Origin of the sequence: Streptosporangium sp. NPDC000239, assembly GCF_040300765.1 — a bacterium.
In the GTDB taxonomy this organism is placed as follows: domain Bacteria; phylum Actinomycetota; class Actinomycetes; order Streptosporangiales; family Streptosporangiaceae; genus Streptosporangium.
In genome coordinates, this window is the sequence record NZ_JBEPEI010000017.1 from 143,605 (window position 1) to 198,581 (window position 54,977).

The 54,977-nt window shown below is 70.1% G+C and carries 56 protein-coding genes and 1 tRNA gene; 42 read left to right on the top strand and 15 right to left on the bottom strand.

Features of this window, described 5'->3' with window-relative positions; translation table 11 throughout:
* Positions 1 to 50: 50 nt before the first annotated feature.
* Positions 51 to 596: a hypothetical protein gene (locus ABT340_RS32490; RefSeq protein WP_352014690.1), complete on the top strand. Its 546-nt coding sequence runs from the start codon at positions 51 to 53 to the stop codon at positions 594 to 596.
* Here the strand turns inward: ABT340_RS32490 and ABT340_RS32495 are convergent.
* Positions 590 to 760 (bottom strand): hypothetical protein, encoded by a 171-nt coding sequence (locus ABT340_RS32495; RefSeq protein ID WP_352014691.1) that lies wholly within the window; start codon positions 758 to 760, stop codon positions 590 to 592. The genes ABT340_RS32490 and ABT340_RS32495 overlap by 7 nt on opposite strands.
* 177 nt (positions 761 to 937) lie before the next feature.
* Between ABT340_RS32495 and ABT340_RS32500 the strand changes: the two genes are divergently transcribed.
* The 10 genes from ABT340_RS32500 (at position 938) to ABT340_RS32545 (ending at position 9,887) form a co-directional block, all read left to right on the top strand.
* Complete coding sequence (locus ABT340_RS32500) at positions 938 to 1,483, top strand: flavoprotein (protein ID WP_352014692.1); 546 nt, start codon at positions 938 to 940, stop codon at positions 1,481 to 1,483.
* Between the two features lie 210 nt (positions 1,484 to 1,693).
* Positions 1,694 to 3,637: a glycosyltransferase family 2 protein gene (locus ABT340_RS32505; RefSeq protein WP_352014693.1), complete on the top strand. Its 1,944-nt coding sequence runs from the start codon at positions 1,694 to 1,696 to the stop codon at positions 3,635 to 3,637.
* A 69-nt stretch (positions 3,638 to 3,706) separates the two neighbouring features.
* On the top strand, positions 3,707 to 4,747 hold the full coding sequence (locus ABT340_RS32510) for an energy-coupling factor ABC transporter permease (protein ID WP_352014694.1): 1,041 nt from the start codon (positions 3,707 to 3,709) through the stop codon (positions 4,745 to 4,747).
* On the top strand, positions 4,747 to 5,520 hold the full coding sequence (gene cbiQ, locus ABT340_RS32515) for a cobalt ECF transporter T component CbiQ (protein ID WP_352014695.1): 774 nt from the start codon (positions 4,747 to 4,749) through the stop codon (positions 5,518 to 5,520). Before ABT340_RS32510 ends, cbiQ begins: the two co-directional genes overlap by 1 nt.
* Positions 5,520 to 6,269: an energy-coupling factor ABC transporter ATP-binding protein gene (locus ABT340_RS32520; RefSeq protein ID WP_352014696.1), complete on the top strand. Its 750-nt coding sequence runs from the start codon at positions 5,520 to 5,522 to the stop codon at positions 6,267 to 6,269. The genes cbiQ and ABT340_RS32520 overlap by 1 nt, the downstream gene beginning before the upstream one ends.
* Before the next feature lie 261 nt (positions 6,270 to 6,530).
* Positions 6,531 to 6,869 carry an STAS domain-containing protein gene (locus tag ABT340_RS32525; RefSeq protein ID WP_352014697.1) on the top strand — a complete coding sequence of 113 codons (339 nt, stop codon included), beginning with the start codon at positions 6,531 to 6,533 and terminating at the stop codon, positions 6,867 to 6,869.
* A gap of 56 nt (positions 6,870 to 6,925) precedes the next feature.
* On the top strand, positions 6,926 to 7,699 hold the full coding sequence (locus ABT340_RS32530) for an SDR family oxidoreductase (RefSeq protein WP_352014698.1): 774 nt from the start codon (positions 6,926 to 6,928) through the stop codon (positions 7,697 to 7,699).
* A gap of 24 nt (positions 7,700 to 7,723) precedes the next feature.
* Positions 7,724 to 8,488, top strand: coding sequence for a crotonase/enoyl-CoA hydratase family protein (locus ABT340_RS32535; RefSeq protein WP_352014699.1), 765 nt, complete (start codon positions 7,724 to 7,726; stop codon positions 8,486 to 8,488).
* Between the two features lie 111 nt (positions 8,489 to 8,599).
* Positions 8,600 to 9,235 carry a rhomboid family intramembrane serine protease gene (locus tag ABT340_RS32540; protein ID WP_352014700.1) on the top strand — a complete coding sequence of 212 codons (636 nt, stop codon included), beginning with the start codon at positions 8,600 to 8,602 and terminating at the stop codon, positions 9,233 to 9,235.
* A 112-nt stretch (positions 9,236 to 9,347) separates the two neighbouring features.
* Positions 9,348 to 9,887: a GntR family transcriptional regulator gene (locus ABT340_RS32545; protein ID WP_352014701.1), complete on the top strand. Its 540-nt coding sequence runs from the start codon at positions 9,348 to 9,350 to the stop codon at positions 9,885 to 9,887.
* Between the two features lie 38 nt (positions 9,888 to 9,925).
* On the opposite strand, the gene ABT340_RS32550 is transcribed toward ABT340_RS32545, so the two are convergent.
* From ABT340_RS32550 to ABT340_RS32565, 4 genes are read right to left on the bottom strand one after another with little or no spacing between them, the layout of a single operon-like run.
* Positions 9,926 to 11,128 carry an ABC transporter permease gene (locus ABT340_RS32550; protein WP_352014702.1) on the bottom strand — a complete coding sequence of 401 codons (1,203 nt, stop codon included), beginning with the start codon at positions 11,126 to 11,128 and terminating at the stop codon, positions 9,926 to 9,928.
* Positions 11,125 to 11,802 carry an ABC transporter ATP-binding protein gene (locus tag ABT340_RS32555; RefSeq protein WP_352014703.1) on the bottom strand — a complete coding sequence of 226 codons (678 nt, stop codon included), beginning with the start codon at positions 11,800 to 11,802 and terminating at the stop codon, positions 11,125 to 11,127. The genes ABT340_RS32550 and ABT340_RS32555 overlap by 4 nt, the downstream gene beginning before the upstream one ends.
* Entirely contained in the window at positions 11,799 to 12,953 is a 1,155-nt protein-coding gene (locus ABT340_RS32560) for a peptidoglycan-binding protein (protein WP_352014704.1), read from the bottom strand. The genes ABT340_RS32555 and ABT340_RS32560 overlap by 4 nt, the downstream gene beginning before the upstream one ends.
* Positions 12,950 to 13,417, bottom strand: a complete 468-nt coding sequence (locus ABT340_RS32565; protein ID WP_352014705.1) for a hypothetical protein — start codon at positions 13,415 to 13,417, stop codon at positions 12,950 to 12,952. The genes ABT340_RS32560 and ABT340_RS32565 overlap by 4 nt, the downstream gene beginning before the upstream one ends.
* Before the next feature lie 169 nt (positions 13,418 to 13,586).
* Here ABT340_RS32565 and ABT340_RS32570 point away from each other — a divergent pair, with 169 nt between their 5' ends.
* Positions 13,587 to 14,240, top strand: coding sequence for a response regulator transcription factor (locus ABT340_RS32570; protein ID WP_352014706.1), 654 nt, complete (start codon positions 13,587 to 13,589; stop codon positions 14,238 to 14,240).
* 3 nt (positions 14,241 to 14,243) lie between these two features.
* Positions 14,244 to 15,473: a sensor histidine kinase gene (locus ABT340_RS32575; protein ID WP_352014707.1), complete on the top strand. Its 1,230-nt coding sequence runs from the start codon at positions 14,244 to 14,246 to the stop codon at positions 15,471 to 15,473.
* Between the two features lie 157 nt (positions 15,474 to 15,630).
* On the opposite strand, the gene serC is transcribed toward ABT340_RS32575, so the two are convergent.
* Both serC and ABT340_RS32585 read right to left on the bottom strand, forming a co-directional pair.
* Entirely contained in the window at positions 15,631 to 16,740 is a 1,110-nt protein-coding gene (serC, locus tag ABT340_RS32580) for a phosphoserine transaminase (protein WP_352014708.1), read from the bottom strand.
* A 156-nt stretch (positions 16,741 to 16,896) separates the two neighbouring features.
* On the bottom strand, positions 16,897 to 18,003 hold the full coding sequence (locus tag ABT340_RS32585) for a citrate synthase 2 (RefSeq protein ID WP_352014709.1): 1,107 nt from the start codon (positions 18,001 to 18,003) through the stop codon (positions 16,897 to 16,899).
* Positions 18,004 to 18,171: 168 nt separating this feature from the next.
* On the opposite strand from ABT340_RS32585, the gene pdxH reads away from it, so the two are divergent.
* The 5 genes from pdxH (at position 18,172) to ABT340_RS32610 (ending at position 24,275) form a co-directional block, all read left to right on the top strand.
* Entirely contained in the window at positions 18,172 to 18,825 is a 654-nt protein-coding gene (pdxH, locus tag ABT340_RS32590) for a pyridoxamine 5'-phosphate oxidase (RefSeq protein ID WP_352014710.1), read from the top strand.
* 91 nt (positions 18,826 to 18,916) lie between these two features.
* Positions 18,917 to 20,134 carry an MFS transporter gene (locus ABT340_RS32595; RefSeq protein WP_352014711.1) on the top strand — a complete coding sequence of 406 codons (1,218 nt, stop codon included), beginning with the start codon at positions 18,917 to 18,919 and terminating at the stop codon, positions 20,132 to 20,134.
* Between the two features lie 172 nt (positions 20,135 to 20,306).
* On the top strand, positions 20,307 to 21,011 hold the full coding sequence (locus ABT340_RS32600) for an iron-dependent transcriptional repressor DtxR (RefSeq protein WP_352014712.1): 705 nt from the start codon (positions 20,307 to 20,309) through the stop codon (positions 21,009 to 21,011).
* Between the two features lie 120 nt (positions 21,012 to 21,131).
* Positions 21,132 to 23,360 carry an ATP-binding SpoIIE family protein phosphatase gene (locus ABT340_RS32605; RefSeq protein WP_352014713.1) on the top strand — a complete coding sequence of 743 codons (2,229 nt, stop codon included), beginning with the start codon at positions 21,132 to 21,134 and terminating at the stop codon, positions 23,358 to 23,360.
* A 138-nt stretch (positions 23,361 to 23,498) separates the two neighbouring features.
* Positions 23,499 to 24,275 (top strand): alpha/beta fold hydrolase, encoded by a 777-nt coding sequence (locus ABT340_RS32610; protein WP_352014714.1) that lies wholly within the window; start codon positions 23,499 to 23,501, stop codon positions 24,273 to 24,275.
* A gap of 69 nt (positions 24,276 to 24,344) precedes the next feature.
* On the opposite strand, the gene ABT340_RS32615 is transcribed toward ABT340_RS32610, so the two are convergent.
* Positions 24,345 to 24,506: a hypothetical protein gene (locus ABT340_RS32615; RefSeq protein ID WP_352014715.1), complete on the bottom strand. Its 162-nt coding sequence runs from the start codon at positions 24,504 to 24,506 to the stop codon at positions 24,345 to 24,347.
* A 120-nt stretch (positions 24,507 to 24,626) separates the two neighbouring features.
* Here ABT340_RS32615 and ABT340_RS32620 point away from each other — a divergent pair, with 120 nt between their 5' ends.
* On the top strand, positions 24,627 to 25,154 hold the full coding sequence (locus ABT340_RS32620) for a hypothetical protein (protein ID WP_352014716.1): 528 nt from the start codon (positions 24,627 to 24,629) through the stop codon (positions 25,152 to 25,154).
* 86 nt (positions 25,155 to 25,240) lie between these two features.
* Here the strand turns inward: ABT340_RS32620 and ABT340_RS32625 are convergent, their stop codons facing one another.
* The gene (locus tag ABT340_RS32625) at positions 25,241 to 26,386 is read right to left on the bottom strand and encodes an acyl-CoA dehydrogenase family protein (RefSeq protein WP_352014717.1); all 1,146 of its coding nucleotides are present in this window, start codon (positions 26,384 to 26,386) and stop codon (positions 25,241 to 25,243) included.
* 288 nt (positions 26,387 to 26,674) lie between these two features.
* Between ABT340_RS32625 and ABT340_RS32630 the strand changes: the two genes are divergently transcribed.
* From ABT340_RS32630 to ABT340_RS32640, 3 genes are all read left to right on the top strand, one after another.
* Complete coding sequence (locus ABT340_RS32630) at positions 26,675 to 27,982, top strand: hypothetical protein (RefSeq protein WP_352014718.1); 1,308 nt, start codon at positions 26,675 to 26,677, stop codon at positions 27,980 to 27,982.
* A gap of 61 nt (positions 27,983 to 28,043) precedes the next feature.
* Complete coding sequence (locus ABT340_RS32635; protein WP_352014719.1) at positions 28,044 to 28,922, top strand: class F sortase; 879 nt, start codon at positions 28,044 to 28,046, stop codon at positions 28,920 to 28,922.
* A gap of 378 nt (positions 28,923 to 29,300) precedes the next feature.
* Entirely contained in the window at positions 29,301 to 30,266 is a 966-nt protein-coding gene (locus tag ABT340_RS32640) for a threo-3-hydroxy-L-aspartate ammonia-lyase (RefSeq protein ID WP_352014720.1), read from the top strand.
* A gap of 27 nt (positions 30,267 to 30,293) precedes the next feature.
* On the opposite strand, the gene ABT340_RS32645 is transcribed toward ABT340_RS32640, so the two are convergent.
* A complete protein-coding gene (locus ABT340_RS32645; RefSeq protein ID WP_352014721.1) occupies positions 30,294 to 31,073 on the bottom strand; it encodes a methylenetetrahydrofolate reductase in 780 nt (259 codons plus the stop codon).
* A gap of 107 nt (positions 31,074 to 31,180) precedes the next feature.
* Here ABT340_RS32645 and ABT340_RS32650 point away from each other — a divergent pair, with 107 nt between their 5' ends.
* Positions 31,181 to 32,098, top strand: a complete 918-nt coding sequence (locus tag ABT340_RS32650; RefSeq protein WP_352014722.1) for a hypothetical protein — start codon at positions 31,181 to 31,183, stop codon at positions 32,096 to 32,098.
* Between the two features lie 9 nt (positions 32,099 to 32,107).
* On the top strand, positions 32,108 to 32,635 hold the full coding sequence (locus ABT340_RS32655) for a GNAT family N-acetyltransferase (RefSeq protein WP_352014723.1): 528 nt from the start codon (positions 32,108 to 32,110) through the stop codon (positions 32,633 to 32,635).
* Here the strand turns inward: ABT340_RS32655 and ABT340_RS32660 are convergent, their stop codons facing one another.
* Positions 32,636 to 33,622 (bottom strand): alpha/beta hydrolase, encoded by a 987-nt coding sequence (locus tag ABT340_RS32660; RefSeq protein WP_352014724.1) that lies wholly within the window; start codon positions 33,620 to 33,622, stop codon positions 32,636 to 32,638.
* A gap of 156 nt (positions 33,623 to 33,778) precedes the next feature.
* On the opposite strand from ABT340_RS32660, the gene ABT340_RS32665 reads away from it, so the two are divergent.
* The 6 genes from ABT340_RS32665 (at position 33,779) to ABT340_RS32690 (ending at position 39,731) form a co-directional block, all read left to right on the top strand.
* A complete protein-coding gene (locus ABT340_RS32665) occupies positions 33,779 to 34,192 on the top strand; it encodes a DUF4259 domain-containing protein (protein ID WP_352014725.1) in 414 nt (137 codons plus the stop codon).
* Between the two features lie 128 nt (positions 34,193 to 34,320).
* Positions 34,321 to 35,103: a class I SAM-dependent methyltransferase gene (locus ABT340_RS32670; protein WP_352014726.1), complete on the top strand. Its 783-nt coding sequence runs from the start codon at positions 34,321 to 34,323 to the stop codon at positions 35,101 to 35,103.
* Positions 35,104 to 35,282: 179 nt separating this feature from the next.
* A complete protein-coding gene (locus tag ABT340_RS32675) occupies positions 35,283 to 36,194 on the top strand; it encodes a hypothetical protein (protein ID WP_352014727.1) in 912 nt (303 codons plus the stop codon).
* A 12-nt stretch (positions 36,195 to 36,206) separates the two neighbouring features.
* Positions 36,207 to 37,016 (top strand): class F sortase, encoded by an 810-nt coding sequence (locus tag ABT340_RS32680; protein ID WP_352014728.1) that lies wholly within the window; start codon positions 36,207 to 36,209, stop codon positions 37,014 to 37,016.
* Positions 37,013 to 38,509 (top strand): DUF2079 domain-containing protein, encoded by a 1,497-nt coding sequence (locus ABT340_RS32685; protein WP_352014729.1) that lies wholly within the window; start codon positions 37,013 to 37,015, stop codon positions 38,507 to 38,509. Before ABT340_RS32680 ends, ABT340_RS32685 begins: the two co-directional genes overlap by 4 nt.
* A 70-nt stretch (positions 38,510 to 38,579) precedes the next feature.
* Positions 38,580 to 39,731, top strand: coding sequence for an acetyl-CoA C-acetyltransferase (locus ABT340_RS32690; RefSeq protein WP_352014730.1), 1,152 nt, complete (start codon positions 38,580 to 38,582; stop codon positions 39,729 to 39,731).
* Between the two features lie 51 nt (positions 39,732 to 39,782).
* On the opposite strand, the gene ABT340_RS32695 is transcribed toward ABT340_RS32690, so the two are convergent.
* On the bottom strand, positions 39,783 to 39,935 hold the full coding sequence (locus ABT340_RS32695) for a hypothetical protein (protein WP_352014731.1): 153 nt from the start codon (positions 39,933 to 39,935) through the stop codon (positions 39,783 to 39,785).
* A 190-nt stretch (positions 39,936 to 40,125) separates the two neighbouring features.
* Entirely contained in the window at positions 40,126 to 40,857 is a 732-nt protein-coding gene (locus ABT340_RS32700) for a class I SAM-dependent methyltransferase (protein ID WP_352014732.1), read from the bottom strand.
* Between the two features lie 360 nt (positions 40,858 to 41,217).
* Between ABT340_RS32700 and ABT340_RS32705 the strand changes: the two genes are divergently transcribed.
* Entirely contained in the window at positions 41,218 to 43,269 is a 2,052-nt protein-coding gene (locus ABT340_RS32705) for an ATP-binding protein (RefSeq protein ID WP_352014733.1), read from the top strand.
* 32 nt (positions 43,270 to 43,301) lie between these two features.
* Positions 43,302 to 45,167, top strand: coding sequence for an ATP-binding protein (locus tag ABT340_RS32710; RefSeq protein ID WP_352014734.1), 1,866 nt, complete (start codon positions 43,302 to 43,304; stop codon positions 45,165 to 45,167).
* Here ABT340_RS32710 and ABT340_RS32715 read toward each other — a convergent pair.
* Entirely contained in the window at positions 45,164 to 46,195 is a 1,032-nt protein-coding gene (locus ABT340_RS32715) for an adenosine deaminase (protein ID WP_352014735.1), read from the bottom strand. The two genes, ABT340_RS32710 and ABT340_RS32715, sit on opposite strands and share 4 nt — an antisense overlap.
* A gap of 138 nt (positions 46,196 to 46,333) precedes the next feature.
* Positions 46,334 to 47,539, bottom strand: coding sequence for a pyridoxal phosphate-dependent aminotransferase (locus ABT340_RS32720; RefSeq protein ID WP_352014736.1), 1,206 nt, complete (start codon positions 47,537 to 47,539; stop codon positions 46,334 to 46,336).
* A 260-nt stretch (positions 47,540 to 47,799) separates the two neighbouring features.
* Here ABT340_RS32720 and ABT340_RS32725 point away from each other — a divergent pair.
* From ABT340_RS32725 to ABT340_RS32770, 10 genes are all read left to right on the top strand, one after another.
* A tRNA-Trp gene (locus ABT340_RS32725) sits at positions 47,800 to 47,872 on the top strand.
* A 75-nt stretch (positions 47,873 to 47,947) separates the two neighbouring features.
* Entirely contained in the window at positions 47,948 to 48,196 is a 249-nt protein-coding gene (gene secE, locus ABT340_RS32730) for a preprotein translocase subunit SecE (protein ID WP_352014737.1), read from the top strand.
* 66 nt (positions 48,197 to 48,262) lie between these two features.
* Positions 48,263 to 49,048 (top strand): transcription termination/antitermination protein NusG, encoded by a 786-nt coding sequence (gene nusG / locus ABT340_RS32735; protein ID WP_352014738.1) that lies wholly within the window; start codon positions 48,263 to 48,265, stop codon positions 49,046 to 49,048.
* 116 nt (positions 49,049 to 49,164) lie between these two features.
* Positions 49,165 to 49,596 (top strand): 50S ribosomal protein L11, encoded by a 432-nt coding sequence (gene rplK, locus ABT340_RS32740; protein WP_184712590.1) that lies wholly within the window; start codon positions 49,165 to 49,167, stop codon positions 49,594 to 49,596.
* A gap of 155 nt (positions 49,597 to 49,751) precedes the next feature.
* Entirely contained in the window at positions 49,752 to 50,465 is a 714-nt protein-coding gene (gene rplA, locus ABT340_RS32745) for a 50S ribosomal protein L1 (protein WP_352014739.1), read from the top strand.
* A 152-nt stretch (positions 50,466 to 50,617) separates the two neighbouring features.
* The gene (locus ABT340_RS32750; protein ID WP_352014740.1) at positions 50,618 to 51,454 is read left to right on the top strand and encodes an SCO4651 family lipoprotein; all 837 of its coding nucleotides are present in this window, start codon (positions 50,618 to 50,620) and stop codon (positions 51,452 to 51,454) included.
* 357 nt (positions 51,455 to 51,811) lie between these two features.
* Positions 51,812 to 52,336 (top strand): 50S ribosomal protein L10, encoded by a 525-nt coding sequence (gene rplJ / locus ABT340_RS32755; protein ID WP_352014741.1) that lies wholly within the window; start codon positions 51,812 to 51,814, stop codon positions 52,334 to 52,336.
* Positions 52,337 to 52,421: 85 nt separating this feature from the next.
* On the top strand, positions 52,422 to 52,814 hold the full coding sequence (gene rplL, locus ABT340_RS32760; RefSeq protein WP_352014742.1) for a 50S ribosomal protein L7/L12: 393 nt from the start codon (positions 52,422 to 52,424) through the stop codon (positions 52,812 to 52,814).
* A 666-nt stretch (positions 52,815 to 53,480) separates the two neighbouring features.
* On the top strand, positions 53,481 to 53,939 hold the full coding sequence (locus tag ABT340_RS32765) for an Rv1363c family protein (RefSeq protein ID WP_502992559.1): 459 nt from the start codon (positions 53,481 to 53,483) through the stop codon (positions 53,937 to 53,939).
* A complete protein-coding gene (locus ABT340_RS32770) occupies positions 53,936 to 54,451 on the top strand; it encodes an Rv1363c family protein (protein WP_352014744.1) in 516 nt (171 codons plus the stop codon). Before ABT340_RS32765 ends, ABT340_RS32770 begins: the two co-directional genes overlap by 4 nt.
* The last annotated feature ends 526 nt before the right edge of the window (positions 54,452 to 54,977 follow it).

The following is a 54,977-nucleotide window of genomic DNA, read 5'->3' on the forward strand; positions in this document are numbered from 1 at the left end:
TGGGGGTTCGATCAGTACGGTGATCTCAGCCCCCAAAGGAGAAACCGCATATGACCTCTCCAACCTCGCAGGAACTGAGAAAGCTCCAGGAACCCGCGTACTGGCTCGTCTTCGCGTTGCCCTGGCCCGACTCCCGGCAGGACGCCGCGACCGCGGAGGCCGCCTACGTCGTCGCGCCGCCGCTCGTCCCCAGGAGCCAGGTCTCGGAGAACGCGGAAGGGGTCTTCGCGGTGGCCCACTTCCACGTCAAGGAGAACCCCGGCCGCAGAGGTGTCTGGTTCAGCGACCTCACCCGGTGGCTGGCCGAACGGGACAACAGCTGGCAGGGGGTCGAGGTGGACTGGGAGGCGGCGCTGCGCGAGATCCAGGAGCTGCCGACGTTCGGCATGTTCCTGGAGGTCAGCAGGCGCGGCTACCTGTTCCTGCTGGACGGCTCACCGGAGGGGGCGACGGTGACCTACCCCGGAGGGGAGCGGGAGCACCTGACCGCGCGGGAGCGTGAGGCGGTGCACGCCGACTTCGAGAACAAGATCACACGTGACTGGGCGAGGTACATCGAGGAGATGGCCGCCCGGGGGATGATCCACCTTCACTGACCCCGCGGGCGGCGCGGCGTGGACCCGAGGCCCCGGCTCCCCTCGCCGGAGTCGGGGCCGGTCCTTCGGCCGGCCGCGAGGCGCTCGGCCTCGACGTGCAACGCCTCGACGAGGAGCAGCTCCAGAAGGAGGTCCGCGTCCACAAGATCGTCGAGTGTTGCCATGTGCCCTCCTGTTGGAAAAGACGTCCCACGGGCCACACGGGTTTCTTCTCATAACGGAACGGCATGGAAATTCCCGGGCAAGTCACACGGAAACATACGGATTTTTCGTGATTTTGGGTGAGATGTCGATAGCCGTCCCGGCTCCAAGGCTGTTTCCGGGTGTCCGAGACTTGTTCCATGAACCGTCCCCCGGCGCCCAAGGGCGTCCTCTATGTGATCGTCTGCGCGGCCGGAGCGGCCCCCACGGCACAGGACCTGGTCGCGGCGGCCCTCGATGAGGGATGGGAGGTCCAGGTCGTCGCCACCCCCTCGGCGCTGGGCTTCTTCGACGTCCCCGCCTTCGAGGAGCTGACCGGGCGTCCCGTCAAGAGCCGCTACCGCAGGCCGGACGAGCCCAAGCCGCCCAGGGCCGACGCGATCGTCGTGGCCCCGGCCACCTACAACACCGTCAACAAGTTCGCCCAGGGCATCGCCGACACCTACGCGCTCGGCCTGCTCGCCGAGGCTCCCGGCCTGGGCATCCCGGTGGTCGTCGTGCCCTTCGTCAACGCGGCCCTCGCCTCCCGCCTGCCGTTCCTGCGCGGTGTCGAGACGCTGCGCGCCGAGGGGGTGCGCGTGCTCCTCGACCCGGCGAACGAGGCCTGGAACGGCTCCAAGCCGTGGCGGACGGCGCTGGCGGCGGTCGAGGAACTCGGGAGGCTCCGGCGCGACGACACAGGGTGACGGGCCGGGGGTACCAAAGGGCGACAAGGCGACAAGACGCGCGAAACGCCAAGCCGTGCGAAGCCGTAAGAAAAAGGGGGTTTTCACCAGGCGCGGCGAGGCCGGGCGAAGGCGGAGAGGGCCAAGAAACCGGATCCGCCCCACACGCGCGGCCCATCGTCACATACTGGAACGCTGCGTGACGTTGAGTAACCGACGGGGGGCACAGCGGTGACGGGGACGATCATTCGAGCGGTCCGTGCGGGAAGCGGTGAGCGGGCGGCCGGAGACGAGGCCGCGGGGCCCGGACGCTGGGCCGCGCGGGAGGAGACGCAGCACCCCGACATCGACGTCAGCGTCATCGTCCCGGTCCACAACTGCCGCCCCTATCTCGACAGGTGCCTGACCTCGCTGCTGGTGCAGCGGGTCAACAGGGAGATCATCGTCGTCGACGACGGCTCGACCGACGGCGGCGCCGAACTGCTCGACCTCTACGCCGCCCACCACCGGGGGGTCGTGCGGGTCGTCCGCGTGGAGCGCTCCGGCGGCGCGGGCCGTCCCCGCAACGTCGGCCTGGCCCTGGCCAGGGGCAAGTACGTGTTCTTCTGCGACGCCGACGACTACCTCGGCCCCGAGGCACTCGAACGGATGCTCGCGATGGCCGAGCGCAACGGCTCGGACATGGTGCTCGGAAAGATCGTCGGGCACGATCGCAGGGCCCCCGTCTCGATGTTCCGGGAGAACGCCGAGCGGGTCACGCTGGAGGAGAGCCGCGTCTACAACAGCCTGAGCTGCTTCAAGCTCTTCCGCAGGGAGATGATCGAGCGGTACGGCATCCGCTTCGACGAGACGCTGCTGGTCGGGGAGGACGTGTTCTTCACCACCCACGCCTACTGCCACGCTGAGGTGATCTCCGTCGTCGCCGACTACGACTGCTACCACCTGGTCGCCAGGCCGGACGGCAGCAGCATCATGCAGCAGCCGGGCAGCCGCGACCCGGTCGCCTGGATTCGGATGATCAAGAAGTCGGTCGAGTTGATGGTCGGCCACGTGCGTCCCGGGGCGCTGCGCGACCACCTGCTCGGGCGGCACTTCAGGATGGACGCGCTGAGCAACCTCGGCAGGCCCTTCCTCGACGCCGGGGAGGAGACGCGCAGGCAGATCGCCGCCGAGGTCGCCGACATGTGCGAGCGGTGGCTGACCGACGGCGTCCGCGAACGCCTCAACCCCATCGACCGGGGCCGCGTCGCCGCCCTCCAGGACGTCGACCGCCTGGTACGGCTCGCGCACATCGAGTCGGCCGTGGTTCGCAGGCGGCTGACCGGCCTGGACTGGGACCCGCGGGACGGGCTGGTCGTCACGGGCCGGGTCGCGCTGGACGCCCTCGAACGGGACGGGGGCCCCGACCTCGTCGCGGGCGGCCTCGACCTGGTGCTGCGGCTGCGCGGCGGCGCGGTGGAGGGCGACCGTGGGCGCCCGGTCGAGCGGGTGTTCCCGGTCGGCGGCGACCACGAGGGCTTCAGCGCCGTCGTGGACGTCACCACGCTGTCCTCCGGGGTCTGGGACGTCTATCTGAACGTCGAGTGCGAGGGCGTCACCCGTCTGGTACGGCTCGGCGCCGACCGGGACGAGCCGGTCACCCGGCCCGCCCCCCGGATGATCGGCGGTGTCGTCGCCCTGCCGTACTTCACCAGGTCGCACGGCAACCTCAGCCTCGACGTCGGCGGACACGTGGTGCGGGTGCCGGGCCGCGTCCGGCTGACCGGGACCCGCTGGACGGCCGGGAACCGGCTGGCGCTCGACGGGCGGGTCAGCGTCGGCTCGGCGGCGCCGGGGACGCGGGCCGTACGGCACCTGGTGTGGCGGGAGCGGTGGTCGGGGAAGGAGTGGCGCGAGCCGGTCGAGGTCGAGGAGGGGGGGACGTTCGCCATGCGGCAGGCACTCGGCAGACTGGGACCCGGCACCTGGGACGCCTACCTGGAACTCGACCTGGGCGGACCGCCCGCGCGGTTCAGGGTCGAGGCGCCCGCCGAGATCGTCGCGCCGCCGCGCACCTGGTGGCGCGGGCTGGTCAGACGCAGCGTCAGGCCCTACGCGACCACGGGCAAGGGGCGGCTGAGCGCGGTCGTGCGGACGTTCACCCCGAGGTCGTTCGCCCGCCGCGTCCTCCGCTAATGCCACTCTCTTGCAAGTGCAAGCCCATGGCTTAAAGTAAGGAGGATTTCGCATCCCCGGAGGCTTGCCGTGCACGTACCCGATGGCTTCTTCAACGCAGCCGTGTCGATTTCGGCCGGGGCCGTCGCGGCCGCCGGTGTGGGAGTCTGTCTGCGGGGGGCTCGTAAGGAGCTCGACGACAAGACCGCGCCCATGGCGGGTCTGGTCGCCGCCTTCATCTTCGCCGTCCAGATGCTCAACTTCCCGGTCGCGGCGGGCACCAGCGGGCACCTGCTCGGCGGCACGCTCGCGGCGATACTCGTCGGGCCGTACACGGCGGTGTTGTGCGTGGCCGTCGTCCTGCTGGTACAGGGATTCTTCTTCGCCGACGGCGGCCTGACCGCGCTCGGGGTGAACATCACCCTCATGGGCATCGTCGCCGTCCTGGCGGGCTGGGCCGTCTTCCGCCTGGTCACGAGCAGGGCGCGCGGGAGGGGCACGGTGGTCGCGGGCGCCTTCGTCGCGGCGTTGGTCTCGGTGCCGGTCTCGGCGATCTCCTTCGCGCTGCTGTTCTGGATCGGCGGCACCGCGCCCATCGAGGTCGGCACGGTCGCCATGGCCATGGGCGGCGTGCACGTGCTCATCGGCATCGGCGAGGGTCTGATCACCGCGGTCACCGTCAGCACCGTGCTCGCGGTCAGGCCCGACCTGGTCTACGGCGCGCGCGGGCTGGCCGCTCCCCTGGTGCTCAGGGGCGCCGACGGCGCGGCCACCACGGTGGACACGACCCCGAAGGCGACGGCCCCGCGCCGTATCGGCTGGTTCCTGCCCGCCGGCGTCCTGGTCGCGGCGCTGCTGGCGGGGATCGTCAGCTTCTACGCCTCCTCCTCGCCCGACGGCCTTGAGCGGGTCGCCGAGGACAAGGGCTTCATCGGCCAGGCCGGTGACCACGCCCTCGGTGACCAGCCGCTGGCCGACTACGGCGAGGTCGGCGGCATCCCGGTCGGCGTCGCCGGCCTGGTCGGCGTCGGGGTGACCCTCGCCGTCGGCGGCGGCCTGTTCTTCGCGGTACGGCGCCGCAACCAGGGCGAGTCCCGTGACGACTCGGCGAAGGACGAGGTCACCGCGTAGTGGGGGCGGGCCACAGCCACCAGCTCTACCGGCCGGGGGACACCCTCGTCCACCGGCTGCCACCCCAGTGCAAGCTGGCGGCGGTCGCGGCCTTCGCGCTGGTGGTCGTGGCGACCCCGCGTGAGTGGCTGTGGGCCTTCGGGATCTACGCGGTCCTGCTCGGCGTGGTCGCGTCCGCCGCCCGGGTCCCGCCGGGCTTCGTGCTGCGGCGGATGGTGATCGAGCTGCCGTTCGTGGTGTTCGCGGTGGCGCTGCCGTTCATCGGGTTCGGCGAACGGGTGCCGTTCCTGGGGGTCACGCTCAGCGTCGAGGGGCTCTGGGCGGCCTGGAACATCCTGGCCAAGGCCACGCTCGGGGTGGTCGCCAGCGTGCTGCTGGCGGCGACGACCGAACCGAGACTGATGCTGCTCGGCGCCCAGCGGCTGCGGCTGCCGCCGCTGCTGGTGCAGATCGCCATGTTCATGCTCCGCTACATGGACGTGATCGTGGACGAGATGCGCCGGATGCGGGTGGCCAGGGAGTCGCGGGGCTTCACGGCCAGGGACGTCCGGCACATCCCGGCGGTCGCCAAATCGGCGGGGGCGCTGTTCATCCGCTCCTACGAGCGCGGGGAACGGGTGCACCTGGCGATGCTCAGCCGGGGCTACACCGGTTCGATGCCGGTCATCCAGGACCTGTCCGCCTCCTCGCGTCAGTGGCTCACTGCGGGTATGTTGCCGGGCGCGGCGCTCGTGGTGCTGCTCGGCACGACACTCGTGAACGGAGGCCTGTGATGACCGCCTCGCTGGAGGTGCGCCGCCTGGCGTACGCCTATCCGGACGGCACCCAGGCGTTGTTCGGCGTCGACTTCGAGATCGCGCGCGGGGAGCGGGTCGCGTTGCTCGGCCCGAACGGCGCGGGCAAGACCACGCTGGTGATGCACCTCAACGGCATCCTGACCCCGGGGCACGGCACGGTGACGGTCGCCGGGCTGCCGGTCGGCAAGGAGTCGCTCAAGGAGATCCGCAGGCGGGTCGGGCTCGTCTTCCAGGACCCCGACGACCAGCTGTTCATGCCGACGGTGCGGGAGGACGTCGCCTTCGGCCCGGCCAACCTCGGCCTCAGGGGGCCGGAGCTACGGCGCCGGGTCGAGGAGGCCCTCGACCGCGTCGGCATGCTGGAGGCGATCGACAGGCCGCCGCACCACCTGTCCTTCGGTCAGCGCCGCCGGGTCGCGGTGGCGACCGTGCTCGCGATGGAGCCGGAGATCCTGGTGCTGGACGAGCCGTCGTCGAACCTGGACCCGGCCTCAAGGCGCGAGCTGGCCGAGATCCTCAGGGGGCTGGACGTGACCGTGCTGATGGTCACCCACGACCTGCCGTACGCCCTGGAGCTGTGTGAACGGGCGCTCGTCCTGTCCGGCGGCGTGATCGCCGCCGACGGGCCGACCGCGAAGATCCTCGCCGACTCCGACCTGCTCGCCGCCCACCGTCTCGAACTGCCGTACGGCTTCGCCCTCCCGCGAGCGGAGCATTCTCCATGATCGTCGACATGTGTATCGATTCGCTGTGATAGCGGTTTATATGATCTTTGTCCCACGTTATTCGTGATTTTTCCGGTATAAATCGGCGGGGGCGCCGTGGCTGGGCCGTGGCTCCATTGACGGGGAAGCGGAACGGGGTGAGGGTGATGTGTGGCGTTTGCGGTTCTTCCTCCGCCCGGTGCGAATGATCATAGAGTCGCGGGACCTCACATACGGTGATGGCGAAGTAAAGTGGGTCTGCCTCATGGGCGAGGAGGACTGATGAAGCTACGGCTGGCTCGCCGCGCCGTCGGTGACGCCGTGGTGGTGGCCGTCGAGGGCGAACTCGATCTGTTCACCGCCCCCTTTCTGCGAGACGAGGTTCGCGATGCGATCAAGCTCGACGGGTCCCGGCTGATCCTCGACCTCACCGCGCTGTCGTTCATGGACTCAAGCGGCCTGTCCGTGCTCATCGAGGCCTGGCGACTGGCCACGGGCGAGGGGGGCGGCGTCAGCCTCGCGGCCCCGCAGGCGCCGGTGGCCAGGATTCTGCGCACCACCGGCCTCGACCGCCGCATCAAGGTCTATCCCGACGTGGTCACCGCGGTCGGCGAGGGCTGAGATCCAACGGGCACCCCTGATAGAACTTCATTCGGTATCCGCGTTAGAGTCCGCTCATGGACCTGAACGGAGCAGCAGCAGTCATCTCGGGCGGTGCCAGCGGCCTCGGTGAGGCCACGGCCCGTCATCTCGCCGCGCACGGCGCCACCGTGGTCGTCGCCGACCTCAACGAGGAGCGCGGCAAGCTCGTCGCCGAGGAGATCGGCGGAGTCTTCGTCAAGACCGACGTCTCCGACGAGCAGCAGGTGCAGGCGGCGGTCGACGCGGCGGTCGCGACCGGCAGGCCGCTGCGCGTCGTGGTCAACAGCGCGGGCATCGGCTGGGCGGGCCGTACGGTCAACCGGGACGGCTCACCGCACGACCTGGCCTCCTACCGCAAGGTCATCGAGGTCAACCTGATCGGCACCTTCAACCTCCTGCGCATCGGCGCCGCCGCCATCGCCAAGACCGACCCGGTCGACGAGGACGGCCAGCGCGGCGTGATCGTCAACACCGCCTCCGTCGCGGCCCTCGAAGGACAGACGGGCCAGGTGGCCTACTCGGCCTCCAAAGGCGGCATCGTCGGCATGACCCTGCCCGCCGCGCGCGACCTGTCGCCCGTCGGCATCCGCGTCAACACGATCTGCCCCGGCATCATCGACACCCCGATCTACGCCTTCAACGACAACGCCGAGGAGTTCAAGGCCAGGCTCGTGGCCCCCGTCGTCTTCCCCAAGCGCATGGGCAGGCCGGAGGAGTTCGCCCACCTGGTGCGCTCCCTGATCGAGAACGACTACATGAACGCCGAGACCGTCCGGTTCGACGGCGGCATCCGTTTCCAGCCCAAGTAGTTCCCGGCCCAGAGGAGTCAACCGGTGTCTGATGAGGTACTCGCCGAGGTCGGCGACGGCGTCGCGGTCATCACGATCAACCGCCCCCAGGCCAGGAACGCGATCAACGGCGCGGTCGCCAGGGGGATCGCCGCGGTGCTCGACGAGTTCGAGGAACGCGCGGACGTCTCGGTCTACGTGCTGACCGGGGCGGGCGGCACCTTCTGCGCGGGCATGGACCTGAAGGGCTTCCTCAAGGGAGACCTGCCCTTCCTTGAGGGCAGGGGCTTCGGCGGCATCGTCGAGGCGCCGCCGAGGAAGCCGATCGTCGCCGCAGTCGAGGGCTACGCCCTGGCCGGAGGCTTCGAGCTCGCGCTGGCCTGCGACATCATCGTGGCCTCGGAGAAGGCCGTCTTCGGCCTGCCCGAGCCCAAGCGTGGCCTGGTCGCGGCGGCCGGGGGCGTGATGCGGCTGCCGCGGCGCATCCCCTACCACGTCGCGATGGAGATCGCCCTGACCGGCGACCACTTCCCCGCCGCACGGCTGAGCGAGGTCGGCCTGGTCAACCACGTCACGCCCGAGGGCGAGGCGCTGACCAGGGCGGTCGAGCTGGCCGGGCGGATCGCGGCCAACGCCCCGCTGTCGCTCGCCGCGACCAAGCGGGTGATCGTCGAGTCCGCCGACTGGAGCGCGGGGGAGATGTTCGCCAGGCAGGCGGAGATCATCGACCCGGTGTTCGCGTCGAAGGACGCACAGGAGGGCGCGGCGGCCTTCGCCGAGAAGCGCGCCCCGGTCTGGAAGGGCGAGTAGTCCCGTTCGAGGCGCCGGGCACGGCCGTACGGGTCGCGCCCGGCGCACTTCCCGCCTGGAATGCGTACGGTGGAAGGGCGTGGCGACCGCTCCCGAAGGCCAGGAGAGTGCATGGACGACCGATTTCCCCCGGCGGAACGCCCGGCCGGTGAGCGGCTCAGACGCGGGGCGGGTGAGCTGGCGGCGGGCGCGGCCGGAGCCGCGATCCTCGTCATCCTCCTGGTCGGCGGCATGTGGGCGATCGAGGTCGCCGACTACGTCCTGCCCGGAGAGTTCGACGCCTACGGCATCAGGTCGTGGGACGTCGAGGGACTGGGCGGCATCCTCCTGGCGCCGTTCCTGCACGCGGGCTTCGGCCACCTCATGGCCAACTCGCTGCCCCTGCTGATCCTCGGCTTCCTCGCCGCACTGCGCGGGATCGGCAGGTTCCTGCTCGCCAGCCTGATCATCATCGTGGTCAGCGGCCTCGGCGTCTGGTTCACCAGCTCGCCGTACGTGGTCACGGTCGGGGCGAGCGGGCTCGTCTTCGGCTACTTCGGCTTCGTGGTGGCCAGGGGCCTGTTCGACCGGAGCGTCCTCGACATCGTCATCGCGGTCGGCGTCGCCGTGGCGTACTACTCGATCATCTGGGGCGTGCTGCCGGGGGAGGCGGGCATCTCCTGGCAGGGGCACCTGTTCGGGCTGGTCGGCGGCGTCCTGGCGGCCTGGGCACTGCGCCGCAGACGGCGGACGCTGCCCGCCTACTGACCGCTGGGCCTCAGCCGGTGCCAGGAACGCCGTGGAGGAGCTTTCAGTGGGATCTCAGGAGACAGCGGACCCGAGCCGGGAAAGCGGCGCCACGGGCCACAGGACGCCCCGCGTGGTGGTGCGGCGCTCGCTGCCGACCCAGCCCGCCGTACGCGGCTCGGCCTCGCTCTTCATGACCGAGGCCGCCGCGCAGGGGATCACCCCGGGCCGCCGCATGCTGGGCGTCGGTGAGGAGCCGGCCTCCGGTGACGTCGCGGCGGCGCTGCGCGTCGAGCCGGGCACCGACGTCCTGGCCCGCAGGAAGCTGCTGCTGGCCGGTGACGTCCCGGTGCGGATCGCCACGAGCTACTTCAGGCTCGACCTGTTCGGCGGCACCCCGCTGTGCGACCCCGACTTCGTACGGCCCACGCTCCAGGCGGGCATCGAGGCCCTCGGCCACCGCTTCGGCCACGCCGAGGAGCACCTGGTGGCCCGCCCGCCGAGCGGCTTCGAGGCCGTGACCCTGGAACTCGACCCCGGCGAGTGGATCGTGCAGGTGCTGCGTGCGAGCTACGGAGACGACGACACCCCGGTCCACGTGCTGGAGACGATCTGCGCCGCCTCCCGGCACGTCTTCGTCGTCGCCCAGGTCACCGGCGCCGACGAGTTCTGACCGAGGGCCCCTTTCCCGGGCACTGGTCTCAAGCCGGGTCATCCGGTGGCGAGCGCCTGGGTCGGCGTGAGCCGGGCCGCCCCGCGCGCCGGATAGAGGCCCGCGACCGCGCCGATCAGCGTCGAGGCGACGACCCCGCCCGCCAGGGCCTGGACGGGCAGGACCAGCGGCCAGCCACGGGACGCCGCGTAACCCAGCGTGACGAGAACGCCGAGCAGGACGCCGGACAGACCGCCGAGGAGGGACAGCACGACCGACTCGGCCAGGAACTGCAACCGGATCTGACCCCGGTTGGCGCCGAGGGCGCGGCGGAGCCCGATCTCCTGGCGGCGTTCGAGCACGGAGATGACCATGGTGTTGGCCACCCCGACGCCGCCGACCAGCAGGGCGACCGCGCCCAGGCCGAGAAACAGCGAGTTGAAGGTCGAGGCGGCGGCGAGCTGGGCGGTCAGGGCGTCCGAGGGGCGGCTGACCTGGACCTCCTCGGGGTCGCGCGGGTTCACCGCGGAGGCGAGCACCTCCCTGACCGCCGTGACGGCCTCCTCGTCGGAGCGCTCGTACAGGGTGGTCGGGTGGCCGTCGAACCCCAGGAGTCCTTCGGCGACCGGCCAGCCGACCAGGGCCGACCGGTCGATCTCGGGGTTGAGCGGCAGGGAGTCCAGGACGCCGATGACGGTGAACCAGTGCCCGGCGAGATAGACCTGGGCGCCGGGCTGTCCTACTCCGAGCCTGCCTGCGGCGACCGAGCCCAGTACCGTGGCCGGATACATCTCGGTCGCGGAGTTGAGGAAGACTCCCGAACGTACGGATCCCCCCAGCGTGGTGAGCAGGTTGAGCCTGGTCGCGGCCACCGCGATCCCGCCGGTGTCCGCTTCCGGGATCTTGTCGGTACGGCGCACCGTGCCGTTCTCTACGGCGCCGACCGCGGTGACCGACCGGACCGAGGGGACGCGGGCGACCATGCCCACCGACTCCACCGGCAGCCTGGCGTTCTCCCCGAACAGGCTCTGGCCGGGGTGGACGGTGAGCATGTCGGTCCCCAGCGTCCGGATCTGGTCCAGCAACTGCTGTCTGCTGGCCGCGCCGACGCCCAGCACGGCGACCATGGCGGCGACGCCGATGGCGATGCCGAGCGCGGAGAGGGCCGCCCGCAACGGCCGTCCGCGCAACCCCACCAGCGACACCCGCAAGACGACGGCGGCGGAGAGCCGAGCCGAAGGAGGAAGCGGTACGGAGCTCATGAGCCCTTCCCGTCGTAGTTGATCCGGCCGTCGAGGATCTCCACCCGGCGCGGCAGGCTGCGGGCGATCTCCTGGTCGTGGGTGACGATGACGATCGTGGTGCCGTCGGCGTGCAGTTCGCGGAGCAGGCTCAGCACGCCCGCGCCCGAGGCGGAGTCGAGGTTGCCGGTCGGTTCGTCGGCGAAGACGACCGCGGGACCGGCGACGAGGGCGCGGGCGACCGCGACCCGCTGCCGTTCACCGCCGGACAGCTCGTGCGGCCGGTGGCCGAGCCGGTGGCCCAGGCCGACGCGCTCAAGGGCCGCGGTGGCGCGCCGGGCGCGGGTCCTGGCGGACACGCCCTGGTAGAGCAGTCCGGTGGCCACGTTGTCGACCGCGCTGAGGTGCGGTGTGAGGAAGAACCGCTGGAAGACGAAGCCGATCCAGCTCGCCCTGACCGCGGAGATCTGCCGGTCGCGGAGGGTCGCCAGGTCGTGCCCGAACATCCGGACGGTTCCGCTGTCGGGCAGTTCGAGCGCCCCCAGGATGTGCAGCAGGCTCGACTTGCCGGAACCCGAAGGGCCGACGACGGCCAGCAGCTCCCCGCGACGCACCGACAGCGACACCTCGCGCACCGCCGCCACCCCGCCCGGATAGGTCTTGGACACCCTCTCAGCGGTGATCACGGCGGTCATGACGACGGCACCTCGACGCGTGCGCCCTCGGTGATCCCGGGGCCGCTGACCTCGACCAGCCCGAGGGCGAAGGAGCCGAGCCGTACCGGGACGTCGTGTCCGGCGCCGGACGCGTCGACGACGCGGACCGCGTAGGAGTCCTTGCTCCGGGCGAGCAGCGCGGCCACGGGTACGGCGAGCACGTTCCGGTCCACCCGGCTGGTGAAGCTCACGGTCACCGGGGCGCCGTCCAGCCCGCCGGTGGCCTTACGCCCGGTGAGGACCACCTCGACGGGGACGGTCGCCTCGCCGGTGGCCTGACCGGGCTGTCGGTCCTGGGCGGAGCCCGACGGGGCGGTGGCCACCGCGCTCACCCGCCGGACGCGTCCCGGCACGGTTCGCCCGTCCGGCAGGTCGACGCTCACCTTGGCGTTCCTGACGGCCAGCTGCCGCCGGTTCACCGGAAGGTCGACGTTGACGACCTGCCGGGTTCCGGTGGCCCTGACGACGACCCCGCCGGCGGTGCCGCCCGAGACGCCGGGCACGGCGGCGACCCGCAGGGCCTCCGGGGCGACGACGGCGTCGCCGGGGTTGACCACCCCGGTCTGTTCGACGCCGAGGTGACGCTGCCAGCGCCGGACAGCACGCGAGGTGGTGTAGCCGAAGTGCCTGTCGACCGTGACGTCCTGCCCGTGGCCCAGCGCCACCAGGTTTCCCTCCAGGACGGCGACGTCCTGCCCGTCGCGCACCCCCTGCCGCAGCGGGCGCCACAGCGGTGTCGCCCCGTAGAAGAGCGGTACGGAGTGCCCGTTCACGCCGTACACCCGCTGCCCCCGGCGTACGGTCCGTCCGGTGGGGGGCAGCCAGGTGAGGGTGCCTCCGTCGGCGGAGACGAGATAGGAGCCGGAGTAGCCCAGCGTCCCGTCGATCTCCTCGTGGTCGGCGAGGTCGGTGCGGACCACCGGGGCGGTGGTCACGGCCGCCTCCCGTGGCGCCGGGGTGGGGGACGGCGGCCGCGTCACGACCACGACGGTCGCGGCCACGGCGACCGCGAGACCGGCGGCGGCCCACAGCAGGCGGCGACGGCGCCGGGGGTGCCGCTTCGCGGCGGGTCCGGGCGCGGTGCCGGCCTCACCGGTGCGTGAGAAGTCGCGGAAGGAGGGGTCCCTCATCCCGCGCCGCCGGAGGACGACTTCCGGCAGGCCAGCAGCGCCTGCCGCACCTCGGGGTCGTTGAGCCGGTCGCGGATGGTGAGCCCCTGACCTGGCTGGGGATCCGGCGCGTCGACGCCCTTGCCCCGCAGGCACCGGGCGATCGCGACCATCCGGTCCATGTCCTCGGAACCGCCCATCTTCTCCTGTGCCTTGACGGGCAGGTACTGCCGGCACGCCTTCATCGCGGCCTGCAGGGCGGCGGTGTTCCCCGGTTTGGGGATGGTGACGGCCCCGGGCCGGTCGGGGTCGGGCATCTTCACCCCGTTCTCCCGCATGCACCGCGCGTAGGCGACCCCCTGGTCCTGGGCGTTCGGCGTGCCCGTACCGGTCTGCGCGTTCCGGCCGGAGTCTGTGGTGCCGCAGCCCGTCAGGACCAGTGCGGCGGCGATCGTCACGGCTCCGCCGAGCCGGGGAGTTCTCATGGCTTTTCGACCTTCCGTCTTCCGTGGTACGGCGCGGCCGTGAACGGCGGCGCCGTGCTCCACAGGTCTACAGACGGGGGCGTTCGGCTGACGTTTCCGTCATCGGAAACATCGGCTTTATCCACGTCGCCCTACTGTGGCGACACACCCACCTGAGGAGAGGCGTGCCATGCGCGTGCTGATGGTCGAGGACGAGCGTGTGCTGGCCGACTACGTCGCCGACGGGCTGCGCGGAGAGAACATGACGGTCGACGTCGCCTACGACGGGACCGACGCGCTGAGAAGGCTCGCCCGCTCCGACTACGACGTGGTGATCCTCGACCGGGGCCTTCCGGGGGTCTCCGGTGACCAGGTGTGCGAGGAGCTCACCAGGGAGGGCGGCAGGACCAGGGTGCTGATGCTCACCGCGGCGGGCGGTGTCCGCGACCGGCTCCAGGGCCTCAGCCTGGGCGCCGACGACTACCTGCCCAAGCCGTTCGACTACTCCGAGCTGCTCGCCAGGGTGTCGGCGCTCGGCAGGCGGACCGGTACGGCGCTGCCCCCGGTGCTGCGGTGCGGCGGTCTCACGCTGGACCCCTCACGGCTGCGGGCCTCCCGTGACGGGGTCCCGCTGGCGCTGTCCCCCAAGGAGTTCGCCGTCCTGGAGGTGCTGATGTCGGCTCAGGGACGGGTCGTCAGCGCCGAGGAGCTGCTCGAACGGGCGTGGGACGAGAACGCCGACCCCTTCACCAGCGCCGTCCGCGTCGTGATGGCCAAGCTGAGGGCCAAGCTGGGAGACCCGCCGGTGATCGAGACCGTGCTGGGCATCGGATACCGGATCTGAGCCGTGGCGGCCTCGCGCCGGGCGCCCGCGCGGTGGCTCGGCCTGCCGGTCAGGGTCAGGCTCGCCGCGGTACAGGGCGGGCTCATCCTCGCCGCGGGGACGGTCGTCGTCCTCGTCGTCTACTTCCTGCTGGCACGGAGCGTCGACTCCAAGGTCAAGGTGATCTCCTTCACCAACAAGCCGACCGCGAGGTCGCCGGGCGAGTCGGTGGACGTCATCGTCTCCATGGCCAGGTCCTACACGACCGAGGCCGTCGACAGGCGGCTGGCGCAGGCCCGCCACGAACTGCTGCACCAGCTGTTCACCACGTCCGCCGCCTGCCTGGCCGTACTGGTCGTCATGGCCGCGCTCATCGGCTGGTGGCTGGCGGGCAGGATGCTCAGGCCGCTCAACCGGATCGCGGAGACCGCGCGGCGCCTCTGCCTGGACAACCTGCACGAGCGCATCGAACTCAGGGGACCGGACGACGAGCTCAAGAGGCTCGCCGACACCTTCGACGACATGCTCGCCAGGATCGAACAGGCCGCCGACAGTCAGCGTCGTTTCGTCGCCAACGCCTCCCACGAGCTGAGGACCCCGCTGGCCGTCCAGCGCACGGTGCTCCAGCTGGGGCTGGCCGGGCCGATGTCGGAGAAGGTGGTCCGGGCCAGACGGGAACTGCTGACCATCAACGAACGCAGCGAGCGGCTGATCGAGGGGCTGCTGCTCATGGCGCAGAGCGACCGGGGCCTGGCGCGCAGGGAGCCCATCCCGCTCCACGAGGTCGCGGGGGAGGTCCTGGCCCAGTACACCGACGTCGCCGCCGCGGCCGGTGTGCGCACGGAGCTGAGGTCCGCGCCGGTCGAGATCTCCGGCGACCGGGTCCTCATCACGCAGCTCCTCATGAACCTGGTGCAGAACGCGATCCGCTACAACCGTCCCGGCGGTGTGGTCGAGGTGAGCGTCACGGCGTCGGGCGGCCTGACGGTCGGCAACACCGGCCAGGACATCCCCCCGGACAAGGTCGACGAGCTGTTCGAGCCCTTCGTCCGGTTCGGCGAGGCGAGGTCCGGCCCCAGGGAGGGAGCCGGTCTGGGGCTGTCGATCGTCCGTTCCATCGTCGCCGCCCACCGCGGCGTGGTCGTCGCCCGCGCCCGCTCAGGCGGAGGCCTGGAGGTCAGCGCGACGCTGTCGCCCGCCGGACCCGGACTCCGGCCGCGCCTTCCACAGGATTCCCGAGCCGCCGGAACGTGAGGGCTCGGGACGGAGCTGAGAGGGCGCTGGGAGCCCGTTTCCCGGCGCGCCCAGAAAGGGCCCGGCCTCCGGGCTCCACGGGTGTCCGCGTGGTCACCAGGGCCTCCGGTGGGGGAAGGACGTCGCCCTTCCCCCGCCGGACAGGCTCAGAGAAGGGCTAGAGCCGCTCGACCACGTGGTCGATGCACTTGGTCAGCGCCTCGACGTCGTCGGGGTCGACGGCCGGGAACATCGCGATGCGCAGCTGGTTGCGGCCGAGCTTGCGGTAGGGCTCGGTGTCCACGATGCCGTTGGCGCGCAGGACCTTGGCGACCTCGGCGGCGTCGACCTCGGCGGAGAAGTCGATGGTGCCCACCACGTTCGAGCGGAACTCGGGAGCGGCGAACGGCGAGGTGTAGGAGGTCTTCTCCGCCCACGTGTAGAGCCGCTGGGCCGAGTCGGCGGTGCGGGCGGTGGTCCAGGCCAGGCCGCCGTTGCCGTTCATCCACTCAAGCTGGTCGGCCAGCAGGAACAGCGTGGCCACCGCCGGGGTGTTGTAGGTCTGGTCCTTGACGGAGTTGTCGATCGCCGTCGGCAGGCTGAAGAACTCGGGGACGTACCGGCCGCTGCCGGAGATCTCCTCGACCCTGGCCAGCGCGGCCGGGGACATCAGGGCGAGCCACAGACCGCCGTCGGAGGCGAAGCTCTTCTGCGGGGCGAAGTAGTAGACGTCGAACTCGCTCGCCTCGACGGGCAGGCCGCCCGCGCCGGAGGTGGCGTCGACCAGGACCAGCGAGCCCTCCTCGCCGACCCGCTTGATCGGCATCGCGACGCCGGTCGAGGTCTCGTTGTGGGTGAGCGCGTAGACGTCCACGCCCTCTTCGAGACGGGCCTCGGGGTGGCTGCCCACCTCGGACTTGATCACGGTCGGGTCGCCCAGCCACGGGGCCTTCGCCACGACGGAGGCGAACTTGGAGGAGAACTCGCCGAAGTGCAGGTGCTGCGACCTCTCACGGACGAGCCCGAAGGCGGCGATGTCCCAGAACGCGGTGGTGCCGCCGTTGCCGAGGACGACCTCGTACCCCTCGGGGAGGGAGAACAGCTCCCGCAGGCCCGCACGCACGCGCCCGACGAGCGACTTGACGGGCTTCTGCCGGTGGGAGGTGCCCATCAGGGTGGAACCGGAGGCGGCCAGAGCCGCCAGCTGCTCAGGTCGTACCTTCGAGGGCCCGCAGCCGAAACGGCCGTCGGCGGGCTTGATGTCAGAGGGAATCACGATGTCAGCCACCTGAACAGCGTACTGAGCCCGCCGCGCGATCCCGCTCGGGGTCCGTATTTCGAGACGTGCGTGGTGTCCGGAATGAGACTGAAATCACCCGATAAACACGAGACGGCTGCCGCGCGAGAGTGCGTCGCGCGACAGCCGTACGAGACTGATCGGGGGTCAGAAGGAGGCGAGGACCTCGGCGGCGCCGGGGACGTCGTTGATCGAACGCTGCGGTGGGCCCACGTACTTGGCGCTGGGGCGGACCAGCCTGCCCGTGCGCTTCTGCTCCAGGATGTGAGCCGCCCAGCCCGCGGTGCGTGCGCAGGTGAACATGGAGGTGAACATGTTGGCGGGGACCTCGGCGAAGTCCAGGATGACCGCGGCCCAGTACTCGACGTTGGTGGCGAGCACCCGGTCGGGCTTACGGGCGTGCAGTTCTTCGAGGGCGGCCTGCTCAAGCGCCGCGGCGACCTCGTAGCGGGGCGCGTTGAGCTCCTTGGCCGTACGGCGCAGCACGCGGGCCCTGGGGTCCTCGGCCCGGTAGACCCGGTGACCGAAGCCCATGAGCCGCTGGCCGTTGTCCAGCTCCTGCTGGACCCACTTCTTGGCGTCGCCCAGCTTCTCGACGCCCTCGATCATGTGCAGCACGCGGGCGGGGGCGCCCCCGTGCAGCGGGCCGGACATGGCGCCGACCGCTCCGCTCAGCGCCGCCGCGACGTCGGCACCGGTCGAGGCGATCACCCGGGCGGTGAAGGTGGAGGCGTTCATGCCGTGCTCGGCGGCGGACGTCCAGTAGGCGTCGATCGCCTTGACGTGCTTGGGGTCGGCCTCGCCCCGCCAGCGGATCATGAACCGCTCGACGATGCTCTCGGCCTTGTCGACCTCGCTCTGCGGGACCATCGGCAGGCCGAGGCCGCGCGCCGACTGGGCGACGAAGCTGAGGGCGGTCACACTGGCGCGCGCCAGGTCGGCGCGTACCTGCTCGGCGTCGATGTCGAGCACCTGGTTGAAGCCGTACGCGGGGGCCAGCATGGCCAGCGCGCTCTGTACGTCGACGCGGATGTCACCGGAGTGGACAGGGATGGGGTACGGCTCGGCCGGGGCGAGGCCCGGCTGGAACGTGTTGTCGACGAGCAGGCCCCACACGTGTCCAAAGGAAACGCGACCGACAAGCTCCTCGATGTCGACGCCCCGGTAACGAAGGGCGCCCCCTTCTTTGTCCGGTTCCGCGATCTCCGTCTCGAAGGCCACCACGCCTTCGAGCCCGGGTTTGAAGTCGGACATTCTCGGCCGCCTCCCTTTCTTGAAGTCAAAGCCTTGATGTCGAGATACCGGCGGGTCATATTCAACCCCCTAGGGCGCGGTGGTGTGCCGCCGGACCCGCCGGAACGCGATCGTCCCAGGTGGGGGCGGTGCGCATGCTCTCCGTCAAGCACGGGAGAATACCGTCCCGTGGATGCCACCTCGCGCCCGCCTTCGCTTGCCGGGCTTCGCCGCACCTACGAAGGTCTCCCTCTGCTTGAGGAAGATCTCGCCCCCGACCCCGTCAGCCAGTTCGCCCGATGGTTCGACGACGCCGTGGCGGCCGAGCTTCCCGAGCCGAACGCGATGGTCGTCGCGACCAGCTCGGCCGGCGGCAGGCCGACGGCAAGGACCGTCCTGCTGAAGGGCTACGACGAGGACGGATTCGTCTTCTACACCAACTACGAGTCACGCAAGGGCCGCGACCTCACCGAGAACCCCAGGGCCAGCCTGCTGTTCCCCTGGCACTCCATCCGCCGCCAGGTGAGGATCGAGGGCCACGTGGTACGGCTGCCGCGGGAGGAGTCGGCCGCCTACTTCAGGTCCCGTCCCTACGGCTCGCGCATCGGGGCGTGGGCCTCGCGGCAGTCGGCCGTCGTGCAGTCCAGGCGGGAGCTCGACGAGCGCTACGCGGAGCTGGCCGAGCGCTGGCCGGAGGACCCGCCGGTGCCCGACTTCTGGGGCGGTTTCCGGGTCGTGCCGTCGGAGGTGGAGTTCTGGCAGGGTCAGCTCGACCGCATGCACGACCGTCTCCGCTACCGCCGTACGGGCGCCTCGTGGACCGTCGAACGCCTGGCCCCGTGACTTGTTACCTGGCCATTACTGATATATCCCCATATGTCCTAAGGGCTGAGGGGGATACGTGGCGGTCAGGAATCTCGTCAGGAGACTCGCGGTGGACACCCGTCCACTGCGGGTCCCGGCCTACCGGCGGCTCTGGATGGGTCAGGGCGTCTCGTTCATCGGCTTCCAGCTCACCTCGGTAGCGGTCAGCGCCCAGATCTACGGCATGACCGGCTCCTCCTTCTGGGTCGGCATGCTCGGCCCGACCAACCTGATCCCGCTGGTCGCCTTCGGCCTGTGGGGCGGGGCCGTCGCCGACGCCGTCGACCGGCGCAAACTGCTGCTGGTCGGCTCCCTGATCGCCTGGAGCGCGACGCTGGCCCTGCTCGCCCAGGCGCTCCTGCAGGTGTCGAGCATCGGCCTGCTGCTGGCCACCGTCGCCGTCCACGCCACCGGGTTCGCCATCACCGGCCCGACCCGGGGGGCGATCATCCCCAGGCTCGTCTCCACCGAGCTCGTCCCCGCCGCCAACACCCTCAACTTCCTGGTCGGCAACCTCGGGACCGTGATCGGCCCGCTGATCGCGGGCTTCGTGCTCGCCCAGAGCGGCGTCGCCGTCGCCTACCTGATCGACGCCCTGCTGTTCGGCGCCGGCTTCTACGCCGCCGTACGGCTGCCGCGCCTCGAACCGGTCGGCGCGGTGACCAGCCCCGGCCTGCGCTCCGTCGTGGACGGCCTGCGCTACATCTCCGGCCACCCCGTGGTGATGATGTCGTTCGTCGTGGACATCATCGCCATGGCGTTCGCGCTGCCCAGGGCGCTGTTCCCCGAGATCGTCGCCGAACGCTTCGGCGGTGACCCGCTCGCGTTCGGCTGGCTCTCGGCGAGCATCTCGATCGGCGCGGTCCTCGGCGGCCTGCTGTCCGGCTGGGTCGGCCGGATCAGCCGCCAGGGGCTCGCCCTGACGTTCGTGATCGCCGCCTGGGGCGTCAGCGTCGCCCTGGCGGGACTGGTCGGCCAGCTGTGGCTGATGATCGCCCTGCTGGCCCTGGGCGGCGCCGCCGACCTGGTCTCGGCCGTCTGGCGGCAGACGATCCTGCAGACCCACGCGCCCGACGACATGCGCGGGCGCATGCAGGGCGTGTTCACGGTCGTGGTCGCCGGAGGCCCCAGGCTCGGCGACCTCAGGGCGGGCGCGACGGCCGTGTGGTTCGGCGCCACGGCCTCCTGGGTCGGCGGGGGGATCGCGTGCGCCGTGGTGGTGCTCGCGGTCGGGCTGGCCGTACCGGCGTTCAGGCGTTACCGTTCCGCCGCCGCGGGGTCCAAGTGATCAGAGTGTTTGGGCAGGTTGGGAAGGATTTACCTGCCCCCGATGTTGCCATCGTTGGCCGCTGTGGGCGGATCTCGCAATAGGGTCAGAGTCCGAGGACTTCAGGTCTGTCGCTGTCCCCAGGGGAGGACGCCGCGACCGGCCTTGGAACGAGATAAGGACGGGAGGAGCCTTGACCGCACACGGCCTGATCGACACCACGGAGATGTACCTCCGCACGATCTTCGAGTTGGAGGAGGAGGGAATCACCCCTCTCCGTGCGCGCATCGCCGAGCGGCTTCAGCAGAGCGGTCCCACCGTCAGCCAGACGGTGGCCCGGATGGAGCGCGATGGCCTGGTCAGGGTTGAGGGAGACCGGCACCTGACGATGACCGACCTGGGACGCACGCTCGCCACGCGCGTCATGCGCAAGCACCGCCTCGCCGAGTGCCTGCTCACCCAGGTGATCGGCCTGCCATGGGAGGAGGTGCACGTCGAGGCCTGCCGCTGGGAGCACGTCATGTCCGAGTCCGTCGAGGCCAGGCTGGTCACGCTGCTGAACCACCCGAAGGAGGACCCGCACGGCAACCCCATCCCGGGCCTTGAGGAGTTGGGCGTCGCGGCCCAGGACGGCGCGGCCTGGCAGTCACTGCCGTCGATGGCGGCGCTGGCCGGACCCAGGGATATACCCGTTGTCGTCCGCCGAATTAGCGAACAAGTGCAAAGTGATCCGGCTGTGATGCTTAAACTCAAGCAAGTTGGGATACAACCCGGACGCGAGGTAACGCTCGCGGCAAGCGACGACGGTGTGCGGGTGACAGGTGACGACAAGGCGGAGAATACTCTGGCGGACCTCCCGCGAGACATCGCCGCGCATGTCTTCGTCTCCACCCGATGACCAAGATCCATCTGCTTGGTTGAAATCCCCCCGGGAGACCCTCCACTCCCCTGCCGAGACCGCAGCAGGAGCAACCGTGGTTCGCTTTGCGCAAAGCCGTCCCCAAGGGGTGGTCGCTGGATGAAACGGTGGGGGGATCTCTCACAGGACACCGCCGACCACCTTTCGGCGCATTCGGTCCTCGACCATGCCGAGATGGCGGTGGTCGTCACCGACCGCTTCAGCAACGTCGTCTACTGGAACCCCTTCGCGGAACGGCTGTTCGGCAGGCCGGGCCCGGCGGCCCGCGACCAGTCACGTTCCCTGGGCATCATGGAGAAGGACCACCCCCTCGCCGTCGAGCTCGCCAAGCACGTGCTCAAGGGCGGGGTGTGGGAGGGCACCTTCGACGTCAAGCGCGGCGACGGCACGATCATCTACGTCCGGGCCCAGGCCGTGCCGCTGCGGCACCAGTCGGGCTCGGTCACCGGCATCGTCATCACCGCCAGGGAGGCGATGCGCAGCAACGAACGCGAGAAGGACCGCTACGGCCTGCTCGAACGGATCGGCGAGCGCCTCGCGGGCTCGCTGTACGTCGAGGAGACGCTCAACCGCGTCGCCGAGATGCTCGTCCCGCAGTTCGCCGACCACTGCTTCATCGAACTCATGGACAACGGCAGGCTGACCAGGAAGGTCTCCAGCCACGTCCCGGGCTGGAGCCCGCCGCCCAACACCTGGGCCCCCATCGGCGCCGACATCAACTACCCGACCGGGCACTACGCCGAGATCGCGCTGCGGCGCCAGGAGACGATCCTCGTCGAGGACTTCTCCCAGACCAACTACCCCAGCCCCGGAGAGGCCAGCACCCGCCTCGCCGCCGAGATCGGGATGACCTCGGCCATCGTGGCGCCGCTGTGCGTGCGCGGTGAGGTCCTCGGGCTGATGTACCTCGGCCTGTCCAACCTGACCGACCGGCGCAGCCCGCACTACGACGCCTTCGACCGTGACTTCGTCGGTGCCGTCGCGACCCGGGTCGCGCTCGCCGTGGACAACGCGCTGCTGTTCGAGGAGGAGCGGCACACCGCCGAGTCCTTCCAGAAGAACCTGCTGCCCCCCGCGCCGCTGCCCGAGCTCGACGGCCTGGAGATCGCGGTCCGTTACTGCCCCGCGGCGCCGCTCGCCTCGCACGGCCAGGGCATCCAGACCCAGGTCGGCGGCGACTGGTACGACGTCATCCCGCTGTCGGCGGGCCGGGTCGGCATCGTCATCGGCGACGTCGAGGGCAGGGGAGCCAAGGCCGCCGCCGTCATGGGCCAGCTCAGGGCCGCACTGCGGGCCTTCGCCCAGGACGACAAGCCACCTGCGGAGATCCTCGCCAGGCTCGACGACTGGACCCACAGCATCGCCACCCCCGAGTGGGACGACAGCGGTGCCGACATCAGCGTCCCGCCCATCGTCACCTGCCAGTACCTCGTCTACGACGCCTGGTCGCGCCAGCTGTCCTTCGCCAACGCCGGGCACGCCCCGCCGCTGCTCCTGGTCGACGGCACCTGCAGCGAGCTGGAGATCGAGGAGGTCGGCAAGCCCCTGGGCGTCCGCGCCCGTGGCATCAACGCCGACCTGGTCTACAAGGAGGAGACCCGCACGCTGCCCGCGGGGGCCGCGCTGCTGCTCTACACCGACGGCCTGGTCGACCGCCGTCCCCTGCGCGACGCCGACGGCAGGCCGCCGAGCGACGAGGAGACCCTCGCCGCGCTCTTCGGCAAGCTCATCGAGGTCTCCGACGACACGGTCGAGAACATCGCCCAGGCCGCGACGGACGCCGTCCCCGGCGAGATCGACGACGACATGGCCATCCTGGTCGTCAGGTCCGCCCGTGACGAGCTCGACGTCGAGGAACGCACCTTCCCCGCCCAGCCCATCATGGTCGGCGAGGCCCGCAGGATGGCGGCGGAGGCCTTCAGCGGCTGGAACGTCCCCGAGGAGCGCGCCGAGCTCGCCTGCCTGCTGGTCTCCGAGGTGGTCACCAACGTCGTGCTGCACGCGGCGAACGCCAGCGTCCCCCGTCGTGACCTGGTGATCGACACCACCACCCCCTTCTCCTTCGACGAGTCGTGGGACATCCCGGGCTTCGAGGACGAGGTCGTCAACGAGAAGGAGTTCACCCTGAGGCTCCGCAGGGGAGGCGAATCCGTCTGGGTCGAGGTGTTCGACCAGGACCTGCGCCTTCCCCGCATCCGCAGCGCGGGGGAGAACGACGAGGGTGGCCGGGGTCTCTACCTCGTCGACCAGCTCGCCAAGCGCTGGGGCTCCCGCCCGACCAGAGAGGGTAAGGCCGTCTGGTTCGAGATCCCCACCAAGTCACGCTGACCAGAATCAAGATCACTGCCAGGTTTCGTGAGCTTGTCCGGAAATTTCCCGCAGGTTACGCGTCCTGAGCCGGTGAGGCGGTCAGGGCATGGCGCCCCCGTCATAGAAGCCGGGGACGATCGGTGCTTCACTCGGGGGATGGATCTGGCCTTCGAACGTCGCGGGACAGGGGAGCCCCTGGTCCTGCTGCACGGAATCGGTCACCACTGGCAGGCGTGGCTGCCGGTGCTCGACCTGCTCGCGGCCGAGCGGGACGTGATCGCCGTCGACCTTCCCGGCTTCGGTGCCTCCCCGCCGCTGCCGCCGGGCTCGCCGTACACGGTGGAGAGCCTCGCCGACGCGGTCGAGACGTTCTGCGCGAGGCTCGGCTTCGGCGAACCCCACGTCGCGGGCACCTCCCTCGGCGGATACGTGGCTCTGGAGCTGGCCTCACGGGGGACGGTCCGTACGGCCACGGCGCTGTCGCCCGTCGGATTCTGGAACCGGAGCGAGCTGGTGTACTCGCGGGCGGTGCTCAGGACGTTCCGGGCACTGGCCTTCGCGCTGGACTCGGAGCGGGGCGAGGCCCTCGCGGCGAACCCGCTGGGTCACACGCTGGCCGCCGGGCTGCTCGTCGGCCACCCGTCCAGGCTCTCCGCACAGGACCTCTCCTCGGCCAGGCGGGCGCTGCGGGAGGCGCCGGGGTTCGACGACACCCTCGACTCGTTCGTCTGGCTGATGCCTCCGGCGCCGCCGAAGACGCCGGTGACCATCGCCTGGGGCGACCGCGACCGGCTGTTCCCCCGTCGGCAGGCCGTACGGGCCGCCAGGTGGTCGGGGCAGCGGGTGCGGCTGCTGCGGGGGTGCGGGCACCTGGCGATGAACGACGATCCGGCCCTGGTCGCGCGGGTGGTGCTTGAGGGGTCACGGAGCTGACGACGGGACCGTCGGCCCCGTTCCGTACGGCGTGCGGGGCCGGCCTCGTCGGGTCGGCGGCTCGGTGGGCTAGCGGAAGGTCTGGCCCCAGAGGGCGAGCATCACCAGGATGAAGACGATCATGATGCCGGCGTAGGCGACCGTGCCGAGCCGCATCGCGCGCCGTACCCGGTTGAGCCCCCAGGCGAACAGGAACGCCAGGAAGACCAGCAGGATCAGTCCGCTGTCCATCAACACCGCCTCAGGGGGAGCCTACGGTGACCAGTATGCGTCGACCGTGAGGATCTTGTGGCGATTAACCACGACACCGTTTCTCGTGGAATGGTGCTGTCCGTGAGTAGATGGGTGAAAGTGACACGCGTTCCTTCGGCCGTCCGGGGCTCCGTGCTCGCCGTCGCGCTCGCCGCCTGCCTGGCGGCCTGCTCCTCGGGAGGCTCGGGGACCTCGGGAGCCTCGGGGGAGAGCCCCTCGGCCGCCGCGTCGCCCACCGCGTCCGTCACCGCCGACACGTCGCAGGTGCCGTCCGAGACACCCAGTGAGAGCGTGCCGGACGTTCCGGTGGAGCCGAGCGTCACCCCCACGGCGACGCCGACACGCAGCGGGAGCGTTTCGCGGGTCGACGACGTGACGGGGCGGCTCAGCCCGCTGGGGAAGGAGTCGGTCGTGGTCGACGCTTCCGACGGGCCGCACGAGGTGCACCTCACCGGTGACACGGTCGTGCTCGACACGCAGGGGAGCGTCTGCCAGAAGGGGGCGGTTCCGCACCGCTGCACGTCGGCGGAGCTGTTCAAGGCGCTCAAGGCGGGGGTCACGTTCGAGGCGAGGGTACTGATCTCGGAGGGCGACGCGATCAAGATCGAGGAGATCGTCAAGGAGTGAGGGACCGGGCCGCCCTTCCGTGGTGGGAGGGCGGCGTCCCGGCGTTCCCGGGGCGTTGCGGCGTCTCCGAGGGGTCATTCGAGGGGTCAGAAGCCGAACGAGCGGCCGATGATCTCCTTCATGATCTCGGTCGTGCCGCCGTAGATCGTCTGCACCCGGCTGTCGATCCAGGCCTTGGCCACGGGGTAGTCCATCATGTAGCCGTAGCCGCCGTGCAACTGCAGGCAGCGGTCGATGACCTTGTTCTGCAGCTCCGTGGTCCACCACTTGGCCTTGGCCGCGTCCACCGCGCTCAGCTCCCCGGAGTTGAGGGCGAGGACGCACCTGTCCACGTAGTGACGGGCGATCTCCAGCTCGGTGTCCAGTTCGGCCAGGACGAACCGGGTGTTCTGGAAGCTGCCGATGCTGCGGCCGAATGCCGTACGGGACCTGCAGTACTCGATGGTCTGCGCCAGGACGGCCTCCGCCGAGGCCACCGCCATGACCGCGATCGACAGGCGCTCCTGCGGCAGGTTGGCCATGAGCTGGTAGAAGCCCCGACCCTCCTGCCCACCGAGCAGGTTGGCCGCGGGAACCCGTACGTCGTCGAAGAACAGCTCCGCCGTGTCCTGGGCGTGCATGCCGATCTTCTCCAGGTTGCGGCCCCGGCCGAAGCCCTCCATGCCCCGTTCGACGACCAGCAGCGAGACGCCCTTGGCGCCCGCCTCCGGGTCGGTCTTGGCGACCACGACGACGAGGTCGGAGTTGATGCCGTTGGTGATGAAGGTCTTCTGGCCGTTGACGACGTAGTGGTCGCCCTCGCGCCTGGCGGTGGTCCTGATGCCCTGCAGGTCGCTGCCCGCGCCGGGCTCGGTCATCGCCACGGCCGTGATCAGCTCTCCCGAGGCGAACCCGGGCAGCCAGCGGGCCTTCTGGTCGTCGTCGGTGAGGTCGACGAAGTACGGCGCCATCACGTCGTTGTGCAGGGAGAAGCCGAGACCGGTGGCGCCGATCCGCATGACCTCCTCGACGATCACGGTGTTGTAGCGGAAGTCCTTGATCCCGGCGCCGCCGTACTCCTCGGGCACTCCGAAGCCGAACATGCCGATCTCCCCGGCCTTCTTCCACACCTCGCGGGGGACGATGCCGTCCTTCTCCCACCGGTCGTGGTGGGGAACCACCTCGCGGGCCATGAACTCGCGCACGGTCTCCTGGAAGAGCAGGTGCTCCTCCTGGAAGAGGTCTCGTCGCATGGGCTTGCCTCCTTGGGATACGAGGACAGAATACGATTCTGTTACCCATAGGTACACCCAGGTGACGGGCGTTGTACGGCCTCCGCCGGAGATTCGGGCGGATCACAAGTCCGCCACAGTCTGCTGGGGGTCTTGTCATCTTCCTGCGTCATGCTGGGGCTGGGCAGTACGATCCGGAGCGAGTTGTGACTTTATGACCGGTTTTATGGCCAGATCCGATGATCGGAGCGACCAGTGGTTCGGTGGGGAGCAGGACTCCGCAAGGCAGTCGCGGCGTCAGTCCTAGGGGTGGCGGCTGGTTCCCTGGTCGTTCTGACGAGCTCTCAGAGCGTTGCCGACACGGACACCTATATCTCGGACTTCTTCTGCACTCCTTCGAATGATTTGGCTCCGGCTCAGGCGAAGGTTCTGGTCAGGGTCGCTTTTCCGACGAAGGTCTACATCGGGCAGTCGCTCGATATCAAGTGGACTCTGGGTGATTCCCCTTTCAAGGCTCCGGAGGACTCGCCCGCGAAGGCGCGGGTGGTCGCGCGAGGTAGCGCAGGGATATCCGACTACTGGAGTGGCACGGGAACGCTCGACTCGATGGGAGAGACCGTCGTCGCCAACGCTCTGCAGAAGGGCGCGCCGCTTCCCCTCCCCACATTGGCGCCGGGTTCCTACATCGTGGGGAAGGAAGGCGAGATCAAGGTCACGCCCAGGAGCCTCACGGTGCAGTACCTGCCCTCCGATGAGGTGACCGTCTTCAACGACAGTGTCAACGGGGCGGAAAACCCTGCGATCAAGTATTCCGTGGGCAACAAGTGGATTCGCAGGGCCGACGACAAAATCGACGACATCGGGAAAGACGTGCACGCGACCACTGATGATGGCGCGACCGCCGAGTTCTCGTTCACCGGCACCGGTGTCGAATACGTCACCGAACGCGATGACGACATGGGTGAGGTCGAAGTCACCCTCACCGATGCTGACGGCAAGTCCCAGCCGACGACGAAGGTCAATGCCTCCAAGGAGGCGGATGGCCAGACCAACGTTCCGGCCGATGTGAAGCGGACACAGCAGGTTCTTTGGTCCGTGAAGGGTTTGAAATACGGAACGTACACCGTCAAGCTGAAGAACGCCTCCCCTGGAAAGTTTTTGATCGTCGACGCTTTCAGGGTGCTCAAGGAGCCGAAGCCCGAGCTTTACGCGAAATACCCCAACTTCACTGCTGTCTGTGAGCCCACCAAGGCCGAGGCGGTTCCGGTGAAGGTCGAGAAGGCGCCTACCCCCACGCCTACGGCGACCACCCCGACCCCCACCCCCACCAGGACTCCGACCGTGGTGCCCAGCACCTACTACACGACCGTGCCGCCCCACACCGCCACTCCCAAGCCCACCCTCACCGTCACCGCGACCGTGACCCCCACCCGGCCGACGCCGACCGCTCCTCAGGTGATCGTGACGCCCAGCGGTGGTGCGCAGACGGGTGAGGCTCCCGACGAGAATCGTTCGGGCGCGGGGCTGATCGGCGGCGGGACGGCGATGGTGCTCGCGAGCGTGGTCGGCGGAGTGGCGTTGAGGCGGCGGCGTGCGGCGCACAGCCAGGGCCGCTGACACGAAGCGGGTCGATAGGGGACAGTAGGCGCATGCGCGGGGACAGGTAAGGAGGCGCCGGATGTATCCAGGGCCTTCACAGGGTCAGGGCCCCTACTACGGCGGCGGCCGTCCGCCCAGGAAGGGCGGCGGCCTCCTGCTGCCCACCCTGCTGGTGGTCGGCTCGCTCGGCGGGGTCGCCGCGATCATGGCCGGGCTGCTGACCTACCTGACGCCGGTCGCCGACGACGAGCCGTACGGCCCACCCGTGCCGCGGGCGGCCGACAGCATGATCGTGCAGGACGTCCCCACCCAGGGTGGCCAGGAGACGCAGGCCGTACAGCCGGGGCAGTCGCAGGATCCGCAGCCGCAGGAGCCGGTCGCGGCGGCCCCCGCCGAGGTGGGGCACGGCGGGCTCGACGCGCCGTTGACGGCCGCCGCTCCCACCGCTCGCCCGCCGCTGCCCGTGGTCAAGCCGCCCGCGCCGCTCAAGAGCGCGGGGGTACGGCCGAACAAGCTGGCCATTCCCAAGATCGGGCTGCTGGCTCCGCTGATGGCGCTGGGTGTCGACGCCAAGAAGGAGATCCAGACCCCGCCGTTGAGTAAGCCGAACCTGGCAGGTTGGTACAAGAACGGCCCGGTCCCCGGACAGCAGGGTCCCTCGGTGGTGCTCGGGCACGTGAACACCCGCAGTGGGGCGGCCGTCTTCAGCCGCCTGAAGGAGATCAAGCGCGGGGACAAGATCAAGGTCTCCAGGTCGGACAGGACCATCGTGGAGTTCACCGTGGACGGGGTCGAGCAGGTCAGCAAGACGTCGTTCCCGTCGAAGCGGGTCTACGGCAACACCGGAGAGGCGACTCTGCGCCTGATCACCTGTGGCGGCGTCTACAACAGCCGGACCCACCACTACACCGACAACATCATCGTCTACGCGACCCTGTCGGCCACCCGCAAATCCTGACCCGCGAAGCCTGAGCCGTGAGGCCTGGCCTGCAAAGCCTGACCCGCGAAGCCTGAGCCGATCAGTCTGGTCCGTGCAGCCCGCCCCGCGGTACCTGACCCGTGAGGCCTGGTCCGGGAAGTCCGGCTCGCAGGGTCTTGGTCCGTGAGGCCTGACCCGCGGAACCCGCCCTACAGGGTCTGATTCGCGGTGCCTGACCCACAAGCCCCGACCTGCGAGGACCATCCCGGGAAGCCTGGTCGACGGGGCCCGGATCCGTGCGGCCCGACCGGGAGGCGGACCGGCGGGAGGGCTGACGCGAACGGCCGGGGCGGTTACCGTGGTCGTGTCGAAGATCGTTGCGAACCGTCGAAGAACCCCGAAGGGGAGAAGCCGCCGATGCTCCAGCTGCCGACCTACGACGACGTCCGGGACGCCGCCGCCCGTATCTCCTCCCACGCGCACCGCACCCCCGTGCTGCGCTCGCGCCGGATCAACGAGAGCGTCGGCGCCGACGTGGTGTTCAAGTGCGAGAACCTCCAGCGCATGGGCGCCTTCAAGTTCCGTGGCGCGTTCAACGCCCTGTCCCGGTTCACCCCGGAGCAGCGGCGCGCGGGCGTGGTCGCCTACTCCTCGGGCAACCACGCCCAGGCCGTGGCGCTGGCCGCCAGGATGCTGGACATCCCGGCCACGATCGTCATGCCCCACGACGCGCCCGCCGCGAAGGTCGCCGCGACCAAGGGATACGGCGGGCGGGTCGTCGGCTACGACCGCTACGCCGAGGACCGTGAGGAGATCGGCCGCGCGCTGGCCGTGGAACACGGGCTCACGTTGATCCCGCCGTACGACCATCCGGACGTCATCGCGGGGCAGGGCACCGCCGCCCTGGAGCTGCTGGAGGAGGTCGGCGACCTCGACGCGCTGTTCGTGCCGCTCGGCGGGGGCGGACTGCTGTCCGGCACCGCGCTGGTGGCCAAGGCGCTGTCGCCGGGCTGCGCGCTGTACGGCGTGGAGCCCGAGGCGGGCGACGACGGCCTGCGGTCCCTGCGCCAGGGGAGCGTCGTCCACATCGACACCCCGGTGACCATCGCCGACGGCGCGCAGACCCAGCATCTCGGCGCCCACACCTTCGCGATCATCAGCCGCGACGTCGACGACATCGTCACCGCGACCGACGCCGAGCTCGTCGAGGCCATGCGGACCTTCTTCGCCACGATGAAGATCGTCGTCGAGCCCACCGGCGCACTCGGCCTCGCCGCCGTCCGCAGGCTCGCGGGAGACCTGGCGGGACGGCGGATCGGTGTGATCATCAGCGGCGGCAACGTCGACGTCGACCGTTTCGCCGCACTGCTGACCGGCCGCTGACCGGCCGGGCGTTCTGGGACGAACCTGTCAGAGCAGTTCCTCAAGCCGGGCGGCGACCTGGCGGTAGCGGGAGACCGGGATCAGGTGAACCCCGTCGAAGGCGCCGGAGTCGCGGATCTTGAGGACCTGCTCGCAGGTGGCCTCGACCCCGGCCTGGCGGTCGGCGGCGACCGCGCGGACCAGGTCCTCGGGGATGTCGATGTCCGGGATCGCGGCGGAGAGACGCCGGGCGTGGTTCTCGCTGGCCAGGACCATCACGCCCGCGTAGACGGGGACCTCGACGGGGTTGGCCTCCCGCCACCTCAGCAGGGCCTCCAGGGAGAAGCTGACCTGGACGAAGACGAAGTCGGCCGCGTGCTTCCAGGCGGGCAGCGGGCGAAGGCCGGCGGCCGTACCGATCTGGAAGGGGCGCACCCCGGCGAAGGCGGGGTCGTCCGGCAGGGCACGGACCTCCTCGATCATCGCGCGCACGTTCAGGTCGCCGGTGCGGTTGCCCGTCGCCGGCTTGTCCCCGTAGACGAACAGGAAGCGGTCGACGCCGTAGGCCGCGGCGGTCAGCAGGTCGCGGCGGAACCCCAGCAGGTTGCGGTCGCGTGAGTTGAGACACGCGATGCTACGGCCTCCCATCGCCTCGACCTCGTGCGCGACCGCCACGCTGGAGACCGTGGCACGGCCGATGTGGTTGTCGGGCACCAGGAAGGTGTCGGAGATCTTGCTCAGGGTTCCGATCTGGTGCCGGACGTGCATCAGGTCGGGCCGGGTCGGCGGCTCGATCTCGCAGATCACCTGGAACGGAGAAGTCGTCATGGACCAAATGTAGGCAGGCCGAAGCGGGGAGGCCACCTGCTTTCCTCGCGTATAAAGCGCCGGGGGAAAACGGAAATCGCATTTCTGAAACGGTTAGGATCCAGCGCATGGCGACTACGCGGGCCGGCAACCGTAGAATCCGGATAATCGTCGACCCCGCCCTTCCCGAGGAGACGGCGACCGTCCTCGGTGACAACGCGCTCATGCTCGAAAAGGTGCGAAAAGGCTGGAAACCCCTGCCACCGCCCAGGAAGCGGTCGGCCGCCTCCCTCGCGGTCAAGGGAATGCTGACGGCATTGGCCCTTGTCGCCGCGGTTTTCGTCGGCGCCGGTCTCCTGGTCGAGATCGTGCTTTCCCTCACGCTGGCCGGCCTCGTCGTCGCCGCGATACGGGCCGCCGGCGACGCGGAGGACCGCCTTTCTCCGGAACACGTCTTGTACGGCCTCGCCGAAGACTGCCGGGAGAGTTATCTCCTTGAGGAGGATTTCGACGACGCGGCGAGAGAACTGCTCGTCAGGACGAGGACGGCGGCCGGTTCGATCCTCGGTTCGCGGGTCAACGCCGAGGGTCTTCTCGACGACGTGCGCAACACGGTGGTCCTGCCTGCGCAGGAGTGGGAGATCGCACGCCTGCTCGCCAAGCTGTCCGCATTGCGCGCGGAGCACAGGACACTCATGGCCGGTGGGGTGACCCCGGAGGTCTCGGCCGCGGTGCGGCCCCTGGAACGGGTGCTGGCCGAGAGCGAGAAGGCGGTCGTCGCCAGGGTCGAGGCGATCGAACGCTACGCCGCCCATGTCGCGCGGGCGGAACAGGCCCAGCGGGCGCATGACCAACTGCGGGCGTTCGCCGAACGACTGCCGCGCTACGAGGAGCTGCTCGCCGAGTCGGGGGCGGACGCGCTGGCCGTACCCGAGGTCGGGCGGCTGGCTGAGGAGGCCGACGAGCTTGAGCGGGCGCTGCGGGACAGCCTCGGGGCGGCGCGGGAGGTCTTCGGGCATCTGGACGGCTCGGCCGGCGGTTCGTAGCGTGACGGCATGAGCGTTGATCAGGTGGCGTTACGGCCGATCGTCGAGGAGGACCTGGAGACGCTTGAGCGCTTCTCCGTCGAGCCGGAGGCGGCGGGGCTGTTCGGCTGGCTCGGCTGGTCGGGCCCCGGCAGGTGGCGCAGGAAGTGGGCGAAGAACGGCTTCTTCGACGCCGAGGGTGGCCTGTTGCTGGTCGTCAACGGCGCGGAGCGGCTGGGCTTCGTCTCCTGGCGCAGGATCCTGACCGCGCAGACCTCACACTGCTGGAACCTGGGGATCGCCCTGCTGCCCGAGGCCAGGGGCCGGGGCTTCGGCACCCGGGCGCAGCGCCTGCTGGTGGAGTACCTGTTCGCGCACACGCAGGTGGTCAGGGTCGAGGCGGTCACCGAGGACGCCAACCTCGCCGAGCAGCGCGCGCTGGAGAAGGCGGGCTTCACCCGGGAGGGCGTGCTGCGCGGTTACTCGTTCAGGAACGGTCACTGGCGTGACGGGGTGATCTACAGCGTGCTGCGCGAGGAGGTCGACCTGCCCGGCTGATCATCCGGCGGCGACTCTGGCGATCTCGGCGAGGACGAGGTCGGGCTGGGCGTTCTGCACGTAGTGCTCGGTGGTCGAGGCCGTCACCAGGCGGCCCCGGCTCGACAGCGCCGCCAGGCTCCTGGCGTGCCTGGTGTCCTCCTCCGGCTGTCCCGCCGGGACGATCACCGTGACCGGCAGATCGCCCCACGCCCCGGGACGGACCGTCGCGGCCACCTGGGCGGCGCTGTCCACCGACGCCCACGCCTCGGCGCGGGCCGCCGCCATGCTGCCCGAGCCGTAGACGACGGTGGCGTTCGCGCGGGCCGTCGGGGTCGCCTCCGGAGGCACGAAGGCGTCGCCGCGCAGTCTGAGCAACCCGACCCGGGCGACGAACTGGTTGACGCCGAGCTGTACGGCCATCAGCGGCCGGGAGATCCGCAACGCCGTCAAGGCCGTCTCGTCGGTGACGTCGATCAGCACGAGCCCGGCGGTCAGGCTCCGCAGGCGGTCGGCGAAGACCCGTACGACGTTGCCGCCGAAGGAGTGCGCGACCAGCACGTACGGCCCGGCCTCCCCGGAGGCGGCCAGCAGCGCGTGCAGCTCTCCGGCCAGGCGCTCCGCCGTACGGGGGGAGGGTCCCTCCTGGCTCCAGGCGTATCCCGCCCGGTCGTAGGAGCACACCCGGGAGCGGGCGGACAGGCGGCGCTGGATCACCTCCCAGCTCGCGCTCGACTCGGCCAGTCCCGCTTCGAGCACGACGGTCGGGGCGCCCCGGCCGGTGCAGTACAGGTGCAGGCGGTGGCCGCCCACGTCGACCAGCCGCCCCGGTGCCCGGTGCTCCCGCGCGTCGGCCCGTGAGGCGTTCGACTCGTAGGCGAACCCCACCCCAGAGGCCAGCACGAGCAGGACCAGGGTGAGGGCCGCTGCCCGAAGCAGTGTCCGCAGCAGTCTGCGACCTCTCCTGGGGCGTGGTCTCGTGGAGCGTTCCGGGTTTCTGTCCGCCATGTCTCGAAGGTAGGGACGCGGATGGCCCGTTTCCTCCTCCACGCTGGGGGACCCGTCCACGCCCCCTCATCCGGCGGAAGGAGAACTTTGGGTGATTTGTCGGGGGTGCCACCTAAGCTCCGAACCGAGGAAGAGGCCGGTGAGGAGAGGTGCGACATGGGAGCCTGGGATCTGGGACCGTTCGACAACGACGGGGCACTCGACCTGCTGGCGCATCTCGACGGTACGGCGGACCCGGCGGCGGTCCTGTCGGAGGCGCTGCGGGAGATCCTCGACCAGGACGACTACGTCGAGGGGCCGGACATGGCGGGCGCGGTCGCGATGGCCTGTCTCACGATCGCCCGTCTGGCCGGTGCCGAGTCCGTCGCCCTGAACGACCCGGTGGCGGTCAGATGGCTTGAGGGCAACCCGTTCCAGGTGGACGCGGCGTTGCGCGGGCTCGCCGCCGACCTTCTCGACCGGGCGGCCCGCCCCGGGGACAACGAACTGTACGACCTGTGGCAGGACGCGGACTCCCTTGACGAGTGGCTCGCGACCCTGACTCCCTACCGCCGGGCGCTGGCCGGGTGATCGACGGTCACCCGGAGTGATGGTATGGCCCTTTTACCCGAGGGTTCACCGGTGTCCACCAGGCGTTTTACCAGGAAAACCCTTTTTTTCACGATGAGCCATGAAATATGGACCTATATCGTGATGGCATGGGTGGACCCAGCGCTTTCCCCGGCATCGACCCCGAGTCCGCGGCCCGCAGGGCGTCATCGTTCGGCGGCCAGGCTGAGGCCTACGCGCGGGAGCGGCCCGACTACCCCGACGCCGCCGTGCTGTGGGCGCTCGAACCCGTCAGGGGCTCGCAGCCTCCGCGCGTCCTCGACCTGGGAGCGGGCACCGGGAAGCTGACCGAGGTGCTGCTGAGGCACGTCACCGATGTCGTCGCGGTCGAGCCGGACCCGGCCATGCTCCGCCAGTTCCGGGTGCGGCTGCCCAGGGTCGAGGCCCTGCCGGGCGGCGCGGAGCGGATCCCGCTGCCGGACAGTTCGGTCGACGCGGTCCTGGTCGGGCAGGCGATGCACTGGTTCGACCTCGACCGGGCCGCGCCGGAGATGGCCCGGGTCCTGGCGCCCGGCGGGGCGGTCGCGGGGTTGTGGAACCTCGACGACGACCAGGTGCCGTGGGTGAACGGGCTGAAGGAGGTCGCGCGCAGCACGGTCTCCCGCACGCAGTGGCGTCCCGACATGCTCGAACTCGGAGAGCCGTGGTTCGGCCCGGTCGAGCAGGCCTGGTTCCCGCACAGCCAGCGCAGGACCGCCGAGTCCATGGTCGCCACGATCGCCACCCACTCCCACGTGCTGACGCTTTCCGAGGGAGACCGCGCCGAGCTGCTGGGCAGGATCGCCGACTACCTGCGCTCGACGCCGGAGACCGCGCGGGGTGAGTTCGAACTGCCGATCACCACGGTGGTGATCCGGGCGCTGCGCGCCTGAGAGGTCTTTTTCCTGGCGTGCACTGTCTTGATGAGACAGGACGGAATTTATGCCCGTTTTGCCAAGACACGTGCATCTCTCTACTTGTGTTCATAGGATCTATGCCGGACTGTGACCATCGCCTGGAATCGTGGGCAACCGCGCCAAAGCGGTCAGCTGTGCCGAAACGGAGAGTAACTGTGCTGAGGTCCAAGACGCGTCGTCGCGTCGCGGCGAAGACGGCAGCCGGAGTGGTCGGCGCGGGCATCCTCCTCGGCGCGGTTCCCGCGATCGCCTCGATGACGGCGGTGGCCAAGCCGGTCACCTACACGTGCACCGCGGCCTCGGGTACCGGCACCGCCGGCACCTACAAGATGCAGATGGACCTGTCGGGCCCCCTCACGACCCCCACTCCGAGCGCGACCGTCGTGGTGACCTGGAAGGCCGGTCAGCCCCCCGCGCCGCCGAACCTGGTCGCCCCGGTGGCCATCGCCGCGGGGGACCGGATCGTGATCGAGGCGGACACGTCGATCTCCGGGCCCGTGCCGACAACCACGGGGGACATCCACTCGGTCCTGGCCACGACGACGCCCGGGGTCGTGGCCGTCAACGGAGTGCTGCCCCCGCTGCCCACCGTGCTGGTCACCGTGGTCCCGACCGCGGCCGGGGTCGTCACGGTCCGGCCGGACGCCTTCTCCGTCAGCCACCAGGCGGCCGCGGGCACCGGGACGGAGACCCTCATCTACGACTGCCTGGTCGCCACCCCGGCGGAGGCGACCGCCGCCGCGCTGCTGGTCACCGTCAAGCCGACCGGCGCGGCCACCACCACGCCGACCACGACCGCGACCACCACCCCGACGACGACGACCACTCCGGCCGACACGCCCACTCCCGAGCCGGTCGTGACCATCACCCAGACCAAGACCGCCAAGCCCCCCAAGCCCAGGAAGTCCGGGCATGTCGCCGAGACCCCCGGTGGCGGCGCCTCGACGGGCGGGGGAGGGGACGCCGGTCCCGACGCCAGGATGTTCGTCCTCGGCGGGACAGCGATGATCTTGGCGGCGGGGATCGGCGGGTTGATGCTGCGGCGCCGTACGGCGACCCGGGGCTGACCGGGGCGCCGCATGACCACCCCGCCACCGGAAGGCTGGCCTTCGGAGCACCCCGCACAGCCGTACGACCAGGGGTACTACCCCTACCCGGAGTACGAGGAGCCGTACGGCGACCGGGCCGGGGGCGGCAGGATCCTGCGCTCGGTGCTCATCCTCGCCGGGGCGGCCGGGGTGGTCACGGTGCTGGTCGGCCTGCTGATGATGGCGGTCTCCCCGGACGAGTACGGCCTGGCCGAGCAGCGCACGACGCTGCCGCCCCGCAGCGCGGTCAACGCCACCGCGCCCGCCGACCCCTACTTCAGGGCCGATCCGACCGCGCCGCCGCCCGAACCGCGCCTGCCTCCCGCCCCCGCGATGCAGCCCTCGACCCCGCTGCGCCTGGTCATCAAGCGGCTGAACATCAACGCGCCGATCACCTCGGTCGGACTCGACAAAAAAGGCGCGATCGAGGTGCCGTCGGTCGGCAATCCGAACCTGGTCGGCTGGTACCGTTCGGGGCCGACGGCGGGCGAGGCCGGTCCCGCGATCATGCTCGGGCACAAGGACACGCGCTCGGGAAGCGCGGTCTTCAGCCGCCTGGCCGAGATCAGGAACGGCGACGAGATCGAAGTCCGGCGGCAGGACGGCATCATCGCGGTTTTCACGGTAGACGGACTCGAACAGGCGGACAAGACGGTGTTCCCGACACAGCGCGTATACGGCGACTCGCCGATACCCCGGCTTCATGTGATCACCTGTGGCGGTACCTACAACCACACGACCGGCCACTACACCGACAACGTCATCGCCTACGCGACGATGACGAGCACCCGCAGAGCATGAGCGCGGTGACCGCGACCGCCGAGGAGCCGGTCGACAGGACGGACAAGGCACGCGACGTCCCGGCGTTCCTGCGCGAGCGGCGACACGGTCTGACGCTCGGCGCGCTCGTCGCCCTGGCCACCGCGGCCTACAGCGTGCTCGGGCTGGTCAAGTTCTCGGCGTTCAAGGCGAGCATCTTCGACCTGGTCATCTTCGACCAGGCGGTGCGCGGGTACGCGAGTTTCGGGCCGCCGGTCGCCCCCTCGGTCGGCATGTTCTACAACCAGGGCATGGACTTCGTCCAGCCGGCCGACCACTTCTCGCCGATCCTGGCCGTCCTGGCCCCGCTGTACTGGGTGTACGACGACCCGCGGACCCTCATCGTCGCGCAGGCGGCGCTGCTCTCGCTGGCCGCCGTCCCCGTCTGGCACTACACGAGCCGCCGTCTCGGCCCGGTCCCCGCGCACCTGGTCGCGGTCGCCTACCTGGTCTCCTGGCCGGTCGCGCAGGCCGCCGGGTTCGACTTCCACGAGGTGGCGTTCGTCCCGCTGCTCAGCGCGATCATGATCGAGCGGGCGGACGCGGGCAGGACCCGCTACGCCGTCCTCGCCGCCATCGGCATCCTGCTGGTCAAGGAGGACATGGGCCTGCTGGTCGCCGGGTTCGGGGTCTACCTGTTCCTGATCAGACGCAGGCTTGAGGGGACGGCCCTCGTCCTGATGGGCGGCGGCGCGCTGCTGCTCATCCGCGGCGTGGTGATGCCGATGATCGGCTCGGGCGGCGAGGGCTTCCACTGGGCGTACGGCAGCCGCGGCGCGACCCTCGGCGAGGTGGCGCTGTCCATCGTCCGTGACCCGTTCGGCACGCTGTGGCAGATGGTCAGCCCCGAGGTCAAGGTGGACACCATGGCCTTCCTGCTGTGGCCGATGCTGCTGACCGCGCTGCTGTCCCCGCTGGTCCTGGTCGCCGTCCCGCTGCTGGTCGAACGGTTCCTGGCCGACCGGCCGCAGTGGTGGGGGACCGACTTCCAGTACAACGCCTTCCTCGCGGCCATCCTCGTCTGCGCCGCCGTGGACGGTGTCCACCGGCTCTCCGGGCGGCTGCGCGGGCGCTTCCCCGAGCGGTCGCGGGCGCTGGCCGGGCACTGGGCCTTCGCGGTCTGCGTGATCGGGCTCACCCTGGTGCCGCGCTTCGCCCTGGGCAACCTCGTCGAGTCGTCCTTCTTCACCGAGGAGCCGTCCGTCGCGGCGGCGCGCGAGGCCGTGGCCACGGTCCCCGACGGGGTGGTGGTCGAGGCGGCCAACAACGTCGGTCCCGCGCTCAGCGCCAGGACGACGGTGCTGCTGTGGGGTCCGCAGGCGTACGGCGCGCCGTGGATCGTGGCCGACGTGACGCGCTGGACCTTCCCCTTCGGGGGTCCCGAGGTGCAGCAGCAGCGGGTGGACGAGGCGTTGCGCACGGGCTACACCAAGGTGTTCGACAGGGATGGCTACGTCGTCCTCAAGCGGTCCTGACCACCGCCACGCCGACCGAGGTAACCTGCTGGTAACCGAACAATGCTCGGTTCTGTGAGCAGGAGGCACCGTGGCAGAGGCGTACATCGTCGGGGCGGTCCGCACCCCGGTCGGCAGGAAGCAAGGAGGGCTGTCCACCGTCCACCCCGCGGACCTGGCGGCCCACACGCTCAGGGCGCTCGTCGAGCGCACCGGCGTCGATCCGTCCGCGATCGAAGACGTGATCATGGGCTGCGTCATGCAGTTCGGCCCGCAGAGCATGGACATCGCGCGCACCGCCTGGCTGTCGGCCGGGCTGCCGGAGGGCGTGGCCGGGGTGACCGTCGACCGGCAGTGCGGATCCTCCCAGCAGGCGCTGCACTTCGCCGCCCAGGGCGTGCTCTCCGGCACCCAGGACCTCGTGGTCGCCGCCGGGGTCGAGTCCATGAGCGTCGTACCGATGGGCTCCCCCGTCACCGCCGCCCTGGAGAAGGGCCTGCCCTCGCCGTTCGGCGAGGGCTGGGCCGAGCGGTACGGCAGGCAGGAGATCTCCCAGTTCCGCGGGGCCGAGCTGATGTGCGAGAAGTGGGACCTGAGCCGCGAGGAACTGGAGCGCTTCGCCTGCGAGAGCCACCGGCGCGCGCTCGAAGCCGTCGCGGAGGGCCGCTTCCGCGACCAGATCGTCCCCGTCGCGGGCGTCGAGAACGACGAGGGCCCCCGCGCCGACACCACCCGGGAGAAGATGGCGGGCCTCAAGACCCTGCGGGAGGGCGGCCGGATCACCGCCGCGACCTCCTCGCAGATCTCCGACGGCTCCGGCGCCCTGCTGGTCGCCTCGGAACGGGCGCTCCGCGAGCACGGCCTGACCCCCAGGGCCCGCGTCGTCACCCTGGCGCTCACCGGCGACGACCCGGTCCACATGCTGACCGCGCCCATCCCGGCGACCAGGAAGGCCCTGGCCAGGGCCGGGCTCACGGTGGACGACATCGACGTCTTCGAGGTCAACGAGGCCTTCGCCCCGGTGCCGCTGGCCTGGCTCAAGGAGATCGGCGCCGACCCGGAGCGGGTCAACCCCAACGGCGGCGCGATCGCCCTGGGGCACCCCCTCGGGGCGACCGGGGCGATCCTGATGACCAAACTCCTGCACGAGCTGGAGCGGACCGGCGGCCGGTACGGCCTGCAGACGATGTGCGAGGGCGGCGGCCAGGCCAACGTCACCGTCATCGAACGCCTCGACGGCTGAGACCCGGCGGTGCCCACCCGGAACAGGGTGGACACCGCCTCCGGCCGGCCGTCAGCGACCGCCCCGGCCGGGAATCCGGCGCGGCTGCCGGGTGGGCCGGGCGGGAACGGGCGGCATCGGCACCCGCCTGGGCGCCGGGGCCCGCTCGGGCAGCGGGGTACGAGGCGTGACGGTCTGCTGCTTTTTGGCAACGCGAATTCGCATATGGACTCCTTGGAAGATCATGACGACGCGGTCTGTGCCGTGCCGGAACCTCAGCTGCCGCGTCAGACGAACGGGGCCAGAGAGCTGAGCGCGGGCGGACCGGCGACGGCCGGTCAACGCCTGCTTTCTAGGAGTTGATCCACATGCGGACCACCGTACGGCGGGCCCGCCGTACGGTGCAACGGGTTTTCTACCGGGGGACGCGGGCCACGCAGAAGACGGTCTGACCGAACGGCGGACGCACGAAACGCTCGATGAACCGGGTCGCCGGGACGACCGTACGGTCGTAGATCTTGACCAGACGCGGGTCGGGGTAGCCGACACCGCCCCGGCGGACCGCCACCCACCAGGCGATGCCGCCCAGGAAGTTGATCGGCTTGAGCACGTCGATGTCCAGGCCCGCCTTGGAGACCGTGCTGCGCAGGGTCGCGGGGGTGTAGCGGGTGACGTGGCCGACCTTGCGGTCGAAGTCTCCGTAGAGCTGCATGTAGCCCGGCACCCAGATGACGATCCGACCGCCGGGCGCGGTGACCTTCGCCAGGGAGCGCAGCGCCTCGACGTCCTCCTCGATGTGTTCGAGGACGTTCATCATCACGACCGTGTCGACCTTCTCACCGATCGGGATGTCGGTCGGCAGGCCGAACTGCAGCACGTCCACGTCGTCGCGCTCGGCGAAGCGCTTGTTGAGCTGCTCGACGCAGTAGGGGTCGAAGTCACTGACCACCAGCCTGTCCAGGCGGGGCAGGAACGACTCGGCGAAGTGCCCGAGGCCCGAACCGATCTCCAGCATGGACTTCCCCACGTGCGGGGCGACCATGTCGAGCTCGTACTGCCGGTAGTTCCTGGCCTCGTCCCCACCCAGGTGGTTCTCCAGGGCCTCGTCACCGGCCGCCGGTTGCACTACGCGGTCATACCCAGACATGCGGTTCCGTCCAGCTCACTCATCGGGGAGCCGCGTCGCCCACGACTTGGAGGGCGTCCACGGCCGGGAAACAGCAAGAGTCTAGTGTCGCTTCCCCCGCGGCGACTCCGGAAACGCCCCCATGACGTCCCTGGGAACCCCTTCGTGACGGCCGGGGAGACACCGGACACCGACGAAACAGGGAAGGGCCCGGAGGAGGAATCCCACCCCGGAGGACTTCGACAAGAGGCCGCTGACCTGCGCGTCGGCGTGAGATATGCGCCCCGGGAGAAGAACGGACAACCGCGGGTCCTCCGTCAGGCCGGGATGGCCGCGCTCCCATGGTTGGCTGGCCATCTAACGCGGAGGGGCGAGGAATCGGTGGAGGAGACGCGCACGCGCCGGGACAACGTGCCGGCGGAGACGGGTGACCTCGTAGGACGGGAGGCGGAGCTCGGCGAACTCGCCGCACTGATCGGCCACTCTCCTCTGGTGACCCTCACCGGGGTCGCCGGGGTCGGCAAGTCCAGGCTCGCGCTCAGGGCCGCGACCACGCTCCGCGGGGACTTCCCCGACGGGGTGTGGGTCGTCGCGCTGTCCGCCGAGCAGAACGGCGCCCTGGTCGGCCACGCCGTCGCCGCCGCGCTCGGCCTGCCGGAGCAGGCCGTGCGGCCCCAGGCGGAGGTCCTCGCCGACTTCCTCGCCGACCGGCGGCTGCTGCTGGTCCTCGACGACTGCGACCACCTCGCAGAGGCGTGCGCGGAACTGCTGCGCCAGGTCCTGGCACGGGCGCCGCACATCCGGGTGCTGGCCACCGGCCGCGGTCCTCTGGGGCTCGCCGGGGAACGGCTGATGCCCGTCGAGCCGTTCGCCGTACCCGAGGGGGCCGAGGCCGCGACCTGCGACGCCGTCCGGCTGTTCACCGAGCGGGCCAGGGCCCTGGTGCCCGGCGCCGCCCTCGACCCCCACGAGGTGGCCCGGCTCTGCCGCGGCCTCGACGGCATCCCGCTCGCCATCGAGCTGGCCGTACGGCGGCTGCGGGCGCTGTCCGTGCCACAGCTCACCGAGCGGCTCGGCGACCGCTTCGCCCTGCTGGAGGGTGGCAGCCGCGCCCCGCTCGGGCGGCACCGGAGCATGCGCACCGCGGTCGGCCTCAGCCACGAGCTGTGCGGCCCGGGGGAACGCCTGCTGTGGGCCCGCCTCTCGGTCTTCGAGGGCTGGTTCGACGCCGACGACGCGTGGGCTGTGTGCGCCGACGGCCGACTGGCCACGCTCGCGCTGTCCGGGCTCGCCGACCGGTCGATCCTGGTCGCCGACGTCGCCGGTGGCCCGCGCTACCGGATGCTCGGCACGATCCGCGACTACGGAAGGCAGTGGCTGCGGCTGCTGGGCGAGGAGGAGACCGTTCTCGCCCGCCACCACGACCACTTCCTGGCCGGGGCGCGCAGGGCGGAGGCCGAGTGGTACGGCCCGCGCCAGGCCCGCTGGGCGGCCTGGGCCAGGCGGGCGATGCCGGACCTGGAGGCCGCGCTGGCCCGCGACGAGGGCTTCGACCTGGCCACCTCGCTCTGGTTCGTCTGGTGCTGCCTCGGCAGGGCCGGCCTCGGGCACCGGCACCTGGACCGGCTGCTCAACCGGGAGATCACCCCCGGCCCGGCCCGCACCAAGGCCCTGTGGGTGTGCTCATGGGCGGCGCTGGCCGCGGGCGACACCTCGGAGGCCAGACGCAGGGCCGCCGAGGCGTACGCGGCGGCCACGGCCGAGGGCGACCTCGCCGCCGCCGGATGCGCCAGGCAGGGGGCGGCGGCGACCGCGCTCGCCCTCGGCGACCTCGACGGGGCCGCGCGCCTGGCCGCCCAGGCCGCCGGGCTGTTCGAGCAGGCCGCCCCGGAACGGGCCGCCCACATCGGTCTCCCCGTCGCCGAGACGACGCTGGCGATGGCGCACAGCCTCAGGGGGGAGTTCGGCCCGGCCGTCGAGGTCCTCGTGCGCCAGTGGGCCAGGTGCGCCGAACGGGGCGAACTGTGGGCCCGTTCCCACGGCGACCACGTGCGCTCGCTCGCCGAACTCGGCAGGGGAGAGATCGAGGCGGCCGAGGCCTACGCCCGCGCGGCGCTCGACGCCAAGTGGTGCCTGCGCGACCCGCTCGGCGTGGCCGCGGCCACCGACCAGCTCGCCGCGACCGCCGTGGCGCGCGGTGACGGGCGCAGAGCCGCCCGCCTGCTCGGCGCGGCCGCCCGGATGTGGACGACCGCGGGCCTTCCCACCCCCGACGCCTCGCCGTACGCGACGTCCAGGGCACGCACGGAACGCCGGGCCAGGGCGTTGCTCGGCGACCTCGCCTACGAACGCGCGTTCGCCAGGGGAATGGCCATGGACATCGACACCACTGTCGCCCGCATCCGGGACACAGACGGCTTCGGTCACCTTTAGCATGAATGCCCACGCCGCGAGGAGACTGCGGAATGAGTGCATTCGTCGGTAGGCAGGGCGAGGTCGCGGAGATCACAGCCCTTTTCGAGCGGGTACGGCTCGTCACCCTGTCGGGGGCGGGCGGTGTCGGCAAGACCAGGCTCGGCCTCGAACTCGCCAGGACACTCGTCCCCGAGCCCGCGGTCGTCGACGTCGCGGAGGTCGCCGAGGTCGGCGGGCCACAGGCGCTGGCCCCCGCCGTCACCGAGGCCCTGGCCGTCTCGGCCGGGTCCCTGCTCGTGCTCGACACCTGCGAGGCGCTGGTCGACGAGGTCGCCTCCCTGGTCGGCGAACTGCTCGCCACCGACCCCGAACTCCGCATCCTGGCGATCAGCCGCCAGTCGCTGGCCGTCCCCGGCGAGCACCTGCGGGTGCTGGCCGGCCTCCCCGCCCCGGACGCCTACGCCCTGCTCACCGGTCTCGGCGACACCTGGCCCGCCGGGACGCGCGAGAGCCTCACCGAGGTGTGCGACAGGCTGGACGGTCTGCCGCTGGCGATCGAACTGGCCGCCGTACGGCTGCGCACGATGCCCGTCGCGGACTTCGTCGCGAACCTGGGCGAGCACCTGGCCCTGCTCGTCGACGAGGAACGGCAGGGCCCCTCAAGGCACCGGGCGCTGGCCACCTGCATCGGGTGGAGCCACCAGCTGTGCACCGAGCGGGAACGACTGTTCTGGGCGCGCGTCTCGGTCTTCCCCGGCGAGTTCGACCTGGAGGCGGCGACCTACGTCTGCCGGGATGAGACGCTGCGCGCCCAGGACATGATCGACGTGGTCACCGGCCTGGTCGACAAGTCCGTGCTGCTGCGCAGGGAGACCCACGCCGGAGTCCGCTTCCTGATGCCCGGCGCCACCCGCGAGTTCGGCGCGGGCTGGCTGGCCCTGCTCGGCCAGCAGGAGGAGGTACGGCTGCGCCACCACGACTTCTACCTGGCCCTGGCCCGCAACGCCGAACGCGAGTGGCCACGCCGCCAGGTGCGCTGGCACCACAGGCTCCGCGTCGAGGCGGCCAACCTCGCCCAGGCACTGGAGACGGGCCTTGAGGCGGGGACCGGTCTCGAACTGGCCGGAGCGCTGTGGATCCTGTGGGTGTGCTGCGGGATGCACGCCGAGGGGCGCGACTATCTCGACCGCGCCCTGGCCACGGACCCTCGGCGTGGACCGGCGCGGACCAGGGCGCTGTGGGTCTGCGCCTGGGTCGCCAGCCTCCAGGGAGACCTGCTCGGAGCCGAGGAGCGGCTCTCCGAGTGCCGCGAGGCCGACCCCGGCGGCCACGCGGGCGCCTACGTGACCCAGCTGGCCGCCCAGGTCGCCGCCCAGCGGGGGCAGGCGACCCGCGCCGTGCTCGGCATCAGGGCCGCCCGCGACCGCCACCACTCGGCGGGACGCGCCTTCCCCGGCCTGCTGCCCGGCTACGCCGTGGTGGCCGCCTGCCTGCTGACGCTGGGCGACGTCGAGGCGGCCGTCGGCGTCCTCGTCGAGGGACTCGACCTCTGCGAGACCTACGAGGACCTGTGGACCCGCTCCCACCTGTGCCACCTGCGCGCCCACGCCGACTATCTGCGCGGAGACCTCACCGCCGCCGGGGAGCACGCCCGCGAGGCCCTGCGCACCGCCCGCCTGTTCGACGACCGTACGGCGCAGGCCGCCGGGGTCGAACTGCTCGGCGCGCTCGCCGTCGCCGAACGACGGTCGCAGGAGGGCCTGGAGCTGCTGGCCGCGGCCCGCGACGCCTGGACGGCGCTCGGCGGCGAGCACCTGCGCCCGCCGCTGCTGGCCTCGATCGCCGTCCCGGAGGTCCTCCCCGTCGAGGGCCTGCCCCTCGACGCCGCCACCAGCCTGGCCCTCAAAGAGCCCTAGACACCCTCGGGGTCGGGGGAGGACAACCACTCGTCGATCTCCCTGAGGATCTCCTTGCGGACGCTCTCGGGGGCGGCGGAGGCTCTGATCGACTGCCGGGCCAGCTCGGCCAGCTCCGCGTCGCGGAAGCCGTACACCTGCCTGGCCAGCTCGTACTGGGGCAGCAGCCTGGCGCCGAACAGCAGCGGGTCGTCGGCGCCGAGCGCGATGGGCACCCCCGCCTCGAACAGCCGCCGCAGCGGCACGTCCTGCGGCCGTTCGGCAACCCCGAGGCCGACGTTGGAGGTCGGGCAGACCTCACACGTGACCTGCCGGTCAGCCAGCCGCTCCATCAGCCGTGGCGACTCGGCCGCCCGCACGCCGTGCCCGACCCGGTCGGCGCCGAGCTCGTCGAGGCACTCGGCCACACTGGCCGCCCCCATCAGCTCCCCACCGTGCGGTACGGCCAGCAATCCGGCCCGCCTGGCCAGCCTGAAGGCCCCGTCGAAGTCACGGGCCCGGCCCCTGCGCTCGTCGTTGGACAGCCCGAAACCGACGACGCCCTGGTCCATGTGGTGCGTGGCGAGCCTGGCGAGCGTCTTGGCGTCCAGGGGGTGCTTCGTGCGGTTGGCGGCGACCACGAGCGCCACTCCGATGCCCGCGTGCGCCGAGGCTTGGCGCGCCGCGTCGAGCATCAGCTCAAGGGTGGGGGTGAGACCGCCGAACCGGTGGGCGTATCCCGAGGGGTCGACCTGGATCTCCAGCCAGCGAGACCCCTCGGCGACCTCGTCCTCCGCGGCCTCCCGCAGCAGCCGGTAGACGTCGGACTCCCGCCGCAGCACCGCCCGCGCGATGTCGTAGAGCCGCTGGAAACGGAACCAGCCCCGCTCGTCGGTCGCCCGCAGCCGGGGCGGCCAGTCCTGCTCAAGCGCGTCCGGCAGGTGCAGACCCTGCTCACGGGCGAGCTCGATCAGGGTCGTGTGCCGCATCGAGCCGGTGAAGTGCAGGTGGAGGTGGGCCTTTGGCAGGTCGGTGAGCGGGCGTGGCATTTCCATATGGTGCCGTATGCCGGGCACCGCACGGTGCCACACGCCGAACCCGCTCCCACGGAGCCGGAGGGCGGGCCGCCGGGCGGCGCCGTACACGCGCCGCCCGGCGGTGGACCTCAGACGGGTCTCAGGTGGGCCTCAGCCGACCTGGCCGAGGAACTTGGCCACCCGGCTCACGCCCTCGACGAGGTCCTCGTCGCCGAGCGCGTAGGAGAGCCGGAAGTAGCCGGGGGTGCCGAAGGCCTCGCCGGGGACGAGGGCGACCTCGGCCTCCTCAAGGATGAGCTCGGCCAGCTGGGCGGACGTCTCGGGACGCCTGCCACCGAAGTCCTTGCCCAGCAGCTCCTTGACCGACGGGTAGGCGTAGAAGGCGCCCCTGGGCTCGGGGCAGAGCACGCCCGGGATCTCGTTGAGCATGCGGACCATGGTCTGGCGGCGGCGGTCGAAGGCCTCGCGCATCTTCGCCACGGCCGACAGGTCGCCGGACACGGCGGCCAGGGCGGCGGCCTGGGCCACGTTCGAGACGTTGGAGGTGGCGTGCGACTGCAGGTTGGTCGCGGCCTTGACGACGTCCTTCGGGCCGATCAGCCAGCCGACCCGCCAGCCGGTCATGGCGTAGGTCTTGGCGACGCCGTTCAGCACGACGACCCGGTCACCCAGCTCGGGGACGACGGTCGCGATGCTCGCGAACGTCGCGCCGCCGTAGGTGAGGTGCTCGTAGATCTCGTCGGTGACCACCCACAGCCCGTGCTCGGCCGCCCAGCGGCCGATCGCCTCGACCTGCTCGGGCGAGTAGACCGCGCCCGTCGGGTTGGACGGGGAGACGAACAGCAGGGCCTTGGTGCGCTCGGTGCGGGCCGCCTCGAACTGCTCGACGCTCGCGAGGTAACCGGTGGTCTCGTCGGTCACCACGTCCACCTGGACACCGCCCGCGAGCTTGATGGCCTCGGGATAGGTCGTCCAGTAGGGGGCGACGACCAGAACCTCGTCACCCGGGTCGAGGAGCGTGGCGAAGGCCTCGTAGACGGCCTGCTTGCCACCGTTGGTGATCAGCACCTGGGCCGCGTCGACCTGGTAGCCGGAGTCGCGCAGCGTCTTGTCCGCGATGGCCTGCTTCAGCTCGGGCAGGCCCCCGGCCGGGGTGTACTTGTGGAACCTGGGGTTGCGGCAGGCCTCGACGGCGGCCTCGACGATGTAGTCGGGAGTCGGGAAGTCCGGCTCGCCCGCGCCGAAGCCGATGACCGGGCGGCCCGCCGCCTTCATGGCCTTGGCCTTGGCGTCCACGGCGAGTGTGGCGGACTCGGAGATCGCGGAGATGCGCGCTGAGATGCGAGGACGGGTCATGCCTTCCATGGTTACAGATCTGTGAGGCGCCCCCCGCCTCCCGCCGGTTTTTCCGTACGGCGGGCCGTACGGAAGGGGAAGGGCTGTGACGTGGGAGATCAGGGGGAGGCGAGGGGTCGATCACCTGCCGGTTCGACGTGGGGGCCATTCCCACGTAGACTCCCGCATGTTCCTAACCGCCGCGTGCACGAACTCGGCGGTCGGGACCCGTGAGCCACGGACAAACTTCGGTCCAACCGATGTATGGTGGTTCATGTCTTAGGGCACTAGCGCAATTGGTAGCGCACCGGTCTCCAAAACCGGCGGTTGGGGGTTCGAGTCCCTCGTGCCCTGCGAGGAGCGGTCCGCGCATCAGGGCGTCTAGCGCGCCGCAGACATGCGTTGGACTCGACGAAGCAGGTGAGGACTGTGGCGATCGACACGCGCGGCGAAACCGCAGACAAGCCGAGCGGTGAGAAGAAGGCCAAGCGCACTTCTCCCGCCCTCTTCTATCGGCAGATCATCGCTGAACTACGCAAGGTCATCTGGCCTACGCGCAAAGAGCTTCTCTCGTACACCACGATTGTCATGGTCTTCGTTCTGATCATGGTCGGGGTCGTGTCCGGACTCGACGCGTTGCTCACCGAAGGTGTGCTGCGGATCTTCGGCGGAGCCTGAGGCCGGACCCCGGCGGATCGCCCCCCGTAATTTCATCAGCCCATCGACGAAAGAGAATGAGCCACCGTGTCCGAGTCTCCACAGCCGGCCGGCGAGTCCCGCGAAGAGCGGACTGACGAGCCGGAGCAGGTCGTCGACGTCGCGGAGGACTCGCTCGACGCCGACACCGAGACCGACGAGGTCACGGCCGACGTCGACGAGGACGAGGCAGAAGAGGCCGGGCAGACCGGTGAGGTCGACGAGGACGGCGACGTCCTGCCCGATGTCGACCCGGTCGAGGAGTTCAAGCGCCATCTGCGCGGCCAGTACGGCGAGTGGTACGTCATCCACTCCTACGCCGGTTACGAGAACCGCGTGAAGTCGAACATCGAGACCCGCACGCAGTCCCTCAACATGGAGGACTACATCTTCCAGGTCGAGGTGCCGACGCACCACGTGACCGAGGTGAAGAGCGGCAAGCGTCAGCTGGTCAAGGAGCGGGTGCTGCCCGGCTACGTGCTGGTCCGGATGGAGCTCACCGACGAGTCCTGGTCCGCGGTGCGCAACACGCCCGGTGTGACCGGCTTCGTCGGTCTGTCGAACAAGCCCAGCCCGCTGAGCCTGGACGAGGTGGCCAAGCTGCTGGCTCCCGAGCCCTCGGAAGAGGTCAAGAAGTCGACCGTCAAGGCCACGGCCGCGACCGTCGACTTCGAGGTCGGCGAGTCCGTCACGGTCATGGACGGCCCCTTCGCGACCCTGCCCGCCACGGTCAGCGAGATCAGCGCCGAGTCGCAGAAGCTCAAGGTCCTCGTGTCGATCTTCGGTCGCGAGACCCCGGTTGAGCTCTCGTTCAACCAGGTCTCGAAGATCTGACCGATCACATAAACTAAGACGTTCGGTGGCCGTGTCTCGCGAAGCACGGCCTTCCGACATGCTCCCCGTGTCTGCGTGGGAGCCGCATCACCCCGATTAGGACCCGGAGAAGAACCATGCCTCCTAAGAAGAAGATCGCGGCACTGGTCAAGGTCCAGCTCCCCGCTGGCCAGGCCACGCCCGCTCCGCCGGTCGGTACCGCCCTCGGTCCGCACGGCGTCAACATCATGGACTTCGTCAAGCAGTACAACGCTGCCACCGAAGCCCAGCGCGGCAACATCATCCCCGTTGAGATCACCATCTTCGAGGACCGCTCCTTCACCTTCGTCACGAAGACGCCCCCGGCGCCTGAGCTGATCAAGAAGGCCGCCGGTGTGGCGAAGGGCTCGGCCGTCCCGCAGAAGGACAAGGTCGGCAAGCTCACCAAGGAGCAGCTGCGCCAGATCGCCGAGACCAAGATGCAGGACCTCAACGCCAACGACATCGAGGCGGCCGAGAAGATCATCGCCGGCACCGCCCGGTCGATGGGCATCACGATCGCCGACTGACGACAGGCGACTCGGTCCCGAGCCGGTGATCCGGCGACGGATCGGAAAACGGCGGAACGCGACGGTGGTCGTGTCCGTCACCAGGACATCGAAGTGAGTGGAAGGGCCAGGCGCTGGCCCGCACCACGGACACTCGGATTCACAGGAGTGAGCAAGTGAAGCGCAGCAAGGCATTCCGCGCGGCGGCCGCACAGGTCGACGGCGAGAACCTCTACAGCCCGGCCGCGGCGGCGAAGCTCGCCAAGGGGACCAGCGTCACCAAGTTCGACGCGACCGTCGAGGTCGCGCTGCGACTGGGCGTCGACCCCCGTAAGGCCGACCAGATGGTGCGCGGCACCGTCAACCTCCCGCACGGCACCGGTAAGACCGCCCGGGTCCTGGTCTTCGCGACCGGTGACCGTGCCGAGGAGGCCCGCGCCGCGGGCGCCGACATCGTCGGTGCCGACGAGCTGATCGACGAGGTCGCCAAGGGCCGTCTCGACTTCGACGCCGTCGTCGCGACCCCCGACCTCATGGGCAAGGTCGGCCGTCTCGGCCGCGTGCTCGGTCCCCGTGGCCTCATGCCCAACCCCAAGACCGGCACCGTCACCCCGGCCGTCGGCAAGGCCGTCACCGACATCAAGGGCGGCAAGATCGAGTTCCGTGTCGACCGGCACGCGAACCTGCACTTCATCATCGGCAAGGTGTCCTTCGGCGAGCGTCAGCTGGTCGAGAACTACGCCGCCGCCCTCGAAGAGGTGCTGCGTCTGAAGCCGTCCGCCGCCAAGGGCCGTTACCTGAAGAAGGTCACCTTCTCCACGTCCATGGGCCCCGGCATCCCGGTCGACCCGAACGTGACGCGGGCGCTGACCGCCGAGCTCGACGCCTGAGACGTCCGCTAGCAGACGCCTTCTCGGAAAGGCCTCAACCGAATGGCCATTCGGTTGAGGCCTTTCTTCGTTCCTATGGAGGAAGCGTGTCGGGATTGCCCGGCGTATGGTCATAAACAAGTCCATCGGGGGACACGAAGGAGTGAAGACCAATGCGCCGATTGGCTCCCGCACTGACACTGGGAGCGGCCGCTCTGATCGCGGTCACGGGATGCGGTGCGCAGAGCACCGGAACCCTCGGAAACGTCAAACTGGCCGCCGCCGAGGCGGTTCAGCAGAGCGCGCAGAGGGCCGGGGAGGTCACCTCGTACTCCGCGGACCTCGTCCTTGACGCCACAGGCGGAGACAGGGGCGCGGGCAAGATCCAGGGCAGCGTGGTCTACCAGAGCCAGCCTCAGCTGGCGACCGACATCACGCTGGACACGATCAACTTCGACGGGCAGAACGTCCCCGGCGGAGCCAGGGCGATCTTCACCGGTGACACGGTCTACCTGAAGTCGCAGCTGCTCGCCAGGTTCGCGGGGGCGGACAAGCCCTGGCTCAAGGCCTCGATCTCCGACATCGACGCCGAGGGCCAGAAGGGCGTAAGGAGCTTCCTGGAGCAGGCCAGGCAGTTCGACCTCGCCGCGACGGTCAAGCTGCTCACCGCGTCCAAGGACGTCAAGGCCGTGGGCACCGAGACGGTCGGCGGGACCGAGACGACCCACTACAGCGGCACCTTCCCGGTGGCCGAGGCCGCCCAGGTGCTCGACCCGGCCAAGCAGGAGCCGCTCAAGGAGCGACTCTCGTCGGTCAAGGACGTGAAGTTCGACCTGTGGGCCGACGGCCAGAGCCTGCCCCGCAAGGTCACGCTCAGCGGCTCGAAGAACGGTGAGTCGTTCAACCTGACCGCGCTCTTCAAGGGCTTCAACGAGCCCGTGACGATCGCGGCCCCGCCCGCCGAGCAGGTGGGCGACCTGCCGAAGAACCCCGTCCCGAGCGGCCACTGAGGGCCCGCTGGGAACGGCTCGTGGAACCCCGTCCGGGGGACCACGAGACCCATGTACGGCCCGCCTCTCCCATCGCACCGGGGGAGGCGGGCCGTCGTGTTTTCCTGGATTCCTTCCCGAGCGGAGCCCGGTTTGGCGTTCCTCCCGCCAGGGCGTATGCTGTCAACGCCGAAGACCGCCGGTTGTCGTCAGGCCTCATGGTTCGACGACCCAAGGTTCCACTTCGTGGACGACCAGCGCAGGTGTGATGTGAGTTTCCATTTGGACTGACCTCCTCATGTGAGCCCCGTGCGCCTGCGCCCGGGGCTTGTTCACGTCTGTGGCCCCTTGCCGGTGGCAACATCTGGAAGGAGGCCCATGGCGAAGGCGGAAAAGGCAACGGCTGTAGCCGAGCTGCGGAGCAGCTTCGAAGGCTCCAACGCTGCCGTTCTGACCGAATACCGCGGTCTCACCGTCGCTCAGCTCAAGCAGCTGCGCGTCTCTCTCGGTGAGCATGCGAAGTTCGCCGTGGTGAAGAACACGCTGACCAAGATCGCGGCCAACCAGGCCGGGATCAGCGAGCTCGACGACCTGCTCGCGGGTCCGTCGGCGATCGCGTTCGTCGAGGGCGACGTGGTCGAGGCCGCCAAGAGTCTGCGTGACTTCGCCAAGGCCAATCCCCTCCTGGTCATCAAGGGCGGTGTCGTCGACGGCAAGTCGATGAACCCGGCCGAGATCAGCAAGCTTGCCGACCTTGAGTCGCGCGAGGTCCTCCTCGCGAAGCTGGCCGGTGCCATGAAGGCGAAGCAGGCCCACGCCGCCGCCGTCTTCAACGCGCTGCCCACCAACATGGCTCAGCTCGTCGAGGCTCTGCGCGCCAAGCGCGAAGAGGCGGGCGAGTAGGTCCGCGCTGGCGGACTCAGGGGATTAGCGCATATATACCGCGGTCCCGAATTCTCAGTTTTTAGATCCATACGGAGGAATCATCATGGCGAAGCTCACCGCTGACGAGCTGCTCGAGTCGTTCAAGGAGATGACCCTCCTTGAGCTGGCCGACTTCGTGAAGCTCTTCGAGGACGCCTTCGACGTCAAGGCCGCCGCCCCCGTCGCCGTGGCCGCCGCCCCGGCCGCCGGTGGCGCCGCTCCGGCCGAGGAGGCCGAGGAGCAGGACGAGTTCGACGTCATCCTCGAGGCTGCCGGCGACAAGAAGATCCAGGTCATCAAGGAGATCCGCGCCCTGACGAGCCTGGGCCTCAAGGAGGCCAAGGACCTCGTTGACGGCGCCCCCAAGCCCGTCTTCGACGGCAAGGTCAACAAGGAGCAGGCGGAGAAGGCCAAGGCTGCCCTCGAGGGCGCCGGCGCCACCGTCACCGTCAAGTAGTCCCACCTGGCCTGAAGGCCTCGTAGGAGAGCTCGACGAGACTCAACAGAAAGAGCGGGTCCACCTGGTGCCGGTGGCCCGCTCTTTCTGCTTTCCCGGCCCGTCAGAGGCCCGTCAGGGACGTGTCAGAGCCCGCCTGAGGTTGGGTGAAGGCCTCGGCGAGGGGCGTCCGTACGACGCTCTCATGCCTTCGGCCGGCTTCTCCTGCGGCGAACTTCTCATGATTTATGGCTTTATGGGCGGTTTGTTCACTAAATCGCCATTAAATGCTCTGAAATGGGTTTGGGATGCGACCCGAAGAGCTCGCCGGGCTGTACGGCGGGGCACCGGGCGGCATTTCCCCGCGTGAGCCCGAAGGTCGTTTATCGGTGGCGTCTGGGCGCCTGGGCCACGAGATCGGTGGTTCGGGATGGAGAGGGCCACGAGATCAGCGGCCTTGGCAGGGATATTTTTTTCCTGTTATGAGAGGGCGGCTCCTGGGGAGGTGGGCAAAGCCCTCCATGACGATCCGTTTGGCGGGTTATGATCCGGCGATCGGGGAGCTTTCGGCCTGAACGGCCGGCGCCACGTGATCACCGGTCCGTGTTCCGACGGACCCGCGATGGGAGAGAGCGCATGGCGGTGAACACTGCTCGGCGGGCTCGCCCGCTGAGAGTCGCCGGGTTGGTGCTGGCCCTGTTGATCGTGGCGTTGCTCGGCGCGGCGTTCTGGCTGCGCTCGGCGCTTGCGCAGGCCCAGGCGGAGGCCGACGACCGGGAGGCCGCGATACGGGCGGCGGGATCACACGCCCTGGATCTGCTCTCGGTCGGTCACCGGACCGTGGACTCCGACATCAAACGCATCTTGGACACGTCAACCGGCGCGGCGAAGGCGGAGTACGCCAGGAACGTCACGACGCTCAAAGAGACGACGCTCAGGAACAAGGTTCTCCAGACGGGCGCGCTCCGTGCCTCCGGGCTCGTCTCGATGAAGGGGAACGTCGCCAGAGTGATGGTCGTCGGGGACGCCGTCATTCGCTGGGAGGGTAGCAAACAGCCCCCGCAGGAGCGGTTCTACCAGTGGAACATGGAAGTGACCAAGATCGGGACCGCCTGGCTCGTCTCGAAGACGGAGCTGGTCCTGTGACCCGCGTCTCCCTCCTCCTGGTCGGGGTGATGACCGCCGTCGCGCTCTCGCTCGCCGCGGTGGTGTGGATCATGTTCGCGGACCTGAGCCGACTGCGTTCGGACGAGGCCGCCGGACGGGAGGCGCTCGCGACCGCCCGCTCCGTCGCCGCCGACATGCTGTCGTACGACTACCGTACTATCGAACAGGATTTCGCACGGGCTCGGGGATACACCACGGGAAACCTCAGCCAGTACTACCGGCAGCTCACCACGAGCCTGGTGCCGACGGCCAGGAAGGAGCGCGCCGTCCAGCAGGCGACGGTGGCCGGGGCCGGGGTCGAGTCGGCGCGCGCCGACCGGGTCGAGGTCCTGCTGTTCGTGAACATGAGCACCGTGCGGACCATGCCGGGGGACAAGCAGCCCCGGCGCCAGATCAGGCAGAACAGGGCCCGGTTGGTCATGGTCAGGCAGGACTCCCACTGGCTCGTCTCTGAGCTGTCCACCCTGCTGGGAAACCCGCCGCCCCACTAGGTTGGCGTGGCGCTTCATTCAATTGTTATCAAAGTCTGCGTTTAGAGCTGGTTTGTGGCCGGGTACATCGTTCATCGCAGCGTCGATCGTCGGTCGTGTGTGCGTCTGGCGCTCGAAGCTTCGTAGGGCGAGGCGTTAGCCTCCCCGAGGCGCGGGTATCGTCTTGGGGCTGGTGGTTGCGCAGGTCACACGATGGGAAAACTCCCAGCGGCTCGGCTGTTCCTTGGCTGAAATGTCGGCTCACGGGCTTGACGTTTCGGCTCTGACGGGCGATGCTGCGACCAACGTGGAGAGCGCAGCGAGGGTGAACTGGACAGGTGTATGCCGTTCGGCTACACTGCCCCTTTGCGCTGCCCTTTGACGACCCGCTTCTTTTGGTGCTCCGATGCATGGTCGTCTGGCGTGCGTGTAGTCAGTCCGCCGCGAGCCCTCGGAAGGACATCTGTTGGCAGCCTCGCGCAACGCCTCCGCCGTACCCGCTGGTCCCCGTCGCGTGTCGTTCGCACGTATTCAGGAGCCGCTCGAA

What these genes read in the sequence shown, in the direction of transcription:
- ABT340_RS32490 (WP_352014690.1), top strand. Translation starts at nt 51, where the DNA reads ATGACCTCTCCAACCTCGCAGGAACTGAGAAAGCTCCAGGAACCCGCG.
- ABT340_RS32495 (WP_352014691.1), bottom strand. Translation starts at nt 760, where the DNA reads ATGGCAACACTCGACGATCTTGTGGACGCGGACCTCCTTCTGGAGCTG.
- ABT340_RS32500 (WP_352014692.1), top strand. Translation starts at nt 938, where the DNA reads ATGAACCGTCCCCCGGCGCCCAAGGGCGTCCTCTATGTGATCGTCTGC.
- ABT340_RS32520 (WP_352014696.1), top strand. Translation starts at nt 5,520, where the DNA reads ATGACCGCCTCGCTGGAGGTGCGCCGCCTGGCGTACGCCTATCCGGAC.
- ABT340_RS32525 (WP_352014697.1), top strand. Translation starts at nt 6,531, where the DNA reads ATGAAGCTACGGCTGGCTCGCCGCGCCGTCGGTGACGCCGTGGTGGTG.
- ABT340_RS32530 (WP_352014698.1), top strand. Translation starts at nt 6,926, where the DNA reads ATGGACCTGAACGGAGCAGCAGCAGTCATCTCGGGCGGTGCCAGCGGC.
- ABT340_RS32540 (WP_352014700.1), top strand. Translation starts at nt 8,600, where the DNA reads ATGGACGACCGATTTCCCCCGGCGGAACGCCCGGCCGGTGAGCGGCTC.
- ABT340_RS32550 (WP_352014702.1), bottom strand. Translation starts at nt 11,128, where the DNA reads ATGAGCTCCGTACCGCTTCCTCCTTCGGCTCGGCTCTCCGCCGCCGTC.
- ABT340_RS32555 (WP_352014703.1), bottom strand. Translation starts at nt 11,802, where the DNA reads ATGACCGCCGTGATCACCGCTGAGAGGGTGTCCAAGACCTATCCGGGC.
- ABT340_RS32560 (WP_352014704.1), bottom strand. Translation starts at nt 12,953, where the DNA reads ATGAGGGACCCCTCCTTCCGCGACTTCTCACGCACCGGTGAGGCCGGC.
- ABT340_RS32565 (WP_352014705.1), bottom strand. Translation starts at nt 13,417, where the DNA reads ATGAGAACTCCCCGGCTCGGCGGAGCCGTGACGATCGCCGCCGCACTG.
- ABT340_RS32570 (WP_352014706.1), top strand. Translation starts at nt 13,587, where the DNA reads ATGCGCGTGCTGATGGTCGAGGACGAGCGTGTGCTGGCCGACTACGTC.
- ABT340_RS32585 (WP_352014709.1), bottom strand. Translation starts at nt 18,003, where the DNA reads ATGTCCGACTTCAAACCCGGGCTCGAAGGCGTGGTGGCCTTCGAGACG.
- ABT340_RS32605 (WP_352014713.1), top strand. Translation starts at nt 21,132, where the DNA reads ATGAAACGGTGGGGGGATCTCTCACAGGACACCGCCGACCACCTTTCG.
- ABT340_RS32610 (WP_352014714.1), top strand. Translation starts at nt 23,499, where the DNA reads ATGGATCTGGCCTTCGAACGTCGCGGGACAGGGGAGCCCCTGGTCCTG.
- ABT340_RS32615 (WP_352014715.1), bottom strand. Translation starts at nt 24,506, where the DNA reads ATGGACAGCGGACTGATCCTGCTGGTCTTCCTGGCGTTCCTGTTCGCC.
- ABT340_RS32625 (WP_352014717.1), bottom strand. Translation starts at nt 26,386, where the DNA reads ATGCGACGAGACCTCTTCCAGGAGGAGCACCTGCTCTTCCAGGAGACC.
- ABT340_RS32635 (WP_352014719.1), top strand. Translation starts at nt 28,044, where the DNA reads ATGTATCCAGGGCCTTCACAGGGTCAGGGCCCCTACTACGGCGGCGGC.
- ABT340_RS32640 (WP_352014720.1), top strand. Translation starts at nt 29,301, where the DNA reads ATGCTCCAGCTGCCGACCTACGACGACGTCCGGGACGCCGCCGCCCGT.
- ABT340_RS32645 (WP_352014721.1), bottom strand. Translation starts at nt 31,073, where the DNA reads ATGACGACTTCTCCGTTCCAGGTGATCTGCGAGATCGAGCCGCCGACC.
- ABT340_RS32650 (WP_352014722.1), top strand. Translation starts at nt 31,181, where the DNA reads ATGGCGACTACGCGGGCCGGCAACCGTAGAATCCGGATAATCGTCGAC.
- ABT340_RS32655 (WP_352014723.1), top strand. Translation starts at nt 32,108, where the DNA reads ATGAGCGTTGATCAGGTGGCGTTACGGCCGATCGTCGAGGAGGACCTG.
- ABT340_RS32660 (WP_352014724.1), bottom strand. Translation starts at nt 33,622, where the DNA reads ATGGCGGACAGAAACCCGGAACGCTCCACGAGACCACGCCCCAGGAGA.
- ABT340_RS32665 (WP_352014725.1), top strand. Translation starts at nt 33,779, where the DNA reads ATGGGAGCCTGGGATCTGGGACCGTTCGACAACGACGGGGCACTCGAC.
- ABT340_RS32670 (WP_352014726.1), top strand. Translation starts at nt 34,321, where the DNA reads ATGGGTGGACCCAGCGCTTTCCCCGGCATCGACCCCGAGTCCGCGGCC.
- ABT340_RS32680 (WP_352014728.1), top strand. Translation starts at nt 36,207, where the DNA reads ATGACCACCCCGCCACCGGAAGGCTGGCCTTCGGAGCACCCCGCACAG.
- ABT340_RS32685 (WP_352014729.1), top strand. Translation starts at nt 37,013, where the DNA reads ATGAGCGCGGTGACCGCGACCGCCGAGGAGCCGGTCGACAGGACGGAC.
- ABT340_RS32695 (WP_352014731.1), bottom strand. Translation starts at nt 39,935, where the DNA reads ATGCGAATTCGCGTTGCCAAAAAGCAGCAGACCGTCACGCCTCGTACC.
- ABT340_RS32700 (WP_352014732.1), bottom strand. Translation starts at nt 40,857, where the DNA reads ATGTCTGGGTATGACCGCGTAGTGCAACCGGCGGCCGGTGACGAGGCC.
- ABT340_RS32710 (WP_352014734.1), top strand. Translation starts at nt 43,302, where the DNA reads ATGAGTGCATTCGTCGGTAGGCAGGGCGAGGTCGCGGAGATCACAGCC.
- ABT340_RS32715 (WP_352014735.1), bottom strand. Translation starts at nt 46,195, where the DNA reads ATGCCACGCCCGCTCACCGACCTGCCAAAGGCCCACCTCCACCTGCAC.
- ABT340_RS32720 (WP_352014736.1), bottom strand. Translation starts at nt 47,539, where the DNA reads ATGACCCGTCCTCGCATCTCAGCGCGCATCTCCGCGATCTCCGAGTCC.
- rplK (WP_184712590.1), top strand. Translation starts at nt 49,165, where the DNA reads ATGCCTCCTAAGAAGAAGATCGCGGCACTGGTCAAGGTCCAGCTCCCC.
- ABT340_RS32750 (WP_352014740.1), top strand. Translation starts at nt 50,618, where the DNA reads ATGCGCCGATTGGCTCCCGCACTGACACTGGGAGCGGCCGCTCTGATC.
- rplJ (WP_352014741.1), top strand. Translation starts at nt 51,812, where the DNA reads ATGGCGAAGGCGGAAAAGGCAACGGCTGTAGCCGAGCTGCGGAGCAGC.
- rplL (WP_352014742.1), top strand. Translation starts at nt 52,422, where the DNA reads ATGGCGAAGCTCACCGCTGACGAGCTGCTCGAGTCGTTCAAGGAGATG.